Here is a 55,627-nt window from a genome sequence, read left to right on the forward strand (position 1 = left end):
CCCGCAGGTCGGCAAACAGCTTGCCCTGCTTCTCGGCCAGGGTTGCCGCTTCCTGCAGCACACTGGTGTTGCCGCCATCGTTGACCACATAACGGCGGTCTTCGGTGCAGGGTTTGAACAGCAGCTTGCCATCGGCGGCACTGAGTTCACCCTGCATCCGGGTCAACCCGGCCATGGACGGCGCCTGGGGCTGTTGGTTGAACATCGGCAGCATCTGGCAGCCGGCAAACAGCGGCAACAGGGCGAAACAAAGCAGGGAACGGGCGGTGCGCATCATGGGGCCTCCAGGCGGAAGCCGACACGTTACGCAGCCGCCCCGTTCACCACAACCCCGGATTGAAGGGATTGGCCACTACTGGCGCCATCAACTCTAGGGGCCGGCTTGCCGGCGAATGGGCCCGCCGCCTTGCAGCACCCTGATCGATACCTTCGCTCGCAAGCGCAACGCCGCCCAGCCAAGCGCCTAGAGGAGCACTTACAGCACGTGAAAGGTCTGGCCGGTCTGCAGGCCTTCCACGCTCTTGGCGTAGGCCAGGGCCACATCGGCCCCAGGCACTGGCTTGAAGCCGCGGAAGTAGGGCCCGTAGCTGTCCATGGCTTCCACCAGCACTGTGGGGCTCACGGAGTTGATCCGCAGGCCGCGGGGCAGTTCGATGGCCGCGGCCCGCACAAAGCTGTCGATGGCGCCGTTGACCAGGGTCGCCGAGGCGCCGCTGCGGATCGGGTCGTGGCTGAGCACGCCGCTGGTGAAGGTGAAGGAGGCGCCGTCATTGGCGTACTCGCGGCCGATCAGCAGCAGGTTGACCTGACCCATCAGCTTGTCCGCCAGGCCCAGGCTGAAGTGCTCGGCGCTCATCTCTGCCAGCGGGGCGAAGGTCACGTTGCCGGCGGCGCAGATCAGGGCATCGAAAGGCCCGGTCTTTTCGAACAAGGCGCGGATTGACTGGACATCGCTGATATCCACCTGCAAATCGCCGCTGTTGCGACCGATACGCACGATTTCGTGGCGCTGCGCCAGTTCTCGGTCTACCGCTGAGCCAATGGTGCCGCTGGCCCCAATCAACAGAATCTTCATGGACTGTTCCTCGAATGAATGAGTGAGGTGTTCAGTCTAGAGTGGTTTTTTTCATGGATTAACGCGCTAATAGGCAACCTTTGGTTTTCAAATGGAAACAATCCATGAGCGAGATGGATGACCTGGCGGCATTTGCGGTGCTGGTGGAAGCCGGCAGCTTTACCCAGGCGGCCCAGCAACTGGGGTGCAGCAAGGGCCAGCTCTCCAAACGCATCAGCGCCCTGGAAGCCCGCTACGCCGTGGTACTGCTGCAACGCACCACCCGGCGCCTGGACCTCACGGCCGCCGGCGCGGCGTTGCTGCCCCAGGCCCAGGCCCTGGTAGCTCAGGTCGAGCGGGCCCACCAGGCCCTGGCTCGGCTCAAGGACGATATGGCCGGGCCGGTGCGCCTCACCGTCCCGGTCTCCCTGGGTGAAACCTTTTTCGACGGCCTGCTGCTGGAGTTCTCCCGGCACTATCCCCAGGTGCAGATCGAGCTGGACCTGAACAACAGCTACCGCGACCTGACCCGGGAGGGCTTCGACCTTGCCGTGCGTTCAGAGGTGGCCAACGACCAGCGCCTGGTGGCCCGGCCGCTGTTGGCCTGGCATGAAATGACCTGCGCCAGTCCGGCCTACCTTGAGCAATACGGCGAGCCGCGCACGCCTCAGGAACTGGCCGGGCATCGCTGCCTGCTCAACAGCCATTACAGCGCACGAGAAGAGTGGTTGTACCACCAGCGCCATGAACTGCTGCGGGTGCGGGTCAACGGTCCGTTTGCCAGCAACCACTACAACCTGCTGAAGAAGGCTGCCCTGGTGGGCGCCGGGATCGCCCGGCTGCCGTCGTATGTGCTGCACAGCGAACTGGCGGACGGCCGCCTGCGCTGGCTGCTGCGGGACTACCAGACCCGCAGCATGCCGATGTACCTGGTGCACCCTTATCAGGGCGGTCTGCCCAGGCGTACCCAGGTGCTGGCCGATTACCTGGTGGACTGGTTTCGTCGCAGCGGTGAGGCCCTGGATCGTTTGTAGATTTATGTCTGTGTGGACGCTATTGAAGGGCCTGCGGCAGCGGCTACAGGGGCGTGCGACGAAAATGCCGGGCCAGCAGGTGGTCGAGGGACAACACGCCCGGGCCGCGGGCCATCAACAACAGGAAGATCGCCGCCCAGGTGCCGTGGGTCGGGTAGGCGTCCGGGTAGACGAAGAGTTGGATGGTCAGGGTCATTCCCAGTAGCGCCAGGGCGGAAAAGCGCGTGGCCAGGCCCAGCAGGATCAGCATCGGGAAAAAATGCTCGGCAAAGGCCGCCAGGTGCGCCGCCACTTCCGGCGTCAACAGGGGCACGTGGTACTCGCTCTTGAACAGGGGGATGGTCGAGTCCGCCAGGCGCGGCCAGCCCAGTTGGAAGGTGCCATCGACCAGGTCGATGGCCAGCCCCTCGACCTTGGTCTGTCCGGATTTCCAGAACACCGCGGCGATGGAAAAACGCGCGATACAGGCGATCAGGCTGTAGGGAATGCGTTCAAACCCTTGGATGATCCGATTCACCAGTCCGGCAATGGGTGTTTCTGTCTGGGTGTTCATGGTCAGGCCTTCTTCTGGGGTTGCAGGTCGATAAGAGCGCCGTGGCCGAGCAGCAGGCCCAGGCACTGGCCCAGGTCGAAGTCGGCCTGGGCGTCCAGGGCATGGGCCGCGGCGATTTCCAGCGGCCAGTGGTTGCGTAGGGCTTCAATGAAGGTCATGGCGCCGGTATCCACGGCGATCACCTCGACCTCCAGGGCGTTGCGCAGCACCAGGGCGTTCTGCCCCTGCTGCAGGTCGAAAGCCGGCCAGGGCTGATCGCTCTGGTGCGCCGCCCACAGGCTCACTACGGCGTAGCCGGAGTGCAGGGTGCGCAGTGACGGATGCAGGAGCAGTTGCGCCTGGCCGAGGCGGTCGGGCTGGTTCATCGCCGCCAGTAGCCGTGACGGCTCCAGGGGGCGGGCGTCGGCGGCGTGGTAGGCCTCGACCCGCAGCCGTTCAAGGCGGGCCATGTCGGCCAGGTAGGGCAGGCCGGCGGCCGGCCCGAAGCCCTGGATAAAGTCGCCCAGGTCCCGGCCATAGTCGTTGAGCAGAGGGCTGGCGGGGGCGAAGTCCCGGATGTAGAGCGCGGCCATGGCGTTGAAAAACTCGCGACCAACCAATTGCATGACGACCGGGTATGACTCGGCCAGGGCGTTGCTCAACGAGGCCTGCACATTGTTGCGATAGACCGCGAAGCGGCTGGCCGGATCGGCGCCGTTGCTGCTGGACAGCCCCTGTGGGCAGCCCGGTTCGGCGCTCAGCAGGGCCCTGGCGAATTCCCCCTGGCCGCTCATGGCTGCACCTGGGCGCCGAGCAACAACGCTTCTGCCTGGCAGGCCTCGGCCATCAGGGTGGCAAAGGCCGGCAGGTGGTTGTCACGCTCGATCAGGGTGGCCATCGGGCCGATGAGCCCCAGCACCTCCTGGTACAGGGCCCAGACCGCAGCGTCGACCGGGGCGCCGTGATCGTCGATCAACAGCCGGTCACCGAGGCTGTCCCGGTCTTCGGCAAAGCCCGCCAGGTGGATTTCCCCCACCGCCTGCAGCGGCAGTGCTTGCAGGTAGGCCAGGGGATCGCGCTGGTGATTGATGCACGACACATAGAGGTTGTTGACGTCCAGCAGCAGGCCGCAGCCGCTGCGCTGGACCACTTCGCGGATGAAGTCGGTCTCGTCCAGGGTCGAGCGTTGGAATTGCAGGTAGGTGGCCGGATTTTCCAGCAGCATGGTTCGTCCCAGATGGTTCTGCACCTGGTCGATGTGCTCGCAGACCCGGCGCAAGGTGGGCCCGTCGTAGGCCAGGGGCAGCAGGTCGTTGAGGAACACCGGGCCGTGGCTGGACCAGGCCAGGTGTTCGGAAAAGGACTGGGGCTGATAGCGTTCGATCAAGCCGGCCAGCCGCTCCAGGTGAGCCAGGTCCAGGGGGCCTTCGCCACCGATGGACAGGCCGACACCGTGCAGCGACAGCGGGTAGCGTTCGCAGATCAGGCCCAGGTAATGGTGGAAAGGGCCGCCCGCCACCATGTAGTTCTCCGCATGCACCTCGAAGAAACCGATGTCGGGCTGCTCTTCCAGCACGTGTTTGAAATGCTCGGTCTTGAGCCCCAGCCCGGCGCGGGGCGGCAGGCTGGAGGCGCGCGCCTGAATGTCGTGGCCAGGGTGGTGCAGCGGGGCGGTGTTCATCGTCGACACTCAGGCAGGCGCAGGATCAGGACTTGGCTTTGAAGGCTTCGAGCTGGCCGAAACCGGTAGGCGAGGTACTGCTGGCGGTTTTCTCGCAGCTGCCCTTGGGTACCAGCTTCCAGGCGTTGGCCTGGTCGTTGACCTTGGAGGTCCCGGCGCAGGTGGTGCCGGCGCCCGCGGCGCAATCGTTCTTGCCCTTCATGGCCACGCCGAAGCACTTTTCCATGTCGTCCGCGGCATGGGCGGTGGTGGGCAGGGCGGCGACGCTGAGGGCAGAGCCCAGGGCCAGGACCAGGGCAGTGGCGGACAGGGTACGAGTGTTGCTCATGATGTTTCTCCAGTGCGGTTGGGGTAAGGAAGCATCTGTGCTTGCTTACCCCTCTAGAGAAGGCTCATGGGGATTTGTTACAGCCCGGGGCAGTTTTTTATCCCGGAATAAAAAAAACGGCCCCGAAGGGCCGTTTTCAGTGACGCAGGTGCTTAGCCGCCCAGGTAGGCTTCACGCACCTTCGGATCGGTCAGCAGCGATTCACCGGTGCCTTGCATCACCACCCGGCCGTTTTCCAGCACATAGGCACGGTCGGCGATCTTCAGCGCCTGGTTGGCGTTCTGCTCCACCAGGAACACCGTCACGCCGTCGCGGCGCAGCTGTTCGATGATGTCGAAGATCTGCTGGATGATGATCGGCGCCAGGCCCAGGGACGGTTCGTCCAGGAGCAGCAGCTTGGGCTTGCTCATCAGCGCACGGCCGATGGCGAGCATCTGCTGTTCACCGCCGGACATGGTGCCGCCGCGCTGGGTGAAGCGCTCCTTGAGCCGCGGGAACAGCTCCAGGACTTTGTCCATCTGCTCCTGGTAGTCGCCCTTGTCGGTGAAGAAGCCGCCCATGGCGAGGTTCTCTTCCACGGTCAGGCGGGCGAATACCCGGCGGCCTTCCGGCACCACGGCAATGCTCTTGCGCATGATCTGCGCCGAGCTTTGCCCCACCAGTTCTTCACCCAGGTAACGGATGCTGCCGCTGTGGGCCTGGGGCGAGCCGCAGAGGGTCATCAGCAGGGTGGACTTGCCGGCACCGTTGGCGCCGATCAGGGTGACGATCTCGCCCTGGCGGATCTCGACGTTGACGCTGTGCAACGCCTGGATCTTGCCGTAGAAGGTGGAAACGTTTTCGAACTGCAGCATTTACGCTTCCCCCAGGTAGGCTTTGATCACTTCGGGATTGTCGCGGATCTGTTCCGGCGTGCCGTCGGCCAGGGGCGTGCCCTGGTTGATCACCACGATATGGTCGGAAATGCTCATGACCAGCTTCATGTCGTGTTCGATCAGCAGCACGGTGACGTTGTGCTCTTCGCGCAGCACGCTGATCAGCGCTTTGAGGTCCTCGGTTTCCTTGGGGTTGAGGCCGGCGGCTGGCTCGTCGAGCATGAGGATCCGCGGGCGGGTCATCATGCAGCGGGCGATTTCCAGGCGCCGTTGCTGGCCGTAGGCCAGGGTGCCGGCGGGGCGGTTGGCAAACTCCCGCAGGTTGACCTTGTCCAGCCAGTAGCCGGCGTACTCCATGGCCTCGCGCTCGCTCTTGCGAAACGCCGGGGTCTTGAACAGCCCGGAGAGGAAGTTGGTGTTCAGGTGCCGGTGCTGGGCGATCAACAGGTTCTCGACCGCGGTCATGTCCTTGAACAGCCGCACGTTCTGGAAGGTACGCACCACGCCCTTGCGGGCGATCTTGTGGCCCGGCAGGCCTTCGATCGGCTCGCCGTCCAGGAGGATGCTGCCGGCGCTGGGCTGGTAGAAACCGGTCAGGCAGTTGAACACCGTGGTCTTGCCGGCACCGTTCGGGCCGATCAATGCCACCACTTGTTTTTCCTTGACGGTCAGGGCCACGCCGTTGACCGCCAGCAGGCCGCCGAAGCGCATCGACAGGCCGGTTACTTTGAGGATCTCACGGCTCATTTGCGCAGCTCCATGTGAGGACGTTGCATGGGCAGCAGACCTTGAGGACGCCAGATCATCATCAGCACCATCATGGCGCCGAACATCAACATCCGGTATTCGCTGAATTCACGCATCATTTCAGGCAAGAGGATCATCACGATCGCCGCCAGGATCACACCCAGCTGCGAGCCCATGCCACCCAGCACGACGATGGCGAGGATGATCGCCGACTCGATGAAGGTGAAGGATTCCGGGGTCACTAGGCCTTGGCGCGCGGCGAAGAAGCTGCCGGCGAAACCGGCGAACGCGGCGCCCAGGGTAAAGGCCGAGAGCTTGATCACGGTGGGGTTCAGGCCCAGGGCACGGCAGGCGATCTCGTCTTCACGCAAGGCTTCCCAGGCACGGCCGATGGGCATGCGCAGCAGGCGATTGATGACGAACAGCGCCGCCAGTGCCAGCAGCAGGGCCACCAGGTAGAGGAAGATCACCTTGTTGATCGAGTTGTACTGCAGGCCGAAGAACTCGTGGAAGGTCTGCATGCCTTCTGCTGCCTTGCGCTCGAAGGTCAGGCCGAAGAAGGTCGGCTTCTCGATGTTGCTGATGCCGTTGGGGCCGCCGGTGAGATCGGTCATGTTGCGCAGCAGCAGACGGATGATCTCGCCAAAGCCCAGGGTCACGATTGCCAGGTAGTCACCCCGCAGGCGCAGCACCGGGAAGCCCAGCAGGAAGCCGAAAGTGGCCGCCATCAGGCCGGCGATCGGCAGGCAGATCCAGAAGCTCAGGCCGAAGTAGTGCGACAGCAGCGCATAGCTGTAGGCGCCGACGGCGTAGAAACCCACGTAACCCAGGTCCAGCAGGCCGGCCAGGCCGACCACGATGTTCAGGCCCAGGCCCAGCATCACGTAGATCAGGATCAGCGTGGCAATGTCCACCGCCCCGCGGGAGCCGAAGAACGGCCAGACCAGGGCGCCAAGGATCAACGCCAGGATGATCCAGCGCTGGGTGCTGGGCAGGGTCAGGAAGTTGCTGGCCTTGGCCGGGATCAACGGCATGCTGGGAGAGGACTTCCAGGCGGCGCTGATCTGGCTATGGAACAGCACCCGCAGGAACATCAGCACCGAGCACACCGCGATGGTGGCAAGAATGGTCGGGCTGGTGTTGTGGACTTCCAGGTTGATGCCGACGATGGTCAGTTTCAGGCCCAGCACCGGGTAGGCGACAGCCCAGACCAACAAGGCGCTGAACAGCGCCGATTTAAGATTCCTAGTCATACTTTCTCAACCTCCGGACGGCCCAGAATGCCGGTCGGACGGAACAACAGCACCAGAACCAACAGGCCGAACGCCACGACGTCCTTGTACTGGTCGCCGAACACGTCGGCACCAAAGGCTTCGGCCACCCCCAGCACCAGCCCGCCGAGCATCGCGCCCGGAATGCTGCCGATGCCGCCCAAGACCGCTGCGGTGAAGGCCTTGAGGCCCACCAGGAAACCGGCGTTGGGGTTGATCACACCGTATTGCATGCTCAGCAGCACGGCGGCGATGGCCGCCAGCGCGGCGCCGATCACGAAGGTCAGGGCGATGATGTTGTTGGTATTGATCCCCAGGAGGTTGGCCATCTTGATGTCCTCGGCACAGGCGCGGCAGGCGCGACCCAGGCGAGAACGGGAGATGAACAGCGTCAGGCCGAGCATGGCGATGAGGGTCACCACGAATACCACGATCTGCATGTAGGAAATCAGCACTTCATGTGCGCCGCCTGGCCCGATGGAGAAGTTGCCCGGGATCAGGTTGGGAATGGATTTGTCCTTGGAGTCCTGCGCCAGCAGAACGGTGTTCTGCAGGAAGATCGACATGCCGATGGCGGAGATCAGCGGGATCAGGCGGTTACTACCCCGCAAGGGGCGGTAGGCGATCCGTTCGATGCTGTAGCCGTAGGCACTGGTGACGACGATGCTCGCGATGAAGGCTGCGGTCATCAAGAGCGGGACGCTGTCGAGTCCCATCATGGCCAGCCCGGCAATGGCGATGAACGCCACGTAGGAACCGATCATGTACACCTCGCCGTGGGCGAAGTTGATCATTCCAATGATGCCGTAAACCATCGTATAGCCGATGGCGATCAGGGCATACGTGCTGCCAACGGTGAGACCGTTAACCAGCTGTTGGAAAAAGTGATAGATGTCAGGCATTACAACGCTCCTAAAAACCTGATACGCATTTCACTGGTGGAGTCATTTTCCCGCCCAGGCCCCGTGGATCTGCACCCACTTCGGGCTGGGTTTTGCCAGCGAACCGCTGATGACGGTTTTGAGATTTTCAGGTGGGCGGGATTCCGGATCACGGAACACAGGCCCATACATTCGTAAAACAAAGCCCACGGCACGCCGTGGGCTTTATTGGCAGTCAGTCAGGCCGCGCCTTACTGAGGGGAAACTTCGGTTTTAGGTTTGCCGAAGTGCCACTCGTAGACCACGAACTTGAAGTCTTTCAAGTCGCCCTTGGCGTCGAAGCTCAGGTCGCCGGTAGGGGTTTTGAAGGTGCCGGCGTGGATGGCTTCAGCCACCTTGGCCGCGTCTTCGCTTTTGGCGTTGGTGATGGCGCCGGCGATGACTTCAACGGCGGAGTAGGAAGGGAATACGAAAGGACCGCTCGGGTCTTCTTTCTTGGCCTTGAACGCGTCAGCCAGGGCCACGTTGGCCGGGTCCTGGTCGAAGGATTTAGGCAGGGTGACCAGCAGGCCTTCGGAAGCATCCTTGGCGATCTGCGAAATGGAGTCGTTACCCACGCCTTCCGGGCCCATGAACTTGGCCTTCAGGCCTTTTTCCTGGGATTGGCGCAGGATCAGGCCCAGCTCAGGGTGGTAGCCGCCGTAGTAGACGAAGTCGACGTTGGCCTGCTTGAGCTTGGCGATCAGCGAAGAGAAGTCCTTGTCGCCGGCGTTGATGCCTTCGAATACGGCGACCTTGGTGCCTTTCTTCTCCAGGGTCTGCTTCACGGCGGTGGCGATGCCTTCACCGTACTGCTGCTTGTCGTGGAGCACGGCAACCACTTTGGGTTTCACGTGGTCGGCGATGTAGTTACCGGCGGCAGGGCCCTGGGCGCTGTCCAGGCCAATGGTGCGGAACACCATCTTGTAACCACGGGCGGTGATGTCCGGGCTGGTGGCAGCCGGGGTGATCATGATCACGCCTTCGTCTTCGTAGATGTCGGAAGCAGGTTGAGTGGAGCTGGAGCACAGGTGGCCGACTACGTACTTGACGCCATCGTTGACCACTTTGTTGGCGACTGCCACGGCTTGCTTGGGATCACAGGCATCGTCGTATTCAACGGCTTCGAGCTTCTTGCCGTTGACGCCGCCTTTGGCGTTGATCTGTTCGATGGCCATTTTCGCGCCACTGAACTGCATGTCGCCGTATTGGGCTACAGGGCCGGTCTTGGGGCCGGCGATACCGATCTTGATGGTGTCAGCTGCGAACGAATGGCTGGCAACCCCGGCCAGGACCATAGCGGCAAACAGTTTGGAAATCTGCTTAGTAGCCTTATTCATAGTGCTCCACTCTTACTGTTGTAATTTTTATAGTTCCGGCGGCCTTGGTCGCAGAACCGAATCAGATATTTCGTGAATACCCGTCGGAAAATGCCCCTGGCAACTGTACCGGTACAGTGTAGAGCGCCGGTTGTTCGCTTGAAAAGCTGGCTGCTGGGGGCAAAAACGCGGGGTGTCGCTTAATTGAAAGAAAAAGACAGATTTGCGGCGTGGCTTGCGCCCGGTTCGGCGTCAGTCCCTGGCGCTTCTGAGCTTCTCGATCGGTGTCGCGCTTGCTTCTGGGGTTTTCTGCCAGAGCCCCGACGTTATGATTGCGCCGATTTCATTTCTGGACAGTCCCATGACTCAAGAACCTAGCACCCTCTATGCCAAGCTGCTTGGTGAGACCGCATCTATCAGCTGGAAGGAACTGGAGCCGTTCTTCGCCAAGGGTGCCCTATTGTGGGTCGAGGCCGACCTGGATCTGATCGAGGCGGCCCAGGCCGTGGCCGAGAACCAGGCAGAAAAAGTGGCGGCCTGGCTGGCCGAAGGAAAGGTCGAGAAACTGTCTGCGACGCGGGCATCCGATCTGCTGGAACGTGATCCGACGTTGTGGGCGGTGGTGGTTTCACCCTGGATCCTGATCCAGGAAAGGGCATAACGCTAGAAGCGTGCACCGATAAGGGGCGGGTTTTTGTCGGACAAAAGTGTGTAGCCGAGTAACCGTGAATCCAGTGATGGCACCTTGCCGTAGAGAAAGGCCCCACGGGCTTTTCCCTTAGGGTGACGTTCACGGAAGGGGAACAGTTTCAAGCCCAGCCGACGAGCTGCTTAATTGTTTCGCGATGTGAGCAAATTGACCATTCGCCAGCCAGCCGGCTCCCACAGGACAGCAGGTTTTTCCCTGCCGTGCAGGAGCCGGCGCGCCGGCGAAGCCCTTCTTAATACGCGGTCTTGCCCGTGTGACTGTTGAGCGAGATGACCCGGGTCTTGCCGATACGGTGGCGGTAGATTTCCCGCAGGTACTTGATGGCCTTCTTCACGCAATCCCGGGACAGGCGGATGTCGTTGATCGAGACGAACTTGTCCTTGTCGTTGATCAGCTCGCGGTACTTCTTCTCGTACATCGGCTTGATCGCATACCAGTTGGTGTCGAGGATCTTCGCCGGGTTCTCGAATTCGTTGAGCAGATCGTCGATGCGGTCTTCATCGAACTGGTCACTGACGATGAAGTCCAGCACCGAGTTGTCCAGGGTGTCGTCGAAACGGTATGGATTGCGTGCAAAGCAACGCTTGATAAAGGCCACGATCAGGGTCAGGAAGTCGTCCGACAGGCACGGGCTCTTGGCGATCAGGGTGGTCAGCGACAGGTTGGCCGAAGCGCCGATCACCAGCGCGTAGCGCTTGAGGGTGGTGTTGGGGAACAGGCTGTTGAGGTGGGTCTTGAGCCGGTTCAGGTCCATGTAGGACAGCTTGTAGTCCTTGGGCAGGGACACGATCGATACCACCGACGAGCAGTTCTTGAAGAAGTGCAGGTCGTGCAGCGCCGCGGCGTCGTAACCCGAGGCCTTGTACTGCTCCAGGGCCGCGCGATAGCGCTTGGACTCGATCGGCAGCAGGCTGATGCCCTCGATGGCCTGGGTCACCTTGTTGAAGTGCGGCAGGTCGATGGAGCGGAAGAACAGGTCGTCGATGTTCAGGCGCTGCGGCTCTTTCTCGAACACCTTGAACTTGTCGCCGGTGGGCACCGGCTGCTCCGGCACCACGGATTCGGCGTAGGCGATCGCCACCGGGCCCGCCAGGCTCATGAACAGGTCGTTGGCATCCAGGCGGATGGTTTCGCCGATGTCGATGCCGGCCCGCCGGAAGTAGTTCTGGTCGTAGTCGGTGGTCACCGCCTGGGCGGTGAGGATGTTGAAGATCTGCTGGGAGATGTACTGGTTGGCGTGCTTCTCCATGGCGTTGACGTCGATGTTCTGGATGTTGCCGTCATCGCTTTCTTCGGCGTAGCGCATGATGTCGTTGGAGATCAGCATCATCGCGTTCCAGGGGCGGATCCGTCCCATGACGCTGGCTTCGCTGCTGTCTTCATTGTCGAAGTTGTAGGAGAAGTCCCACTCTTCCGAAAGGTATTTGCACAGCAAGCGGCCGGCGTTGATGTGCAGCGCCTCGGACATTTCGCTGCGATGGTCCGAAATGTTTGGGAGCACGCAGATGCCACTGGTGAAGATCGGCTCGAAGACGAAGGAGTGCCCGCTCTTGCTGTCGTGCTCGTCCATCGGCTTGGTGTCGAAGGTCTTGTTCATGTACGAGTACTGCTGGGCCAGGCCGAATTCCGAGGCCATGCCCGAGCCGGTGCCGCCGCCGGCACTGAAGATCGAGAAGTACAGGCGCGACTGGTTGGCCTTGATCCCGCAGGAGTCGATCAGGTACGAGTGGATCATCTTCCAGTCGGGGCTGGAGAAGCGCTGGGTGTCCTTGTTGAGGATGATCTTGGCCAGGTACTGGCCGAGGATTGGCGCGTTACCGGCGCCACCGGCGTGGACTTCCGAGAGGTCCATGATCTTCATCTTGCTGTAATCGCGGATGAAGCCGCTTTTCTCGCCCTTGCGCGAGAAGCGGATGCGCCCGGCGATGTCCTTGTCCAGGTCGCCGAGCATCACCAGGGGCTCCACCAGGAATACCGGTTTGCTGGCCTTGTTCTGGCCCAGGCGCAGGTTCTGGCGGATCCACTGGCCGGGGCTGTAGCCGCCTTCGTAGGCCTTGTCTTCGTTATTGAATTCGTTGAGGTAGAACTTGCGGGCGTTGTACACCAGCTCGGCCACATCCAGGGCGATGTTGGAGCCGCAGCGGCCCAGGCCGATCAGGCAGACTGACGGAAATTCCTGGTCGCGGCGGTTGTCCGGCTCGCCTTCCAGGTGCGGTGGCCGCGGGAACACCGTGTCGCGCAGACCGTCGAGGTTGTCGAGGATGCGGTCGGTATTGGTTTCGGTGAAATACAGGTACTGCTGAGTCGACAGGGGGCGTGAATTGGACAATGGCTTCGGGTCTGAGGGGCTAGTTGTGGGGGAGGTCAGCGTCATCTCGGAGACTGCGTTGGCAGGTTTGTTTTTAGAAGTCATTGTGCGCCATATGCCTGGTCAGGTTGGCTCGTGGACGAGGTGTCGTCGAACCATCACGGAATGGGACCTCGTCGCTGCGTGGAGCGCGAATTTTGCCCAAGGCGTCAGGGTTTTTTCTGAGCGACGCTCGGGGGAATCCTTTCCTGAATCATGATGAATCGGCCAGTATTCGGTGATCTTTAATCAAATGAGGGCAATATGATGTCAGCGTTACCTTCACTCGGCTTTGCCGGAATCGGCCTGATGGGCTTGCCGATGTGCCGCCGGCTGCTGGCGGCGGGCTATCCGCTGACGGTGTGGAACCGCAACCCGGAAAAATGCGCGCCCCTGGTGGCTGCCGGGGCGCGACAAGTTGCCACGCCGGCGCAGCTGTGCGCCGATGCCGACCTGATGCTGATGTGCCTGGCCAATACCGAGGTGGTGCGCGAGGTGGTGTTTGGCCCCGAGGGTATCGCCCAGGGCGCCCGGGCCGGTCAGCTGCTGCTGGACCTGTCCAGCCTGGAACCCACGGCTACCCGGGAAATGGCCGCCGAACTGGCCGCAAGCCGCGGCGTGGCCTGGGTCGATGCGCCGGTGTCCGGCGGTACCCCGGGCGCCGAGGCCGGCAGCCTGGCCATCATGGTTGGCGGTGAGGCGACGGACGTCGAGCGGGTGCGGCCAGTGCTGCTGACCCTGGGGCAGCGGGTCACGCACATGGGGGCGGTGGGCGCCGGGCAGGTGACCAAGGCCTGCAACCAGATGATCGTCGCCTGCAACGCCCTGGTGATCGCCGAGGTGGTGGCCCTGGCCGAGCGCTCGGGGGTGGATGCGCGGCTGATCGCCGAGGCCCTGGCCGGTGGCTTTGCCGACTCGAAACCTTTGCAGATCCTGGCCCCGCAAATGGCTGAAAGCCGGTTCGAGCCGGTGAAGTGGCATGTGCGCACCCTGCTCAAGGACCTGGATGGAGCGGTGAAGTTTTCCCGCGAACAGGGCTCGGCGACGCCGATCAGCGGATTAGCTGCGCAGTTGATGCGTCTGCATGGTGGGCAGGGCTATCTGGAAAAAGATCCAGCGACCCTGGTTCGCCTTTATCGGGATCCGGCGCCCGCGGATTGATCGGCGCGGCGTGGCGCTGGTCGAGCTCCTCCAGCACCCCGCGCAACTCCCGCAGCGGCACCGGATGGCTGAGCAGGTAGCCCTGCAGGTAGTCGCAGCCATGGTGCTGGAGAAACGCTTGCTGTTCCGGGGTTTCGACCCCTTCGGTGACCACCTGCAGGTGCAGGGTGTGGGCCATGATGATGATCGCCTGGACGATCTCCATGTCCTGGGTCGACTTGGGGATGTCCTGGATGAACGAGCGATCGATCTTCAGGGTGTTCAGGGGCAAGCGCTTGAGATAGGCCAGGGATGAGTAGCCGGTGCCGAAGTCGTCGATCGACAGCGACACCCCCAGCCCGCGGATCTGCTTGAGCAGCGCCAGGGTGCTGGCAATATTGCCCATCAGGGCGTTTTCCGTGACTTCCAGCTCTAGCCGCTGCGGCGCCACCTGGGCCTGGCGCAGGGCGCTTTCGATCTCCCCGGCGAGCTCTTCGCGGGTCAGGTTCAGGGCCGAGCAGTTGACCGCGATCTTCAGTTCGCCACAGCCATGGCGCGACAGGTAGGCCAGGTCCGCGCAGGCCTTGCGCAGCACCCAGTTGTCCAGCTCGGCGATCATGCCGTTGGCTTCGGCAATGGAGATGAAGCGATCCGGGGTCAGCAGCCCATGTTGCGGGTGCTGCCAGCGGATCAGGGCTTCGAGCTTGGTGACCCTGCCGCTCTTGAGGTCGTAGATAGGTTGGTAATACAGCAGCAGGCCCTGGTCGTCGCGCAGGGCGTTGCGCAATTCCTCTTCCAGTTGCAGTTCCAGGGTGGCCCGGGTCTTGAGGTGGGAGTTGAAGAAATGCAGGCTGTTGCGTCCGCAATCCTTGGATTGATACAGGGCCAGGTCGGCGTTCTTGAGCAACTCCTCGCAGGTCTTGCCGTCATCGGGGAAGACGCTGATGCCAATGCTGGTGGTCATCACCATGCGCCGCCCTCCCAGTTCGATCGGCTCCTTCATTTTCTGCATGATGCGCTGGGCCATCTGCCGGGCTTCTTCGCGGTCGTACAGATTGATGAGGATGCAGAACTCGTCGCCGCCCAGGCGTGCCACCACGTCTTCATGGCTGCGGGTGGAGCTCTTGATGTGCCCGGCGATGACTTTCAGCAACTCGTCCCCGGCATCGTGGCCGAGGCTGTCATTGATGCGCTTGAAATGGTCGATGTCGAGGAACATCACCGCCAGCATGCCGCCAAAGGTGGTTTTCTCGATGAGCTTTTCGGCGAACAGCTGGTTGAAGCCGCGGCGGTTGATCAGGTTGGTCAGGGCGTCGTAGTGGGCCACCTGCTGCAGGGAAACCCGGGCCTGGTCCAGTTGCGAAAGCAGGGCATTGACCCGCCGCAGGTCCCGCTCCTTGTGTTGCAGCTTCTTGTCGGCCAGGGCCGCGCTGATGCCGCTGCCGATGATCAAGAGCACGATCGCGCTCAGGGTCAGGCCCAGTTGCAGATGCCCGTCGGATGTCGCGGGGGCGGGCAGGCTGCCGGCGGGCAGCACCAGGGTCATGGCCCAGATGCCGGTGAAGTGCATGAGCACGATGGCAGCGCCCAGCACCAGGCTGCTGGCGTACTTGAGCAACTGGTGGAACATACCGCTGCCTTCGCGCAGGTGACGGGACAGCAGCAGCGCCGCCAGGCTGCAGGCGATCGCCACCAATACCGACAGCGCCATCAGTAAGGGGTCGTAGTACAGGCTGGCGCTGCTGCGCATGGCCGCCATGCCGACGTAGTGCATGGCGGCGATGCCCAGGCCGATCCAGATCGAAGCAACGCCATAGCGCCACAGCGGCATGTGCGCGTGGCTCAGGGTGTTCATCGCCAGCCAGGCGGCGACCAGCGCGATCAGGAGCGACAGCAGGGTCAGGGGCAGGTCGTAGTGGATCTGCAGCGGCGCCTCGAACGCCAGCATGGCGATGAAGTGCATGGCCCAGATCCCCCCGGCCAGGCAGCAGGCTCCGACCCAGCGCCACAGGCGCTGGCTGGCCGGTCGTTCGGCATGACTGACACGTTCGGCCATGTCCAGGGTGGCGAAGCTGGCGGCACAGGCTACCAGGTAGGCCAGAAGCACCAGAACCGGGTTGTGGGTGCAATGCAGGACCACTTGCCCGGCCTGAGGAAGCTCGGTAATGAAATGCACGCCCAGCCAGTCCATAGCCTGCCCATCTCTGAGTCATCTGAGGTCGGCGGAGCCGCGCGCCAACGAGTGCTTGGAGTATAGAAGGCACCCGCTGGCTGCAATGGGAGGTGGCACGCTGCTGCTAATGATTTGCTTATGGGCTCTATCGCCAAAGGTGCTAAGCGCTTTCCTCGTACCAGGGCTCGGTGTCCGCCGGTTCCAGGGGGGCCAGGCCGAAGGCGGCGCGGGCGGCGTCGCAGTCGCTGTTGGGCTGGCCGTCGGTCCAGGAAGCCTCGAACTCGCGGCACGGGCTGGAGCGCTGGTCATAGATCGAACAGCTCACACCCTGGCCGACCTCGCCTTCAAGGGCGATGCAGCGCGGGGATTTGCAGTCGGTTCCGAGCATTGCCACCCGGCTGGGGCTGATACTTTGCACCAGCTCGTCGGGGACAGTCCCGCCGGATGAGGCGCATTCGCCCCAGAAAAAAGACACACGAAAGTATGAACAGCAGGCACCGCAATTCAGACACGGACTGGCTTCGGACATTGGCGTATTCGATGGGGGAGGGGTTGATAAGGGGGGCTGGCAAGGCGGCTATTCTAGGCTTCGCATCGGCCTTGGGAAGGGGGGGCGCAAGGTATTTTTTCGGCCTTGGCCAAGCCCTTGAAAAGACTGGGAAAGGCCCGGGTAGCGGGGGCTGTGGCGAAGTTCGGGCGGCTTGTTCCGGGGAGCCGCAAGTGCCATCCCCGCGCCTGCCTGCGATGCCTTGGTATCAGGCTGGCGAATGATTACAGACAGCGTGGGTGCGGCTGACTAGATTGCAGCTTCCAGGCCCGCTCGCGTCTGGCCCAATAACAATAAAAGAGATCGATCCATGGATAATTCGACTCAAGCGGCAAATGCCTGGCGCATTCTGTTCCTGTTGTTTTTGGCAAACCTGTTCAACTTCTTCGATCGCACCATCCCCGCCATCATCATCGAGCCGATCCGCATGGAATGGCACCTGAGCGACTTCCAGCTGGGGATCATCGGCACCGCCTTCACCATCGTCTATGCCATTGCCGGCTTGCCCCTGGGGCGCCTGGCCGACACCGGCTCGCGCAGCAAGCTGATGGGCTGGGGGCTGGCGGTGTGGAGCGGGCTCACCGCGGTCAACGGCATGGTCGGCAGCTTCTGGAGCTTTTTGCTGGTGCGCATGGGCGTGGGGATTGGTGAGGCCAGCTACGCCCCGGCCGCCAACTCGCTGATCGGCGACCTGTTCCCCGCTCACCGCCGGGCCCGGGCCATGGGCATCTTCATGCTCGGCCTGCCTCTGGGGCTGGTGCTGGCGTTCTTCACCATCGGTGCCATGGTCAAGGCCTTCGACAGCTGGCGGGCGCCGTTCTTCATTGCGGCGGTACCAGGGCTGGTGCTGGCGGTGTTCATGTTCTTCATCAAGGAACCCAAGCGCGGCGCGGCGGAAACGGTGAAAGTGGCCCAGGTGCGGATTGACCGGCCCATTCGCCGGGTGCTGGCGATACCGACCTTTCTCTGGCTGACTCTGGCCGGGCTGACGTTCAACTTCGCCACCTATGCCTGCAACTCGTTCCTGGTGCCGATGCTGCAGCGCTACTTCCTCATGCCCTTGCAGGAAGCCGCCATGGCCACCGGGCTGATCGTCGGGGTGACCGGCCTGGTGGGCCTGACCCTGGGTGGCTGGATCGCCGACAAGATTCATCAGCGGGTAGCCAATGGTCGTTTGTTGTTCGCGGCCTGCAGCCTGATCATCTCGACCCTCGCCACCGGGTGGGCACTGCATGCCGGGCGGGTGGAGGTCGGGGTGTTCGTCGCGGTATTCAGTGTCGGCTGGCTGTTTGCCTACAACTTCTATACCTGCGTCTATACCGCCCTGCAGGATGTGGTCGAACCGCGCTTGCGCGCCACCGCCATGGCCTTGTTCTTCGCCGGCCTGTACCTGTTGGGGGGCGGCTTGGGGCCGGTGGTGGTGGGGGCGCTCTCCGACCACTTCGCCCATTCGGCAATGTATGCCGCAGGCGCAGAGCTGATGACCGAAGAGTTCAAGGCCATCGGTCTGCACGATGCGATGTACCTGATTCCCGTGGCCCTGTTCCTGACCCTGCTGTTTCTGTTCCAGGCAGCACGCTGTTTTGTCCGTGACGCCCAGCGGATGAAAGAGGGTCTGGCCTGTGGGGATGCCGCTGATGCCCCAGCAGAGGTGAGCCTGCCGGCGATCAACGATGGTGCAGTGAGCCGCTAGGGCGCGTTGCTGCATTGGCAGGCGACAGGCAAAAAAAGGCCCGCACAGTGCGGGCCTTTTGTTCAGTGCTGACAACCGGGCTATCAGCCCGCCACCAGCACCCGGATCGCTTCCAGGCGCAGGGCGGCTTTTTCCAGCATGGCCAGGCCCTGTTCGCGCTGTTGACGCAGGGCCACCAGCTCGCTGTCACGGACAGTCGGGTTGACCGCCTGCAACGCGGTCAGGCGCGCCAGTTCTTCGTCGGTGTCGGCTGCCAGGCGGCGTTGCGCCTCGGCCACGCGTTCGGCGTGACGCGGTGCGACCTTGGCTTCGCCGGCGTTGATCTTCGGCGCCAATTGATCGCGCTGGGCCTGGATGAACTTGTTGGCGCTGGCCTTGGGCACGCTTTCCAGCTGGTCGTTCAGGGTCTCGAATGCGACCCGCGCCGACAGGTCGTTGCCATTGGCGTCCAGCAGGCAGCGCAGGGCAGCCGGCGGCAGGTAGCGGCCCAGTTGCAGTGAGCGCGGGGCGACCACTTCACTGACGTACAGCAGCTCCAACAGCACGGTGCCGGGTTTGAGCGCCTTGTTCTTGATCAGCGCCACGGCGGTGTTGCCCATGGAGCCGGACAGCACCAGGTCCATGCCGCCCTGCACCATGGGGTGTTCCCAGGTGATGAACTGCATGTCCTCGCGAGACAGCGCCTGGTTGCGGTCGTAGGTGATGGTCACGCCTTCGTCGTCGCCCAGGGGGAAGCTGGCGTCGAGCATCTTCTCGCTGGGCTTGAGGATCAGGGCGTTTTCCGAATGGTCCTCGCTGTCGATGCCGAAAGCGTCGAACAGGGTTTCCATGTAGATCGGCAGGGCGAACTGGTCGTCCTGTTCGAGGATCGCTTCCACCAGGGCGTCGCCTTCGCCGGCACCACCGGAGTTCAACTCCAGCAAGCGGTCGCGACCGGTGTGCAGCTCGGCTTCCAGGCGTTCACGCTCGCCACGGGCTTCGTCGATCAGCGCTTGCCACTCGCCGTCATCGGCATTCTCCAGCAGCGGCAGCAGGCGCGGGCCGAACTGATGCTGCAGGGCGTTGCCGGTCGGGCAGGTGTTGAGGAAGGCGTTCAGGGCTTCGTGGTACCACTGGAACAGGCGCTCTTGCGGGCTGGTTTCCAGGTACGGCACGTGCAGTTCGATCACGTGCTTCTGGCCGATCCGGTCGAGACGGCCGATACGCTGCTCCAGCAGGTCCGGGTGCGACGGCAGGTCGAACAGCACCAGGTGGTGGGCGAACTGGAAGTTGCGGCCTTCACTGCCGATTTCCGAGCAGATCAGCACCTGGGCGCCGAACTCTTCATCGGCGAAGTAGGCGGCGGCACGGTCACGTTCGAGGATGTTCATGCCCTCGTGGAATACCGTGGCCGGGATGCCGGAGCGCACGCGCAGGGCGTCCTCCAGGTCCATGGCGGTTTCCGCGTGGGCGCAGATCACCAGCACCTTGGTGCGCTTGAGCATTTTCAGCTGGTCGATCAGCCACTCGACCCGCGGGTCGAACTTCCACCAGCGCTGTTCGTCATCGCTGACGTCGGGCTGGGCCTGGAAGCTGACTTCCGGGTACAGCTCGGCGTGTTCGCCCAGGGGCAGCTCCAGGTATTCGTCCGGGCATGGCAGCGGGTAGGCGTGCAGCTTGCGCTCGGGGAAACCCTGCACCGCGGCGCGGGTGTTGCGAAACAGCACGCGGCCGGTGCCGTGGCGGTCCAGCAGTTCACGCACCAGGCGTGCGCTGGCTTCGCTGTCGCCGTCGTTGACCGCGGCCAGCAGGGCTTCGCCTTCGTTGCCGAGGAAACCGTGGATGGTCTTGTGCGCCTCGGGAGACAGGCGGCCTTTATCCATCAGTTCCTGCACGGCTTCGGCCACCGGGCGGTAGTTCTCGCTCTCGGCGCGGAAGGCCGCGAGGTCGTGGAAACGGTTCGGGTCCAGCAGGCGCAGGCGGGCGAAGTGGCTGTCCTGGCCCAGTTGTTCCGGGGTTGCGGTCAACAGCAGCACGCCGGGAATGGTCTCTGCCAGCTGTTCCACCAGGGCGTATTCCGGGCTGACCTGGTCTTCGTGCCACACCAGGTGGTGGGCTTCGTCCACCACCATTAGGTCCCAGCCGGCGGCGAACAGCGCGTCCTGGGCCTTCTCGTCGTCCACCAGCCACTCCAGGGCCACCAGGGCCAGCTGGGTGTCTTCGAACGGGTTGCTGGCATCGCTTTCGATAAAGCGTTCTTCATCGAACAGTGCCACTTGCAGGTTGAAGCGCCGGCGCATCTCTACCAGCCACTGGTGCTGGAGGTTTTCCGGTACCAGGATCAGCACCCGGCTGGCGCGACCCGAGAGCAGTTGGCGATGGATCACCAGGCCGGCCTCAATGGTCTTGCCCAGGCCCACTTCGTCCGCCAGCAGGACCCGCGGCGCGATGCGGTCGGCGACTTCACGGGCAATGTGCAACTGGTGGGCGATGGGTTGGGCGCGCACGCCACCCAGGCCCCAGAGCGAGGACTGCAGCTGGCGGCTGGTGTGTTCCAGGGTGTGGTAGCGCAGGGAGAACCAGGCCAGCGGGTCGATCTGCCCGGCGAACAGACGGTCGCTGGCCAGACGGAACTGGATGAAGTTCGAGAGTTGGGTTTCCGGCAGGGTGACGGCTTCGTTCTGCCCGTTGAGGCCGTGGTAGACCAGCAGGCCGTCGACATCATCGACTTCCTGTACGGTCATTTTCCAGCCTTCGAAGTGGGTGATGCTGTCACCCGGAGAGAACCTCACGCGAGTGAGGGGCGCATTCCGTAGCGCATACTGGCGGGTGTCGCCAGTGGCCGGATAGAGCACGGTCAGCAAGCGACCGTCCTGTGCCAGAACGGTGCCTAAACCCAGCTCGGCTTCGCTGTCACTAATCCAGCGTTGCCCCGGTTGATACTGCTGCGCCATGCTGCCTGACTCCCGCTTTGAAAAAGCCGACTATCTTAACGGAACGACGCTTCCAGTCCAAAGAACTCTGATCAATCCCCTGGATTAAAAGGTAGCGTACGGCGTGCATTCGTCGGGTGGCGGGGCACTATCGGCTGACGACTGGGTCACAGTTTTGCGACCGATGGCTCAAGTCGCCCATGCCGCAGCCGACAGCCTGCCGACAGGAGACCAATAATATGCTGCCACCGATGCTCCCCTTGAGTGCCGTGCCGATCACCGCCCAGCAGGATCCGATCCGCCAGCGACCGGACATCCCGCCTGTGGTACCGGTGCAGGAAAGCTCCAACGAAAGCACCATCGACCTGCAAAAGCGCGACCCCGAGGAGTCCGCCCTGCTGCTGCGCGAGGAACAGCGGCGCCAGCAACAGAAGCAGCGCCGTGAGCGTGAGGCCGAGGACGACCCCGAAGAGCACCTGGCAGTGCCCGGCGATGAACTGAACGCCGACAACACCGTGCCGGTGGTGCCGTTGATCGAAGATGCTCCGCGCCAGGGCCTGTGGGTGGATGTCGAGGTCTAGGGGCGCTTGTTCCCCGCCAGTTCCCCGAGGGCCTGCAACAGGCGCTCGATTTCCTCTTGTGTATTGAAGTAACTCAAGGCGATCCGGGCAATGTTGCCCAGGCCTCGGGCCTGCATGTCCAGTGGTGTGTAGTTGACGCCATTGGCGCCGATATTGATGCCGCGCCGCGCCAGTTCCTCCTTGAGTGCCTGCCCGTCCCAACCTTCGAGAGTGAAGGCGATCAGGCCCGATTGCTGCCCCGGGCTGCCCAGGTCCTGGAGTTGCAGGCCGGGCAAGCGCTGCAGCTTCTTGCGCAGCGGCTCGCTCAAGGCATTGATCCTTTGCGCAATGGCGGCCACGCCGATGCTTTCGAACTCCTGCAGGGCATTGGCCAGGCCAGCCAGCAGCACCATCGACACTTCACTGGTTTCAAAGCGCCGGGCATCGTTGCGCAGAGCGAAGCCCTGGCCGTCCCAGGGCGCCGACAGCACATCCCGCGGCAGCGGATTCAACTGCTCGAGGAAGCCGGGCCTTATATAGAGCAGGGCCGTGCCTCGCGGGCCGCGCAGGTACTTGCGCCCCGCGCCCTTGAGCACATCGCAGTTCAGCGCCTGCACGTCGCAGGGCACCTGGCCCAGAGCCTGGCCGGCATCGATGAAGTAGGGGATGTGCCATTGGCGCGCCAGTTGGCCGATGGCTGCAGCCGGGTTGATCAGCCCGCCATTGGCCGGTAGCCAGGTCAAGGCGATGAGGCGCACCCGGGAGTCGAGCATGGACTCCAGCGCCGGGACTGAAACCGCACCGTGGCTGTCACAGGGAATGACTTCCAGCTGCGCGCCGGCGGCCACGGCCGGGGCCATGCAGGCCAGGTTGCCGGCCCATTCCTGGCGCCCCACCAGGATCCGGTCGCCCGGCTGCCAGGCGGGCAGGGCGTTGAAGGCCATGCCCCAGGCCGCCGAACCACTGCTGGTAAAGGCGATGGCTTGCGGGCAGGTGTTGAGCACTCGGGCGGCGGTCTGTCGCGCCTGCTCCTGCAACTGGGCGCCGGCGCCGGCCGCTTCCATCGGCCCGCTGTGGGCCTCCCGCTGCAGTTGCCCGGACATGGCATCCAGGGTGCCCTGGCTGGGCAGGGACCCCCCGGCATGGTTGAAGTGGCAGACCCGGGTGCAACCCGGTGTGGCCGCCCGTAGCCGGGCGATGTGGTCCGGGTTCAGGGGCATCACGGCTTGAGCTCGAAAATTCCGTCGACCTCCACGGCGACGCCGGCAGGCAGGCTGGCGACGCCCACCGAAGTGCGGGCATGCCGGCCTTTCTCGCCCAGGGCATTGACCAGCAGGTTGGAGGCGCCATTGGCGACCTGGCCATGGCCCTTGAAGTCGGCGCTGGCGGCAATGAACACCCCCAGCCGGCTGATGCGTTGCAGCCTCGACAAGTCGTCCCCCAGGGCCGCCGAGAGTTGCGCCAGCAGGGCCAGGGCCGCCAGTTCCGCGGCCTGGGCACCCTGCTCGATGCTGAGGTTGTCACCGAGCCGGCCCAGCAGATGGGGATGCTGCTCTGCTTGCGGTGTTTGCCCGGAGATGAACAGCAGGTTCTGGCTCTGGGCATGGTTGACGTAGTTGGCGATCGGCTGGCCGGGGATCGGCAGTTCAAGACCCAGTTGTTGCACTCGTTGCTGCAGAGAGTCGCGCATGGCAAGTCCTCGAATGGAAGGCTTGCAGCATCGGTGTTCAGGCTGGGGGCGACAAACGGATAGATCTAATCCGACGTATCTGAATTTTTCATGGGTCGCTCCCTTGCTCCAGCAGCCATTGGGCGAAGCACTGCGCCGCCGGATTCGCCGGACCTTCGGCGGTCACCAGCCAGTAGCCGATCTGATCGTTGTGCAGAGCCGGGAGGTCGAAGGCATCCACCAGGCTGCCCTGGGCAAGATGGCGCCGGATCAACTGGCGGCGGCCCATGGCGATGCCCTGGCCGGCCACCGCCGCTTCCACCACGATGTTGTAGTCGTGGAGCATGACGCTGGGGTGAGGGCTGAGGTCGACGGTGTTCTGCCTGCTCCAGTCGTCCCATTCAAAGGGCCGGTGGGAGCGGGCCATCAGCAAGGTGCCGTTGGCCAGGGCCCCGGCCTTGAACTCGGGGCTGCACACCGGTGACAGTTGCTCGGCGAGAAAGCGTGTGGCCTGGACGTTGGGCCAGTGGCCCTTGCCATAGCGAATGGCCAGGTCGACCTCGGCACCGGCCACATCTGCCAGGTTGATGGCCGGTTGCAGCTCCAGCTGGATCTGAGGGTGGCGGCGGCTGAAGTCCGCCAGGCGCGGCGCCAGCCACAAGGTGGCGAAGGAGGCCAGCAGGCCGATGCGCAGAACCTGCGATGGCTCTGCTGCCAACAGCGTCCGGGTGGCTTCGGCGATCTGCTCCAGGGCCGGCTGGATCTGTTGGTAATAGCTGGCGCCGGCGGTGGTCAGGTCGATGGCCCGGGTGCGTCGTACAAACAGCGGCTGGCCCAGGTGCTGTTCGAGTTTGTGCACTTGATGGCTGACCGCGCTCTGGCTGACGCACAGTTCCCGGGCCGCCTTGCTGAAACTCAGGTGCCGGGCCACGGCCTCGAAGGCGCGCAGGGCCAGCAGCGGGGGCAGGTGCTTGGGCATTTCCACATGCGGTTTCCTGTGGGGAGGGGCGGCCATTGTGCGGATAAAAAGTCTTCCCGGCAGCGACTTTATTGCAGTCGCCTTGGTCTGATCACTGGTCAGGTGCGGCGCCACGTCGCATTATTGGCACATTCGCCAGGGCCGCCCGCTGCTTCAAGGCGTGCGGCCGATATAGACCATGAGTGATGCAAGCCAAGCCATGAATCAAGACGACAAGCTGATCGACCTGAACGCCGAGCGTGCCAAGCGCGTGCATGATCTCAATGAAAAGCGCCTGAACGAAGTACGCCAGGCATTCGAGCACGCCATGCCCTTGGGCAAGGCCAAGAAAAAACCGAAAAACAAACCGAAAAAGCGCTGATCTGGGCGCTTTCTGTTGATGCAAGTCACTTATTCCCCCTTCCTCGCGCCCAGTCATGGGCGACATTGACCCCGGTCAATTTCCCCCGCCTCCCGTTTGGTTAACTTAGCCCCATCGCAACAGGGCAAGAGCAGGAGGCCAGTCATGTTTTTCGACAATGTGGTGATCGCCGGAGTGCTGACTGTCGGCCTCATGGTTCTGTTTTTCGCAGGGTTTGGATTCTTTATCTGGAAAGACGCGAATAAGCGCAAGAAGCCTTAAGTCTTTCCAGGGCAACGAGCACGCAAGGCATTTTGGGCAACTTCGGTTGCCCTTTTTTTTGCCTGCAAGAAAGCTCAAGGCATAAAAAAAGGTGCGTCCCTGGGGACGCACCTTTTTTGTTGCCGGCTGGGGTATCAGGTACCCAGGATCTTGGAGGCTGCCCAGAACAGGCCGGCGGACAGGGCCACGGTCGCCGGCAGGGTCAGGACCCAGGCCAGGAGGATGGTCCGTACCGTTCCGCTCTGCAGGCCGCTCTTGTTGGCGACCATGGTCCCGGCCACGCCGGAGGAGAGTACGTGGGTGGTGGAAACCGGCAGGCTGAAGATGTTCGCCAGGCCGATCAGGCCGGCGGCGGTGATCTGTGCCGACATGCCCTGGGCGTAGGTCATGCCCTGCTTGCCGATCTTCTCGCCAATGGTCTGCACTACGCGCTTCCAGCCGATCATGGTGCCCAGGCCCAGAGCCAGGGCGACAGCCAGGATGACCCAGAACGGTGCGTATTCGGTGGTGGCGGTCAGGTCTTTGCGCAGCTTGTCCAGGTCGGCCTTTTCACGGGCCGAGATGCCTGGCAGCTTGCCGACCTTTTTCGCGGTGTCATCCAGGCAAAGCAGGTAGCGACGCACTTCGATGCGGCTTTCCGGCGACAACGAATGGTAGTCGGAAACGCCCTTGAGGCTGCTCAGGAGCGCGGCGATGGTCGGTTCGGTTTGCTGCGGATTGCAGCGGAACTTGCCCGGCAGGTCGTCTTTCACGCTTTTGCCCAGGGCCAGGAACTCACCCAGGGACTCGTGATTGCGCTCGTAGAACTGGCTCAGGTGCAGGGTGGCGTCGCGGGTCCGCTCGATCTGGTAGGTGGTGCTGTTGAGGTCCATCACGAACTGGGCAGGCACGATACCGATCAGTACCAGCATGATCAGGCCGATGCCTTTCTGGCCGTCGTTGGAGCCGTGCACGAAGCTCACGGCCATGGCCGAGATCACCAGTACCAGGCGGTTCCAGAACGGTGGGTGCTTCTTGTCATCGACCTTGCGGCGCTGTTCCGGAGTCTTGTGCATCTTCGAGATCGGCCGCCACCATTTCAGGCCGATCAGTACCAGCGCTGCAATAATGAATCCCGCCATCGGCGAGAACACCAGGGAAGCGCCGATGTCGATTGCCTTCTGCCAGTTCACGCCATCCCCCAGGGGGATGTCGCTGAGCAGGGCATTGGCCAGGCCGACACCGAGGATGGAGCCGATCAGGGTATGGGAACTGGAGGCCGGAATGCCGAAATACCAGGTGCCCAGGTTCCAGGTAATGGCCGCGGCGAGCAACGAGAAGACCATGGCCAGGCCGTGGCCGGTGTTGACGTTGATCAGCAGCTCGACCGGCAGCAGGTGGACGATGGCATAGGCCACGCCAACCCCGCCCAGCAGCACACCGAGGAAATTGAACACACCGGAGAAGAACACGGCCAGGTGCGGCGGCATGGCCTTGGTGTAGATAACAGTGGCAACCGCATTTGCGGTGTCATGAAAGCCGTTGATGAACTCGTAGGCGAGGACAAAAGCCAGGGCGAGCAAGAGGCTCACAAGCACCCAAGCATCCAGTCCGCTGAATAAATCGATCATGAAGGTTTTCTGACCCGGTCATAAGGGGGCGCGATTATGCCAGAAAACCCCGCTAATCAATGCACAAGGTGCTCGCCGGTAACATTCTTCAACGAAAAAACTGACCGGGAGCAGAGTTTTCGCACATACCCCTCAAACACGGCAAGCCATTGAGTTTATTGGGCACGAGCGGTCAATCCGATGGCCTGGGCGCGGAAATCAGAGGGTTAAAACGCATGTATGAAATTTCAACCAAAGGGCTTGCCCGGTAGCCTCTCTCGCTTTGGATAGGCGAGATGGCCATGGGCCCGGGGTAACGAGCATCAATGGTCTGCCTGGCCGCCGGGATGATCGGGCGGGCAAGTAGAGCAAGCCCTGAATGAGTCAGGCTGCCAGCATTACGGCTGTTCGGCCTTGAGCTCTTTTTCCATCTTTTGCAGTTCTTGGGTGAAGGCCTGATCGAGAATACTGGCGCGTTTGCGCCAAGGTTTGCGTTCAGGTTCCGGCTGGGCGGCATAACGGGTGATCTCGCCGCCGTAAACTTCCTTGTAACGTTGCTCCTGGCGCTCAAGTTCCGCGCGCAGTTCATCTTTCGTCACAGTGTTACCTAATTGAGTGAAGGTCCAGTCCGGTGCGACGCATTGCTTGCGGGCATCTACGCAGAGCTGAAGTCAGTGCCAGTCTGGCCTTGACTTCGAGTCTCTCAAGCGTGCCGTTAATTGCATGCGGCCACGTCACCGGATGAAAACAACTGTCGTAGCAACAGTGTTGTTGGTTGCAAGCGGGCTGGCCGAATCTGGTTAGGGGTCAGGCGCTTGCGGCAGGTGACCGATTACCGTCTCAAGCCACCCGAGAGAGGAGCATTGGGCAACTGACTCCACATTCCTCACTCCGGCAGTATAGCTTCGGCGAAGAATAACTCTATGGGTGGCAAGTTTAAAATGACCAACTTTATTGTGAGCGTTTTGTGACACAAAAGTTCTAATCATTTCCTACACGAGGAAAGCCTGATTCTTTCTCCGCTGGTACAAGTCTATATGGGGAGTCTGCATCTTGATGCAAGTGGTCGGTTGCAAAAGACTCGGGATAACCGGGCATTCCACTGGTGATTATTACTATGGTTTTTTGCAATAAACCCAGGGGCTCACTGCCGCGTGTGCCAGGCTTGGCGGATTGCGATTATCGGTCGATGGTTCGATAATCGCCCAATGTTGCCGGCCCCAGCTTGTGCTTCTTCGCCAATACGGCTTGTAATACCGAAGAATTTCGTCGCAGAGAGCCTGAAATGAACGATCAGATGCGTAATTCCTTTACCTCAGTGGCCCCGCCGATCGTGGCGTCTGCGGCAAAGAGGATTCAGGCGTTGACCGGTGACCCGGATTTCATGACCTCTCTGGCCCGGGGCCTGGCGGTGGTGCAGGCGTTCCAGGAGCGCAAGCGGCACTTGACCATCGCCCAGATCAGCCATCGCACGGAAATCCCCCGGGCTGCGGTGCGCCGTTGCCTGCACACCCTGATCAAGCTGGGTTACGCCACCACCGACGGGCGTACCTATTCATTGTTGCCCAAGGTGCTGACCCTGGGCCACGCCTATCTTTCGTCGACGCCTCTGGCGGTCTCCGCCCAGCCCTACCTGGACCGCATGAGCGAGCAACTGCACGAGGCGTGCAACATGGCCACCCTGGAAGGCGACGACATTCTCTACATCGCCCGTTCCGCCACGACCCAGCGGCTGATCTCGGTCGACCTGTCTGTCGGCGGCCGCTTGCCAGCCTATTGCACCTCCATGGGGCGCATCCTTCTCGCGGCCCTGGACGATTCGTCGCTGCACGAATACCTCGACCATGCGGACCTGCAAGCCAAGACCAGCCGCACCCTGCACACCCCGGAAGCCTTGCTGGAGTGCCTGCAGCAAGTGCGCCAGCAGGGCTGGTGCATCGTTGATCAGGAACTGGAGCAGGGCCTGCGCTCCATTGCGGTACCGGTGTATGACGCTTCCGGCCAGGTGCTGGCGGCGCTGAACGTCAGTACCCACGCCGGGCGGGTCAGCCGTGCCGAGCTGGAGCAGCGCTTTCTCCCCGGTTTGCTGAGCGCCAGCCGCGATCTGAGCGCGCAGTTGTTTGCTTAAGCTGTTCGATAAACGCACAGATACGCCTTTGGCGAATTGACGCTGTTTCCCCTGGCTCATTAATGTCGCGGCAGCGTCATCGGCGGCAAGCTGGCATCTTCGCCCGCCGCTGGTGGCCCGCCCAATAATAAAGAAGAGGCCAACACTCATGAGCACGCTTTCCCTGCATCGTTGCCGCGACCGTTCCTGCCGTCCCGCTCGCATCGCCTGATATCGCCACCCCTTTAGTGACCTGATCAGCCCTGGCGGCCTGTGCTCGCCTGCGTTTTAGCGTGGAAATAACAACAATGAACCAACCCCAATCCGCTGTAGGGAACTGCCTTGATGTGCAGTCCTTCATCAATGCCCAGCCGCTGTCCCGTTACCAGTGGCGCGTGGTGATCCTGTGTTTCCTGATTGTCTTCCTCGATGGCCTGGACACCGCGGCCATGGGCTTCATCGCCCCGGCGCTGTCCCAGGACTGGGGCATCGACCGCGCCAGCCTCGGCCCGGTCATGAGCGCTGCATTGATCGGCATGGTCTTCGGCGCCCTGGGCTCCGGCCCCCTGGCCGACCGTTTCGGCCGCAAGGTGGTGCTGGTGGGGGCGGTGCTGCTGTTTGGTGCCTTCAGCCTGGCTTCGGCCTACAGCACCAACGTCGACCAGTTGCTGGTCCTGCGTTTCCTTACCGGCCTGGGCCTGGGGGCAGGCATGCCCAACGCCACCACGCTGCTTTCCGAATACACCCCCGAACGCCACAAGTCGTTGCTGGTGACCAGCATGTTCTGCGGTTTCAACCTGGGCATGGCCGGCGGCGGTTTCATTTCCGCCAAGCTGATCCCGGCCTTCGGCTGGCACAGCCTGCTGCTGATCGGCGGGGTCCTGCCGCTGATCCTGGCCCTGGTGCTGGTGCTCTGGCTGCCGGAGTCCGCGCGTTACCTGGTGGTGCGTAATCGCGGCACCGACAAGGTGCGCAAGACCCTGGCGCCGATTGCCCCGGCCATAGTCGGCGAGGCTGGCAGCTTCAGCGTGCCGGAACAGAAGACCGTGAAGGCGCGCAACGTGTTCGCGGTGATTTTCTCCGGCACCTATAGCGTCGGCACCCTGTTGCTGTGGCTGACCTATTTCATGGGGCTGGTGATTGTCTACCTGCTCACCAGCTGGCTGCCGACCCTGATGCGCGACAGCGGGGCGAGCATGGAACAGGCGGCCTTTATCGGCGCCCTGTTCCAGTTTGGCGGCGTCCTCAGCGCGGTGGCCGTGGGCTGGGCCATGGACCGTTTCAACCCGCACAAGGTGATCGGCTGTTTCTACCTGCTGGCTGGGGTCTTTGCCTACGCCGTCGGGCAGAGCCTGGGCAACATCACCCTGTTGGCCACCCTGGTGCTGATCGCCGGCATGTGTGTCAACGGTGCGCAATCGGCAATGCCGTCGTTGGCCGCGCGCTTCTACCCGACCCAGGGGCGTGCCACCGGGGTCTCCTGGATGCTTGGCATTGGCCGTTTCGGCGCCATTCTCGGCGCGTGGATGGGGGCGACCCTGCTGGGCCTGGGCTGGAACTTCGAACAAGTGCTGACCGCCCTGGTGATTCCGGCGGCCCTGGCCACCACCGCGGTGGTGATCAAGGGCATGGTCAGTCACGCAGACGCGACCTGACCGCGGACTACCCTGTAGCCGCTGCCGCAGGCTGCGACCGGGCTCGAAGGGCCCGCTGCTCCTGAAGGGCGCAGAGGGTTCTTCGAACGTTATCCTCGCCCGCAGCAGCGGCCCCAGAAGGCCGGCAGGGCTGTTGCGGGGTTGAGGAAAAGCAATCGATAGCCCTGCAACAATCTGTTCGATAATCGAACGCTCAGTCGATTATCGGATTGTTTGGGGTTTGGCCCCGGCTTAATCTTCAGTCACTGCGGCGCGCCCAGAGCGCCTTTTTCTCCAGTCGCTGAATAACAATCGGGAGACCCCATCCATGGCTGAAATCCTTTCGCTGCACGACGCGGTGAAGCAATTCGTCAACGACGGCGACACCGTCGCGCTCGAAGGCTTCACTCACCTGATTCCTACGGCCGCAGGTCATGAAATCATCCGCCAGGGCAAGAAAGACCTGACCCTGGTGCGCATGACCCCTGACCTGATCTACGACCAGTTGATCGGTGCCGGTTGCGCTCGCAAGCTGATTTTCTCCTGGGGGGGCAACCCGGGCGTGGGCTCCCTGCACCGCCTGCGCGACGCCGTGGAAAAGCAATGGCCACAGCCCCTGGAGATCGAGGAACACAGCCACGCCGACCTGGCCAACGCCTATGTCGCCGGCGCCTCGGGCCTGCCCTTTGCCGTCCTGCGGGCCTACGCCGGTTCCGACCTGCCCAAGGTCAACCCCCTGATCAAGACCGTGACCTGCCCGTTTACCGGTGAAGTGCTGGCGGCGGTGCCTTCGGTGCGCCCGGACGTCACGGTAATCCATGCGCAGAAGGCCGACCGCAAGGGCAACGTGCTGCTGTGGGGCATTCTCGGGGTACAGAAAGAAGCCGCCCTGGCCGCCAAGCGCTGCATCGTCACCGTCGAGGAAATCGTCGACGACCTGAACGCGCCGATGAACGCCTGCGTACTGCCGACCTGGGCGCTGAGCGCGGTCTGCCATGTGCCTGGTGGCGCCCATCCGTCCTACGCCCACGGTTACTCCGAGCGCGACAACCGCTTCTACCAGGCCTGGGACCCGATCGCCCGCGACCGTGAGGCGTTCACCGCCTGGATCAACGAATACATCCACGGCAGTGCCGATTTCAGCGAATTCCAGGCCAAGCTGGCCGCAGCTTCGGAGGCCCAGTAATGACCTACTCCACCAATGAAATGATGACCGTGGCCGCGGCCCGTCGCTTGCAGAACGGCTCGGTGTGCTTCGTCGGCATCGGCCTGCCGTCCAAGGCCGCCAACCTGGCACGCCTGACCTCATCACCGGACGTGGTGCTGATCTACGAGTCCGGCCCGATCGGCGCCAAGCCCAGCGTCCTGCCACTCTCCATCGGTGACGGCGAACTGGCGGAAACCGCCGACACCGTGGTGCCTACCGGCGAGATCTTCCGCTACTGGCTGCAGGGCGGGCGCATCGATGTGGGTTTCCTTGGCGCGGCCCAGGTCGACCGTTTCGGCAATATCAACACCACCGTGGTCGGCGACTACCACCGGCCCAAGGTGCGCCTGCCGGGCGCCGGCGGTGCTCCGGAGATCGCCGGTTCGGCCAAGAGCGTGCTGATCATCCTCAAGCAATCCTCGCGCTCCTTCGTCGACAAGCTCGACTTCGTGACTTCGGTCGGCCACGGCGAAGGCGGCGATTCGCGCAAGCGCCTGGGCCTGCCAGGGGCGGGGCCGGTGGGCATCATCACCGACCTGTGCATCATGGAGCCGGAAGCCGGTACCCACGAATTCATCGTCACTTCGCTGCACCCGGGCGTGACCCGCGAGCAGGTGGTGGCCGCCACTGGCTGGGCGATCCGCTTCGCCGACCAGGTGGCCGAGACCGCAGCACCCACCGAGGTTGAACTGACCGCCCTGCGTGACCTGGAAGCGCGCACCGCCGCGGCCCATGGCCAAGCCCCTGGAGAAGCCTGATGCGCGACGTATTCATCTGCGATGCCATTCGCACCCCCATCGGCCGTTTTGGTGGCGGCCTCTCGACAGTGCGCGCTGACGACCTGGCGGCGCTGCCGATCAAGGCCTTGATGGAGCGCAACCCCAGCGTGGACTGGAGCTCCGTGGACGAGGTGTTCCTCGGCTGCGCCAACCAGGCCGGCGAGGACAACCGCAACGTGGCGCGCATGGCTCTGCTGCTGGCGGGCCTGCCGGACAGCGTGCCCGGCGTCACCCTCAACCGTCTCTGCGCCTCGGGCATGGACGCCATCGGCACGGCGTTCCGCGCCATTGCCAGCGGCGAGATGGAGCTGGCGATTGCCGGTGGCGTCGAGTCCATGTCCCGCGCGCCCTTTGTCATGGGCAAGGCCGATACCGCCTTTTCGCGCAACATGAAGCTGGAAGACACCACCATCGGCTGGCGTTTCATCAACCCGCTGATGAAGGCCCAGTACGGTGTGGATGCCATGCCGCAGACCGCCGACAACGTGGCGGATGACTACAAAGTGTCCCGCGCTGACCAGGACGCCTTCGCCCTGCGCAGCCAGCAGCGTGCCGCGGCGGCCCAGGCCGCCGGTTTCTTCGCTGAGGAAATCGTTGCGGTGCGCATCGCCCACAAGAAGGGCGAGACAGTGGTGGAGCAGGACGAGCATCCCCGTGCCGACACCACCCTGGAAGCCTTGGCCAAGCTCAAGCCGGTCAACGGCCCGGACAAGACCGTCACCGCCGGCAATGCCTCCGGGGTCAACGACGGTGCGGCGGCGCTGATCCTGGCCTCGGCCGAAGCCGTCAAGAAACACGGCCTGACCCCACGTGCGCGAGTACTGGGCATGGCCAGCGCCGGGGTTGCGCCGCGGGTCATGGGCATCGGCCCGGTGCCGGCAGTGCGCAAGCTGATCGAGCGCCTGGGCGTGGCGGTCAGCGACTTCGACGTGATCGAACTCAACGAAGCCTTCGCCAGCCAGGGCCTGGCGGTGCTGCGCGAGCTGGGCCTGGCGGACGATGCGCCCCAGGTCAATCCCAACGGCGGCGCGATTGCCCTGGGCCACCCCCTGGGCATGAGCGGCGCGCGGTTGGTGCTGACGGCTTTGCATCAGCTGGAAAAGAGCGGCGGTAAAAAAGGCCTGGCGACCATGTGCGTCGGCGTCGGCCAAGGGCTGGCGCTGGCTATCGAGCGCGTTTGACTGCCTGCCTTATATAAGAAGAGAACGAGGAACCACCATGAGTGACAAGCCCGGTTACCGGCGCCCGCAAGCGGGCACTCAGCCTGATTACCTGCACCCGGCCTACCAGTCGACCAACACCCGCTCGCCGTCCAAGCCGCTGGTGTTCATTCCCCACTCGCTGTCGGAAATCACCGGCCCGAGCATCGGCGCCGAGTCGATCCAGGAGCGGGACAACGACCTGACGGCCCAGCACGAAGGGCAGCCCCAGGGCGAGCGCATCATCATCCATGGCCGGGTTCTGGACGAGAACGGCCTGCCGGTGCCGGGCATCCTGGTGGAGATCTGGCAGGCCAACGCGGCCGGTCGCTACAACCACGACCGCGACCTGCACGATGCGCCCCTGGACCCGAACTTCACCGGCACCGGGCGCACCGTTACCGACGCCGACGGCTGGTACCAGTTCCAGACCATCAAGCCTGGGGCCTACCCCTGGGGCAACCACCACAATGCCTGGCGCCCGGCGCATATCCATTTTTCGCTGTTCGGGCCGAGCATTCTTACCCGCCTGGTGACCCAGATGTATTTCCCTGGCGACCCGCTGCTGGCTTATGACCCGATCTACAACTGCGTGCCGGACACCCGCGCCAAGGAACGCCTGATCGCCAGCTTCGACCTGGAGAAAACCATTCCTTCCTACGCCCTCGGTTACCGTTGGGACATTGTCCTGCGCGGCCGCGACGCCACGCCGATGGAGAAATAACGTGACCCTGACCGCGACTACATCCCACACCGTCGGCCCCTACTACCACATCGGCCTGACCTGGCTGAACCGCGAAGACCTGACCGAGGAAGGCACCCTGGGCGAGCGGGTGGCGATCACCGGCCAGGTGGTGGACGGCAACGGCAACTTCGTCAACGACGCGATGCTGGAAGTCTGGCAAGCCAACGCCGCCGGCAAGTACCGCCACCCCGAAGACGATCAGGACAAACCCCTGGACCCGAACTTCCAGGGGTTTGGCCGGGTGCCGGTGGACGCCGAAGGGCGCTTTCGCTTCACCACCATCAAGCCGGGCACGGTGCCGGGCCTGAAAGGCACGACCCAGGCCCCGCATCTGGTGGTACTGGTGTTCGCCCGTGGCCTGGTCAAGCACCTGCTGACCCGCATCTACTTCGAGGGGGAGCCGGCCAACGTCAGCGATCCGCTGCTGGCCTGCGTGCCCGAGGAGCGCCGAGGCACCTTGCTGGCCAAGGCCGATGCTGACGGTCACTACCAGTGGAACGTGATTCTCCAGGGTACTGACGCCGAAACCGTGTTCTTCGACTACTGACCCGGCCTTGTGTGGCCACTGCCGCGGGTTGCGTAGCAGGCGCGGCGGGCTTGAGACCGGCAGGGGTTCGGCTTGAGACCGTCAAGCAAGGCCCTCCGGGCCTTTTCGCAGCCTCGCCGTGGCTTGGCAGCGGCTACAGTCGCTACAGGTTGATAGGGTCGATTGACCTCTGCCCGGGAGAGGGCAGGGCGCTATCCGCAGGGAACGGGAATGTTGCCAAGTGTGTCTAGACTCACACTGTCCCCCATGAGTGAAAAAACCATGACAACAACGACAAGTCACTACACCGGAGAGGAACGCAGCAAAAGGATCTTTGCCATTGTCGGCGCCTCCTCCGGCAACCTGGTGGAATGGTTCGACTTCTATGTCTATGCCTTTTGCGCCATCTATTTCGCCCCGGCCTTCTTTCCCTCCGACGATCCGACGGTGCAGTTGCTCAACACCGCCGGGGTGTTCGCCGCCGGCTTTCTGATGCGGCCCATCGGCGGCTGGCTGTTCGGCCGGGTCGCCGACCGTCATGGGCGCAAGAACTCGATGATGATCTCGGTGCTGATGATGTGCGCCGGCTCCCTGGTGATCGCCTTCTTGCCGACCTACGCCAGCATCGGTGCCTGGGCGCCGTTCCTGCTGCTGGTGGCGCGCCTGTTCCAGGGCCTGTCGGTGGGCGGCGAGTACGGCACCACCGCCACCTACATGAGTGAGGTGGCGCTCAAGGGCCAGCGCGGCTTCTTTGCCTCCTTCCAGTACGTGACCCTGATCGGCGGGCAACTGCTGGCGGTGCTGGTGGTGGTGATCCTCCAGCAGTTTCTCGATGAGGCCGAGCTCAAGGCCTGGGGCTGGCGCATTCCCTTCGTGATCGGTGCCATCGCCGCGGTGATCTCGCTGCTGCTGCGCCGTTCGCTGAAGGAAACCACCAGCAAGGAAATCCGTGAGGACAAGGACGCCGGCAGCATCGCTGCGCTGTTCAAGAACCACTCGGCGGCGTTTATCACCGTGCTCGGCTACACCGCCGGCGGCTCGCTGATTTTCTACACCTTCACCACCTACATGCAGAAGTACCTGGTGAACACCGCGGGCATGCACGCCAAGACCGCCAGCTACATCATGACCGGCGCGCTGTTTCTCTACATGTGCATGCAGCCGCTGTTCGGCATGCTGGCGGACAAGATCGGCCGGCGTAACTCGATGCTCTGGTTCGGTGCCCTGGGTACGCTGTTCACAGTGCCGATCCTGCTGACCTTGAAGACCGTCACCAGCCCGTTCCTGGCTTTTGTGCTGATCACCCTGGCCCTGGCCATCGTCAGTTTCTACACCTCCATCAGCGGCCTGGTGAAGGCCGAGATGTTCCCGCCGCAAGTGCGCGCACTCGGGGTGGGCTTGGCTTATGCGGTGGCCAATGCGATCTTCGGTGGCTCGGCGGAATGGGTGGCCCTGAACTTCAAGAACATGGGCATGGAAAACACCTTTTACTGGTATGTCACGGCGATGATGGCGATTGCCTTCCTGTTCAGCCTGCGCCTGCCGAAACAGGCCGCCTACCTGCACCACGACCTTTGACCTGTGTACCTGCGCCCGGCTCGGGCGCAGGTTTGCCAAGGACTGTTTATGACCCTGACTGCGAGCAATCAGTTGTTCGATGCCTACTTTACTGCCCGGGAAATGCGCGGGGTGTTCTGCGATCAGGGGCGGGTCCAGGCCATGCTCGATTTCGAAGCCGCCCTGGCCCGGGCCCAGGCCCGCGTCGGGGTGATCCCGGCCAGTGCAGTAGCGCCCATCGAGGCCGCCTGCCATGCCGGGCTGTATGACTTCCAGATGCTGGGCGAGGCGATTGCCACGGCCGGCAACTCGGCCATTCCCCTGGTCAAGGCCCTGGGCCGACAGATCGCCCGCAGCGATGGCGAGGCCGAGCGCTTTGTGCACCTGGGGGCCACCAGCCAGGACGTGATGGACAGCGGGCTGGTGCTGCAACTGCGCCGCGCCATGCTCCTGCTGGAGCAGGACCTGGAGCGCCTGGGGGACATCCTTGTTGCCCAGGCCCAACGTTACGCCACGACCCCGATGGCCGGCCGCACCTGGCTGCAACATGCCACGCCGGTGACCCTGGGGATGAAGATCGGCGGCTGGCTGGGGGCATTGACCCGCAGCCGCGAGCGCCTGCAGCAGCTCAAGCCGCGTTTGCTGGTGCTGCAGTTCGGCGGCGCTTCCGGAACGCTGGCGGCTTTGGGCGAGCAGGCCTTGCCGATTGCCCAGGCCCTGGCCGACGAGCTGCAATTGGCCTTGCCGGAGCAGCCCTGGCACACCCAGCGCGACCGCCTGGTGGAGTTCGCTTCGGTGCTGGGCCTGTTGGCCGGCAGCCTGGGCAAGCTGGGGCGGGATATCAGCCTGCTGATGCAGACCGAGGCGGCGGAGGTCTTCGAGCCCTCGGCGCCGGGCAAGGGCGGGTCGTCCACCATGCCGCACAAGCGCAACCCGGTGGGCGCGGCGGTGCTGATCAGCGCCGCGACCCGGGTTCCCGGCCTGCTGGCGACGATGTTTGCCGCCATGCCCCAGGAGCACGAGCGCAGCCTGGGCCTGTGGCACGCCGAATGGGAAACCCTGCCGGAGATCTGCTGCCTGGTGTCTGGCGCGTTGCAACAAGCATTGCTGGTGGCCGAAGGCCTGGAGGTCGACAGCGCGCGCATGGCGCACAACCTCGACCTGACCCAGGGCCTGGTGCTGGCCGAAGCGGTGAGCATTGCCCTCGCCCAGCGCCTGGGGCGGGAAACCGCCCACCATCTGCTGGAACAATGCTGCAAGCGCGCAGTGGCCGAGAAACGCCATCTGCGTGGGGTATTGGGGGAGGATTCCCAGGTTACCGCCGAGCTGTCGGCGGCGGACCTGGATCGTCTATTGGACCCGGCGCACTACCTGGGCCAGGCGCAGGCCTGGGTCGAGCGCGCCGTGGCTGAACATTTTGCCTTGAAGGCCTGAAGGAGACTGCTGTGGGATTCGTGAAACTCGCCGAGGGCGAACTGCACTATCAACTCGAAGGGCCCGAGGGCGCGCCGGTACTGGTGCTGTCCAACTCCCTGGGCACCGACCTGCACATGTGGGACAAGCAGATGGCGGCCTTCACCCGGCACTTCCAGGTGCTGCGCATGGACACCCGTGGCCACGGCCGTTCCCTGGTCACCGAAGGTCCCTATAGCATCGAGCAACTGGGCCGCGACGTGGTGGCGCTGCTGGATGCGCTGGATATCCAGCGTGCACATTTCTGTGGCCTGTCCATGGGCGGGCTGATCGGCCAGTGGCTGGGGATCAATGCCGGCGAGCGTCTGCACAAGCTGGTGGTGTGCAACACCGCGGCGAAGATCGGCGACCCGTCCGTATGGAACCCGCGGATCGAGACCGTGCTACGTGACGGCCAGGCAGCCATGGTGGCACTGCGCGATGCCTCCATCGCCCGCTGGTTCACCAGCGACTTTGCCGAAGCTCACCCTGACCAGGCCAAGCTGATCACCGACATGCTCGCGGCCACCTCGCCGCAAGGCTATGCGGCCAACTGCGCGGCGGTGCGGGACGCGGATTTCCGTGAACAGCTGGGGGCGATCAAGGTGCCCACCCTGGTGATTGCCGGCACTGAAGACGCCGTGACACCACCGTCCGGCGGGCATTTCATCCAGCAGCATGTGGCGGGCGCGGAGTATGCCGAGTTCTATGCCGCGCATTTGTCCAACGTCCAGGCCGGCGACGCTTTCAGCGCCCGGGTCGTGGATTTTCTGCTGGCCTGAGAGTCGATTCAAGGAGCCCTTTGTGGACGAGAAACAGCGTTATGACGAAGGCATGCAGGTTCGCCGCGCGGTGTTGGGCGATGCCCATGTAGACCGCAGCCTCAATGCCCTGACCGAGTTCAACTCGGAGTTCCAGGAAATGATCACCCGCCATGCCTGGGGCGACATCTGGACCCGCCCGGGCCTGCCGCGACACACCCGCAGCCTGATCACCATCGCCATGCTGATCGGCATGAACCGCAACGAGGAGCTCAAGCTGCACCTGCGGGCCGCCGCCAACAATGGGGTGAGCCGCAGCGAGATCAAGGAAGTGATCATGCAGAGCGCGATCTACTGCGGAATCCCGGCGGCCAACGCCACCTTCCACCTGGCGGAATCGGTGTGGGACGAACTGGGCATCGAATCCCGCAGTTGAGGCGCCGGGGCTGCACCGCGCGATTTCAGACGGTGGCCAGAATGAACACCCGCTTGAACGGGAACAGCGTCCGGCCATCGCCTTCGGGCGGATAGTAGCGATGTACCCGTGCCAGGTAATGGTTGAGGAAGCATTGTCGTTGCCGCTCGTCCAGGCTCAGGAGTACGGGGCGCAAGGCCGAGACCTTGACCCAGTCGAAGATCGGCGACTGGCCTTCCACGACCTGCAGGTGTTCGGTTTCCCAGATGTCCAGTTCCCGAGTCAGGGGCGCCAGCAAACGGTAGTAGCTATCCAGCGACAGTACCCGGCGCTCGGCCATGAACGCCCGCAACTCCGGGGTGCCCAGCGGCTTGCCGTCCGGTCCTGCCTGTTCCAGGCTTTCGAGTATCAACTGATACCACAGGGCGTCGCGCCAATTGGGCATATGCGCCGCCAGGCAGCCGCCGGGGTTGAGCTGGTTCAACAGGCGCGGCAGCAGGTGTTCGTGGTCACTCATGAAGTGCAGCACTGCGGCAGCGAACAACAGGTCTGCAGGCTGTTCGGCTTTCCATTGCAGCAGGTCGCACCTGCGCCACAGCGCCTTGATCGGCAGGCAGCTGGCTTCGGCAAGCATTTCCGAGGAGCTGTCCACGCCTGTCAGCTCCGCGTAGGGCCAGCGCTGCGCCAGCAGTTGAGTGGCGATACCTGTTCCGCAACCCAGGTCGTAGATGTGATGGGGGTGCTGCAGGGCGACATGATCCAGTAGCTCGACCGCCGGTCGTTCTCGCAGGCGCACGAACTGCTGGTAGGCCTGGGGATCCCATTGGGTGCTGAGGTTCCTGGCCGTGGTCGGCTGAGGCTTGGTACTCATGTAAACATCCTTTTTAAAGTTGTCGTCCAATGACATTCAGGGTTCTGAGGAGCAGGGCTGCACCACGTCGCGTGTCCTCCTCACGCAGCAGCGAGAGCAGCCCGTACAGGCTGGGAGCGGTACCTTGCGCTGAGGTTTCGGCCTTGGCCATGCGTAGTGCATTGCCCAGCATCCAGGTGGCAGCGGTGGCTTCTTCGAACTGTTGCGCAAGTTTTTCGATCATTGCCTGATCGAGCATGTCGATCAGATCGCAAAGCAGGGACAACAGGTCGACCATGTTGTCCAGGCGAGCGCTGTCCAGCAGCGGCTGGAGCTTTTTCATCAGGGCTTCCAGGCCTGGTGTGCCGGCGACTTCAGGCTGGGTCGCCCTTGGACCAGGCATGCTTGGATCAAAGCTGTCCATGGCGTTGTCTCCTCCCTGTGCAGGGTCAAAGCATTCCGCGGGCTACGGCCCAGTACAGGCCGCGATTGAATCCGGTGCGCAGCAGGCCACCCAACTTGCTCGACGGGGTGGGCAGAACGTCGTGGGCATAGTCGTACCAAAGGGGCATGCCGGCATTGAGGCCCATCTGCGCGACCGCCTGGACCCTACCGTCATAAACCGCCTCGGGAGAGCCCAGGCGGATTTCTCCGGCAATGTTGTTGGCAATCACCGGGGCCTGGTTGTGGCAGGCGCCGCCTGCCTTGCTGATCGGCAGGTCGACGGTATCGCCAATCACATAGACCCGCTCCAGGCCATAGACTTGCAGGGTTTCGTGATGGGTCGGCAACCAGCCCTCCTGGCCCTGTGCCTGAGACGCGCCGGATTCGAGCACGGCGTCCACGGCCCGGATCGGCGGGGTGGCCATGAGAATGTCGAAAGGCTGCTCAGCGCCTTCCTCCGAGTAGGCGATGCGCCGGTCCGGGTCGACCCTGGCCAGGGTGAAGCCGCGCTGGAAGCGGATGTTCCTCTGTTCGAAGATATCCGGCAGTACCTCGCCGACCGGGCGTTGCAGGAACAGGCAATTGCGCAGTAGCTGCGCGGTGCTGGGGTAGGTGTAGATGATCTCGACCCGATCCCGTACTCCGCGCCGCCGCAGGAAGTCATCGAGCATCAGGGTCGTTTCTACCGGCGCGATGCCGCATTGATGAGGAACATTGGGTGTTTGCGGAAACGACACGGTGATGAACACCCGGCCCTTGTCGATCCGGCTCAGGCGCTGTGCCAGTTGCCGGGCAGGCTGGTATTGGTAGAAGTGGTCGCCGGCTTCCTTGAGCCCCTCGATCCGTTCCGGTGCCGGCACGCAGCCGGTGGCGATCACCAGGAAATCGTAGCCAAGACGCTTGCCGCTGCGAGTGTGCAGGCTCTGGCCGGCAAAATCGAAGCGGGTGACGGGGTCGACCCGGAAGGTTATTTCGGGGCGTAGCAGGGAGCGTTCGGGTCGCTTGAGTTCTTCTTGGAAGAACAGGTTGAACGCCACATACATGAAGGCGGGCTTGTAGAAATGATCCGGCGATTCGGACAGCAGGGTGATTTTGACCTCGTCCCTGAGTATCTCCGGGTAGAGCTTGCTGACCAGTTGATTGGCCAGGATGGTACCGCCTACACCTCCTCCGACAATGACGATGTGCTTGCTCATAACGCAGACCCTCCAAGGCTACGTCAGCTTCACGTACGACATCCGATGGATAACGTAACTGAATCGATAGGTTTCCTTTCCTGGAAGCGAGCACTGCCCGCCTGAAGTGAATACCCCTTTACTTTATCTGTGTATTGGATTTTTTTTTACTAAGCCCGACCAGCGGACCTCTCCTTGGGCGCCACGGTTCAAGGCCGACAACTGCAGGGGCCGGCCTTTTGGCTCGGCCCCGTGTTGGAGGGGCTTACAGCAGGCTGAGGGGATAGCTGATGATCAGGCGGTTCTCGTCGAACTCGTTGTTGCTGAAGTCCCGGCGCATGGTGGAGTTGCGCCACTTCAGGTTGAGGTTCTTCAGTGTGCCGCTCTGGACCGTGTAGGCCACTTCGCTTTCCCGGCCCCATTCCTTGCCGTTGCTGACGGTGGCGGTGTGCACGTTGCTACCGCTGATGTAGCGGTTCATCAGGGTCAGGCCGGGAACGCCCAGCGCGGCGAAGTTGTAGTCATGGCGCACCTGCCAGGACTTCTCCTTGGCGTTGTCGTAGCTGGCGTTGTAGCTGTCGTTGGCCAGGGTGCCGCCGCTGGTGCCATTGACCCGCATCCAGGCGCTGTCGCCAGTGAGCTTCTGCAGGCCCACATAGAAGGTGTTGCCGCCATATTTGGCCGAGAACAGGCCGGACCAGGTGCGGTTCTCCATGTCGCCGGCGCGGGCGCTGCCGTCTTCCTTGCCATAGAAGAAGCCCAGGTTGGCGCCCAGGGTCCAGTCGCCCAGGGGTTGGCTGTGGATCAGGTTGACGAACTGCTGGCTGTAGATGTCCTTGAGCTGGGCATTCCACAGGGCGATCTGGGTGCGCTTGTCGTTGAAGGCATATTCGGCGCCCTGGAAGTTGAAACGGTCGGAGGTGAAGGCCGCTTTGCCGAACATGCTCATGTCACTCATGCTGCTGTCGTCACGCGGGCTGTTGGCGCGGAACTGGCCGCCATAGAGGGTCAGGCCGGCAATTTCCTTCGAGGTGATCTGGCCGCCGCGAAAGGTCTGTGGCAGCGAGCGGCCGTCGTCGGAGCGCAGGATCGGCAGCACTGGCATCCATTCGCCGACCTTGACCTCGGTCTGAGACAGCCGCGCCTTGAAGGCTACTCCCAGGCGTCCGAAGTTGTCCGCCGGGCGGCCGTCGTGATCCAGGGGCAGCAGTTGGGTGCCGCCGGTGCCCTTGCCGCCGTCGAGTTTCAGCGAGTAGAGGCCCAGCACGTCCATGCCGAAACCGACGGTGCCCTGGGTGAAGCCGGATTTTGCATCGAGGATGAAGCTCTGGGTCCATTCCTCGGCCTTGCCCTGGGCCTTGGTCGGGTTGGTGAAGTTGCGGTTGAAATAGAAGTTGCGTAGGGTCAGGTTGGCCTGGGCATCTTCGAGAAAGCCCGACTCTGCGGCCAGTGCCGGCAGGGCGGTGCTGCTCAGCGCCAGGGCCAGGAGGCTGGGCAGAAGGTAGGACGGCGGGGTGCTTGGCTTCATTCGTCGGTCTCTCTAATTGTTAGGGGTGCAGCTGGCCAGTGCCGCGCAAAGGGTCTGGGCACAGGTTTCAGGGGAGCAGGGTGGAACCAGAGGTATCAGCCGCAGCGGGCAGGGCGTGGGGGCATGGCATCGGACCTGTTGTTATTGGTGTGTCCAGGTGCCGGGAATGGTGCGTCGCGGATCAGGGCCAATCAATTGGACGAAACACTTTTTGGGCGGTAATCGAACACAAATGTTCCAGTTGGTACATATAAAAAAACCCACCGTCAGGTGGGTTTTTCATATGGCCAGGTGACGCTTCAGAACAGGTGCAGCGCCGGGGCTTTTTCCGCCAGTGGCTCGTTCTTCGCTGTCTGTTCGCTCCAGCCACCGCCGAGGGCCTTGTACAGGTTGACCTCGCTGGTGAGCTGCGACAGGCGATCGGTGATCAGTGCCTGCTGGGCGCTGAACAGCGACCGCTGGGCATCGAGGAAGGTCAGGTTGCTGTCGACCCCGATACGGTAGCGGCGCTCGGCCAGACGATAGTAGTCCTGGTTGGCGTTGACGAAATCACGCTGGGCCTGCAACTGCTGGTTGTAGGTCTGGCGTGCCGCCAGGCCATCGGAGACTTCCTGGAAGGCGGTCTGGATGGATTTCTCGTACTGCGCGACGGTGATGTCTTTCTGGATTTTCGAGTAGTCCAGGCTGGCGCGCAGGCTGCCGGCGTTGAAGATCGGCAGGTTGATCTGCGGCTGGAACAGCCAGGTGCCCGAGCCCCCCTTGAACAGGCCCGAGAGATCCGGGCTCAAGGTACCGGCATTGGCGGTCAGGCTGATGCTCGGGAAGAACGCTGCCCGCGCCGCGCCGATATTGGCATTGGCCGCCTTGAGCTTGTACTCGGCTTCGAGAATGTCCGGACGCCGTTGCAGCAGTTCCGACGGCAGGCCGGCTGGCAGGTCGCTCAGCAGGTCGGCCGAGAGCGGTTGGGCCGCCGGCAGGTTGGCCGGAATCGCCGTGCCCAGCAGTAGGGTCAGGCTGTTTTCATCCTGGGCCACCTGGCGGGTGTAACGGGCCAGTTGCACCCGGGCGTTTTCCACCGAGGTCCGCGACTGGCTCAGGTCCAGGGCCGACGCCACACCCACTTCGTTGCTGCGCGAGGTCAGCCGGTAGCTTTCCTCGTAGGCGGCGAGGGTGTCCTGGGTCAGCTTCAGCAGTTCCTTGTCGGCCTGCCAGGTCATGTAGGCGTTGGCCACGCTGGCCACCAGGCTGATCTGGGTGCTGCGCCGGGCTTCTTCGCTGGAGAAGTAGGTCTGCAGGGCCTGCTCGCTCAGGCTGCGAACGCGGCCGAACAGGTCCAGTTCATAGGCACTGACGCCCACGGTGGCCGAGTACTGGCTGGTGATCCCGGCTTCGCCGGTCTGCGACATGCGTGCCGGAGTGCGCTGGCGGCTGCCGCTGGCGTTGGCCGAAACCGCAGGGAACAGGTCAGCCCGCTGGATCTGGTACTGCGCGGCATAGGCATCGATGTTCAGCGCCGCGACCCTGAGGTCGCGGTTGTTTTCCAGGGACGTCTGGATCAGTTGCTGCAGAGCCGGGTCATGGAAGAACTGCCGCCAGCCCTGTTCGGCGGCCGCCACGTTGGCGGCCTCCTTTGGCGAGTAGGCTGGGCCTTGGGGGAACTGCGCCGCCACCGGCGCTTCCGGGCGCTGGTAATCCGGGATCAGCGAGCAACCACTTAGCGCGATGGCGGTGATTGCCAGGGAGAGTAGCGACTTGCTCATTGGCCAGCCTCATTAGGGGTTGCAGTAGTTTCTGACAGGTCCGCTTTCCTGCGGCCCATGGACGATACGGTGACGAAGAACAATGGCACCCAGAAGATCGCCAGGATAGTCGCGGTGAGCATACCGCCGATCACCCCGGTACCGATCGCATGCTGGCTACCCGAGCCGGCGCCCGTGGAGATGGCCAGTGGCACGACCCCGAGGACGAAGGCCAGGGAGGTCATGATGATCGGCCGCAGACGCATCCGGCAGGCTTCCACCGCGGCGTCTACCAGGCTGCGGCCCTGCTCGTGCAGTTCCTTGGCGAACTCGACGATCAGAATGGCGTTTTTCGCCGCCAGACCAATGGTCACCAACAGACCCACCTGGAAGTACACGTCGTTGGACAGGCCGCGCATGCTGGTTGCCATGAGTGCACCGATGATCCCCAGGGGCACAACCAGCATCACTGCGATCGGAATCGACCAGCTTTCATACAGCGCCGCCAGACACAGGAACACCATCAGCAGGGACAAGGCGTACAGCGCAGGTGCCTGGGAGCCCGACAGACGTTCCTCGTAGGACAGGCCGGTCCAGGAGATACCGACACCCGCCGGCAGCTTCGCGGCAATGGCTTCGACTTCGGCCATGGCTTCACCGGTACTGTAGCCAGGGGCCGGGGCACCGAGCACTTCCATGGCTTCCACGCCGTTGTAACGGGCCAGCTTGGGCGAGCCGTAGATCCACTCGCCCTTGGCGAAGGAGGAGAACGGCACCATGGTTCCGGCGCTGTTGCGTACGTACCACTTCTTCAGGTCTTCGGGGCTCATGCGGGCACCGGCCTGACCCTGGATGTACACCTTCTTCACCCGACCACGGTCGATGAAGTCGTTGACGTAGCTACTGCCCAGGGCAATCGACAAGGTGTTGTTGATGTCGGTGAGGGTCACGCCCAGGGCACTGGCGCGCTCGTCGTCGATGGTCAACTGGTACTGCGGTTCATCGTTCAGGCCGTTCGGACGTACCTGGGACAGCACCTTGCTCTGGGCTGCCATGCCGAGGAACTGGTTGCGTGCAGCCATCAGTTTCTCATGGCCGATACCGGCGCGGTCCTGGAGGAACACGTCGAAACCGGTGGCGTTACCCAGCTCCAGTACCGCCGGAGGGGCGAAGGCGAACACCATCGCGTCACGGAAACTGAAGAAGTGCTGCTGGGCGCGGGCTGCCAGGTTGAACACGTTGTTTTCCGCGGAACGCTCGCCCCACGGCTTGAGCATGATGAAGGCCATGCCCGAGCTCTGGCCGCGACCGGCGAAGTTGAAGCCGTTCACGGTGAACACCGAAGCCACGGTGTCCTTTTCCTTGTCCAGCAGGTAGGCGCGCATTTCGTCCACCACCACCTGGGTCCGCTCGGCACTGGAGCCGGCCGGCGTCTGTACCTGGGCGAACAGAACGCCCTGGTCTTCTTCCGGCAGGAACGCGGTCGGGATGCGGGTGAACAGCCAGATCATGCCCAGGACGATCAGCACGTAGGCCAGCAGGTACGGAACCTTGTGGCGCAGCATGTTGCCCACGCCGCGTTCGTAGCTTTTCACGCTGCGATCGAAGGTGCGGTTGAACCAGCCGAAGAAGCCGCGCTTCTCGGTGGCGTGTTCGCCTTGCGGTACGGCCTTGAGCATGGTGGCGCACAGGGCCGGAGTGAAGATCAGGGCAACCAGCACCGACAGGGCCATGGCCGAGACCACGGTGATCGAGAACTGCTTGTAGATCACCCCGGTGGAGCCGCTGAAGAAGGCCATTGGCAGCAGTACCGCGGACAGCACCAGGGCGATACCCACCAGGGCTCCCTGGATCTGGCCCATGGACTTTTTCGTCGCCTCCTTGGGCGACAGCCCTTCCTCGTGCATCACCCGCTCGACGTTCTCCACCACGACGATGGCGTCGTCCACCAGCAAGCCGATGGCCAGCACCATGCCGAACATGGTCAGGGTGTTGATGCTGAAACCGGCCGCCGCAAGGATGCCGAAGGTACCCAGCAGTACCACCGGCACCGTCATGGTGGTGATCACCGTGGCGCGGAAGTTCTGCAGGAACAGGAACATCACCAGGAACACCAGGACGATCGCTTCCACCAGGGTTTCAACCACACCCTTGATGGATTCGGTCACCACCGGGGTGGTGTCATACGGGAACACCACCTTCATCCCTTGCGGGAAGAAGGGTTCCAGGTCCTTGATGGTGTTGCGCAGGGCCTTGGCGGTGTCCAGGGCGTTGGCGCCGTTGGCCAGTTTCACTGCCAGGCCGGACGCCGGCTTGCCGTTGAACTGGGCGCTGATGGCGTAGTTCTCGCCACCCAGGCCGACGTCCGCGACATCGCCCAGACGCACTTGCGAGCCGTCCTTGTTGACCTTCAGCAGGATCGCCTTGAACTGCTCGGCAGTCTGCAGGCGGGTCTTGCCGATGATGGTGGCGTTGAGTTGCTGGCCGGGCAGGGCAGGCAGGCCGCCGAGCTGGCCGGACGATACCTGGACGTTCTGCGCGGCAACCGCGGTCTTCACGTCCACCGGGGTCAGGTTGTAGTTGTTCAGCTTGGCCGGGTCGAGCCAGATCCGCATCGCGTACTGGGCACCGAATACCTGGAAGTCACCGACGCCCGCGGTCCGCGAGATCGGGTCCTGCATGTTCGACACGATGTAGTTCGACAGGTCGTCCTTGGACATGCTGCCGTCCTCGGAAACCACGCCGATCACCAGCAGGAAGTTCTTCACTGCCTTGGTCACGCGGATACCCTGCTGCTGCACTTCTTGAGGCAGCAGCGGAGTGGCCAGGTTGAGCTTGTTCTGTACCTGAACCTGCGCGGTGTCCGAGTTGGTGCCCTGTTCGAAGGTCGCAGTGATGGTCATGCTGCCGTCGGAGTTACTTTCCGAGGACACATAACGCAGGTTGTCGATACCGTTGAGCTGCTGCTCGATCACCTGAACCACGGTGTCCTGCACGGTCTGTGCGGAAGCGCCTGGGTAGGTCACGGAGATGGCGATCGCTGGCGGCGCGATGCTCGGGTACTGGTTGATCGGCAATTTGAGGATCGATAGAGCCCCGACCAACATGATCACCAGGGCGATTACCCAGGCGAAGATCGGACGGTCGATAAAAAATTTCGACATGGTTTACTCCCCTTTGCCGCCTGCAGCTTTGTCAGTTGCCTGTGCAGGGGCCGGGTTCTTCGCTGGAACGTTGGTTGCTTCGCTGGCCTTGACTTCAATGCCCGGCTTGACGAACTGCAGGCCTTCGGTGATCAGGCGATCGCCGGCTTTCAGCCCATCTTCCACCAACCACTGGCTGCCGACCGTGCGGCTGGCCTTGAGTTGACGCAGCTCGACCTTGTTATCCGGGCCAACCACCAGGGCGGTCGGGGTGCCTTTCAGGTCGCGCGTCACGCCTTGCTGGGGAGCCAGGATCGCCGCGCTGTTCACCCCGGCTTGCAGCTGGGCGTGGACGAACATGCCAGGCAGCAGGGTGTGCTCAGGGTTCGGGAACACTGCGCGCAGGGTCACCGAGCCGGTGGTTTCGTCCACCGAGACTTCGGAGAATTCCAGCTTGCCGTCGAGCTTGTACTGGCTGCCGTCTTCCAGGGTCAGTTTGACCTTGGCGGCATTGTCGCCGACTTTCTGCAGGCGGCCGCTTTCCAGTTCGCGACGCAGTTCCAGCAGTTCCACCGAGGACTGGGTAACGTCGACGTAGATTGGGTCCAGCTGCTGGATCACGGCCATGGCATCGGCCTGGCCATTGCTCACCAGGGCGCCTTCGGTCACCGAGGAACGGCCGATTCGGCCGGTCAGTGGCGACAGCACTTTGGTGTAGCGCAGGTTGATCTGGGCGCTTTGCAGCGAGGCTTCCGACTGCAGGCGGTTGGCCACGGCAGTGTCGTATTCCTGGCGGCTTACGGCCTGCTCGTTGACCAGTTGCTTGTAGCGATCAGAAATCGACTTGGTCGATTGCAGATTAGCCTCGGCACTCTTCAGCGTTGCCTCATAGACCGATGGATCGATCTGATAAAGCTGCTGACCTTCCTTGACGTCTCCACCTTCTTTGAACAGACGCTTGAGAATGATCCCGTTTACCTGTGGGCGAACTTCGGCGATGCGGAACGCAGTGGTCCGGCCCGGGAGTTCGGAAGTCAAGGTAAAGGCTTGTGGTTGCAGGGTAACGACGCCGACCTGAGGGGCTTGAGGGGCAGGTGCCGCCTCTTCCTTTTTACATCCGCTGAGCAGCGATGCCAGGGCGACGGCAGTGACCAGAGCGGTAACAGCTGGCTTGAGTTGCATGAAAATCCTCGGGTCAGGCACGCAAGATGCGCACAAGAAAAGTGGAAGGGTAAAAATGCTTGGCTGAGTGGATAAGTAGCTTGCTAAGGAATATACTTACGTTCATGGTTGTTTGTAAATACCCCTGCGGCGTACCCATCCGGTTACAAAAGCCCCTGTAGGTGTTGAATTGTAGGCTGGGCAAACGGCACTCGAGATGCCGTTCCATATTTATTCAGAAGGTCTTCACGCATCGCTGAAAGATCCTGATCGAGGTTTTACTGCCATGGTCCGTCGTACCAAAGAGGAAGCTCAAGAAACTCGCAGCCAGATACTCGAGGCCGCCGAAAAGGCCTTTTACGAGCGTGGCGTGGCGCGTACCACCCTGGCCGACATCGCGGCGCTGGCGGGAGTCACGCGAGGTGCCATCTATTGGCACTTCAGCAACAAGGCCGATCTGGTGCAGGCCATGCTCGACAGCCTGCGTGAACCTTTGGATGAAATGGCCGCGGCCAGTGAGAATGTAGATGAAATGGACCCGTTGGGCTGCATGCGCAAGCTGCTCATTCATTTGTTTCATCAAGTTGCCCTGGACCCGAAAACCCGACGCATCAATGAAATCCTGTTTCACAAGTGCGAGTTCACCGACGAAATGTGCGACCTGCGCCGCCAGCGTCGCGCTGCCAGCTTGGACTGCAACGTACACATCGAGCTGGCGTTGCGTAATGCAGTGAATCGTGGGCAATTGCCCGAGAATCTCGATGCGGCGCGGGCAGCTATCACGTTGCATGCGTTCATCGATGGCATTCTCTACCAGTGGTTGCTGGCCCCTGACAGCTTCGCCCTGCACACCGAAGCAGAGCGCTGGATCGACATCGGGCTGGATATGCTGCGCTTGAGCCCCAACCTCCGTCATTAAGACAAAATGCGTAATTGAGTCCGGTTGTGTCAACATTTAAGGCGAGGGACGTTCATACCCGGGGTCGCACTTCACAATGGGGTGCTTTTATATACGGGCTTGCTGCAGGTTGATAGATAGCGAGCTACGTATTTTGTAGGGATTTTGTTGCGGGTGTGTGAATGAGTGTGAGCCCTTCACCGTTCAACGGCGCGGAACACCCCATCAAGGGGATCGCCCTGATCTGCCTGGCGGTCCTGTTGTTTGCCAGCCACGACACGTTATCCAAATACCTGTCGGCTTTTTATCCCATCGTCATGGTGGTCTGGGCCCGCTATGTGGTGCACACCCTGTTGATGCTGGTGGTCTTCGTGCCGCGCAGTGGTTTCTCTGCGGTGGTGCGCACCAAGCGCCCCGGGCTGCAATTGCTGCGGGCCCTGTGCCTGATCGGCACCAGCCTGCTGTTCACCACCGGCCTGCGCTATATCCCCCTGGCAGAAGCGACCGCGGTCAACTTCCTGGCGCCCTTGCTGGTGACTGCCCTGTCGGTGCCGTTTCTGGGGGAGCGGGTCAGTCGCGCCCAGTGGCTGGCAGTGCTGGCGGGGTTCGTCGGGGTGCTGATTGTGGTGCGTCCCGGGGGCGCGTTGTTCACGCCGGCAATCCTGCTGCCGCTGGGGTCGGCGCTGTGCTTCGGCTTCTACCAGTTGCTGACCCGCAAGCTCAGTGGTGTCGACAGCCCGACCACTAGCAACTTTCTCACCGGGATCCTCAACAGCCTGATCATGAGCGCGCTGCTGCCGTTCTTCTGGAGCACGCCGACGTTGGTTCATGGGCTGTTCATGATCGGCCTGGGCACCTGCGGCATGCTCGGCCACATGTTGCTGACTCAGGCGTTCCGCCATGCCGCGCCGGCGATGCTGGCGCCTTTCAGCTATGGGCAGATTCTTTTCGCCGGGCTCTTTGGCTACCTGATCTTCGACCATACCCCGGACCAGTACGCCCTGGTCGGTATCGCGGTCATCTGCCTCAGCGGCCTGGCGGTGGCCTGGGCCCAGCGCAAACGCTGAATGGCTTTCTGTAGCCCCTGCCGCAGTCCGCGACAAGGTCCGCAGGACCTTCATCGAACTTGAGATGATCGCGCCCCTTCGGGGCGACCGTGCGTACGCGGCCCGAGCGTGCGGCAGCGGCTACAACGAATGTGCAGGCCATGAAAAAGCCCCGGCTCGCGAGAGTCGGGGCTTTTTATCGAGCGATGCAGGCTTACAGAGTCGGGTAGTCGATATAGCCGACCGGGCCCTTGCCGTAGAAGGTTTCCGGGTGCGCTTCGTTCAACGGCGCATCGGCCTTCAGGCGGGCTGGCAGGTCCGGGTTGGCGATGAAGGGCACACCAAAGGCCACGGCGTCAGCCTTGCCAGCGGCCAGCCAGGCGTTGGCGCTGTCCTTGGTGAAGCGTTCGTTGGCGATGTAGGGGCCGCCGAAGGCTTCTTTGAGTTGCGGGCCCAGGCTGTCGGCGCCTTCTTTCTCGCGGGAGCAGATAAAGGCGATACCGCGTTTGCCCAGCTCCCGAGCGACGTAGGTGAAGGTCTCCGCCAGGTTGGCATCACCCATGTCATGGGAGTCGGCACGTGGTGCCAGGTGCACGCCTACCCGGCCGGCACCCCAGATCTCGATGGCCGCGTCGGTGACTTCCAGCAGCAGGCGGGCACGGTTTTCCAGGGAGCCGCCGTACTGGTCGGTACGCTGGTTGGTGCTGCTTTGCAGGAACTGGTCCAGCAGGTAGCCGTTGGCGCCGTGGATTTCCACGCCGTCGAAACCGGCGGCCTTGGCGTTTTCCGCGCCGACCCGGTAGGCGTCGACGATGTCGGCGATCTCAGCGGTTTCCAGGGCCCGCGGAGTTGGGAAGTCGGCCAGTGGGCGCACCAGGCTGACATGCCCCTTGGGCTGGAGGGCGCTGGGTGCCACCGGGGTTTCGCCGTTCAGATAGGACGGGTGGGAGATGCGTCCGACGTGCCACAGCTGCAGGAAGATCTTGCCGCCGGCGCCGTGTACTGCCTTGGTCACATTGGCCCAGCCACGCACCTGGTCGTTGGACCAGATGCCGGGGGTGTCCGGGTAGCCCACGCCCATGGGGGTCACCGAGGTGGCCTCGCTGAGGATCAGGCCGGCGGAAGCCCGTTGTACGTAGTACTCGGCCATCAGCGCGTTGGGTACGCGGCCGGCATCGGCGCGGCAGCGGGTCAGCGGCGCCATGATGATGCGGTTGGACAGTTCGAGATCGCCGAGTTTGATCGGATCAAAGAGAGTCGTCATGGAGTGCAGCCTTCTTTAAGGGATAGGGAGAGGATCAGTGGGTTGCAGGAGCCAGTTCGGCATTGCCGCCCTGGCGAAAGGTAATCAGCGTCACCAGCAGGGCCAGGATTGCCAGGGCCGCAGCTGCCAACGGCACGCTGGTCAGGCCGAAGCCGTGGGCGATGACGCTGCCGCCGACCCAGGCACCCAGGGCATTGCCGATGTTGAAGGCGCCGATGTTCAGGGTCGAAACCAGGTTCGGTGCGGCCTTGCCGAAGGTCACTACGTTGACCTGCAACGCCGGCACTGCGGCAAACGAAGCGGTGGCCCAGAGGAACAGGGTGATCTCGGTGGGGATCAGCGCCACGCTGGTCCAGGTCAGTACGGTGGAGACCACGGCCATGGCCGCGAACACGCCGATCAGGGTGGCGCCCAGGCGCTTGTCCGCCAGTTTGCCGCCGATGATGTTGCCCAGGGTCAGGCCCAGGCCGATCAGCAGCAGGGTCCAGGTCACGCCCTTGGGCGAGACACCGGTGACATCACCGAGCAGCGGTGCAACGTAGGTGAAGAGGGTGAACATCGATGCGGCGAACAGCGCGGTCATGCTCAGGGACAGCCAGATACCCGCGCCCTTGAGGGCCGCCAGCTCTGCACGCATGTCGAGTTTTTCCTCGTCGCGCTTGGCCGGCAGGAAGCGCAGCAGGCCGATCAGCGCCACCACGCCGATGACCGTCACCGCCCAGAAGGTCGAGCGCCAGCCGGCGGCCTGGCCCAGGGCGGTGCCCAGGGGCACGCCAAGGACGTTGGCCAGGGTCAGGCCGGTGAACATCAGGGCCACGGCCGAAGCGCGCTTGTTGGCGGGCACCAGGCCGGCGGCCACCACTGAACCGATGCCAAAGAAGGCACCATGGCACAGCGCGGTGATCACCCGGGCAAACATCAGCACGTTGTAATCACTGGCCAGTGCACACAGCAGGTTGCCGACAATGAAGATTCCCATCAGCGCCACCAGGGCTGCCTTGCGGGGCAGGCGGGCAGTGGCCAGGGCCATGAAGGGCGCGCCGATGGCCACCCCAAGGGCGTAGCCGGTGACCAGCCAGCCGGCGCCGGGAATCGACACGCCGAGGTCCGCCGCCACATCGGGCAGCAGGCCCATGATGACGAACTCGGTGGTACCGATGGCGAAGGCACTCAAGGCCAGGATGAGAAGCGAAAGGGGCATTGTCGGGTCCTTGTCAGGTCAGAGCTGTTGGCTCATTTGCGTGAGGAACTGCTGGATGGTTTCCTCGTTGCGTTTGAAAAAATGCCATTGGCCGACTTTCCGGCTGCTGATCAGGCCTGCGCGTTGCAAGGTGGCGAGGTGGGCGGACACGGTCGACTGCGACAGGCCGCAGCGTTGGTCGATCTGCCCGGCGCAGACGCCGTGCTCATTGCTGTGAGCCTGATCGGGAAATTCGACAGTCGGATCTTTCAGCCAGTGCAGGATTTCCCTGCGAACCGGATGTGCCAGGGCTTTTATTATTTCGTCGAGGTCGAGGGACATGGCGGTGCTCGTTTTTTGTGAAACGTTGTATCGCGATGAAGCGAAATTTAAATCGTTATTTCGCGATATACCAATATGATTTTGGTCTTAAATCATTACTTATCGGTATATCGGGTTATAACGATATGTTGGTCGCAGTGCTAAGCTGCGTCCATGAATTATCTCGCACATCTGCACCTTGGCGGCCAGCGCCCGGGTCAATTACTCGGCAGCCTGTATGGCGATTTCGTCAAGGGACGCCTGCAAGGGCAGTTTTCGCCCGAGGTCGAGGCGGCGATCCAGCTGCATCGGCGCATCGATACCTACACCGACAGTCACCCGCTGGTGGTGGCGGCGCTGTCGCGTTTCTCCCTGACGCGAAGGCGTTACGCCGGCATCGTCATCGACGTGTTCTTCGACCATTGCCTGGCCCGGGATTGGCAGCATTACGCCGACCGGCCCCTGCCGCTGTTCACCGCCGAGGTGTACCGGGTGCTGGCGGCCGAGCCGCAGTTGCCGGCGCAGCTGGCGCAGATTGCGCCTTACATGGCGGCGGATGACTGGCTGGGTTCCTATCGCGAGTTCGCGGTGCTGGAGCCGGTGTTGCGGGGGATTGCCCGGCGCCTGTCACGGCCAGAGGAGCTGACCGCGGCGATGGTCGAGCTGGAACGGCTGTATGAACCGTTGAGCGAAGACTTCCGTGCTTTCTACCCGCAATTGCAGGCATTCGCCGCGCAGCACATCCAATTGCCCTGACTCACGATGGCTGTTTTAGGAGCTGGCTTGCCAGCGAAGGTGCTCTCATGACCGACGCAGGTTTCAAGGGCCTTTTCGCCGGCAAGCCGGCTCCTGCAGAGAGTTTCAGGCCGCGACCAGTTCGCCGTTGCGGCGTGGTTCGGCGGGCAGCATGACATCACCGAACAGCGCCTTCTGCACTGCTTGCTGGGCCTGGAAGGCCAGCGCCGCACGTTCCTGGCCCTGGCAGGCAATCGGCTTGAGCAGGTGGATCTCCACCTGGCCCCGGTCATTGGCGAACAGGCGCATCAGGTGCGAGAGCAGATCGTCGTCGCCGATGAAGGGCGCCAGGGTATCGATCTGGCCGTCGCGCAGGTAACGGATCGCCACTGGTTGCAGGCAGACGTCGGCATCGATGGCGCTGGCCAGCAAGCGCCCGTGGAAGGTGCGCAGGCCACGGCCATCGGTGGTGGTGCCTTCGGGGAACAGCAGCAGTGGGTGCTGCTCCTGCAAATGCCGGGTCATCTGCTTGCGGATCAACTGGCTGTCACCGGCGCCGCGGCGGATGAACAGGCTGCCGGCCTTGGCGGCCAGCCAACCGGCCACCGGCCAGGTGCGCACTTCGGCCTTGGACAGGAAGGACAGCGGCGTCAGCATGCCCAGCAGCGGGATATCGGTCCAGGACACATGGTTGCTGATCCAGAGCATCGGTTGGCGGGGCAGCTCGCCATGCACCGAGACCTGAAAGGGCAGGGCATTGCTCAAGCGTGCCATGAAGAAGCGCGACCAGCGCTGGCGCCGGACCATGGAGTTGGCGACCCCCAAGCGTTCCAGCAAACCGAAGATACTGGCCATGCTCAGGCCCAGCGCCACCACCAGCAGCACTCGGGCGATACGCCCGTAGACCCGCAGCCGGCGCATCAGACCGCCGCCTTGAAGTGCCGGGCGTAGCGCGGGCACAGCTCGTCGCGCTTGAGCAGGATGAACACATCGGCGACCTGGAAATCCTCGTCCCAGCACGGCTCGCCGCAGATCTTCGCGCCCAGGCGCATGTAGGCCT

Annotated in this window: 53 protein-coding genes (2 of these 53 cut by a window edge); 21 read left to right on the top strand and 32 right to left on the bottom strand. The window is 63.0% G+C overall.

Annotated elements, in window-relative coordinates; genetic code table 11:
• Together AC1RGE_RS13840 and AC1RGE_RS13845 are read right to left on the bottom strand one after the other, a co-directional pair.
• Positions 1-274, bottom strand: the beginning of a protein-coding gene (locus tag AC1RGE_RS13840; protein WP_041120567.1) for a COG3650 family protein. The gene continues 404 nt to the left of window position 1, outside the view; only the first 274 of its 678 coding nucleotides appear in the window; its start codon is at positions 272-274; the stop codon falls past the left edge of the window.
• Between the two features lie 201 nt (positions 275-475).
• A complete protein-coding gene (locus tag AC1RGE_RS13845; protein ID WP_492584479.1) occupies positions 476-1,075 on the bottom strand; it encodes a short chain dehydrogenase in 600 nt (199 codons plus the stop codon).
• A gap of 104 nt (positions 1,076-1,179) precedes the next feature.
• Here AC1RGE_RS13845 and AC1RGE_RS13850 point away from each other — a divergent pair, with 104 nt between their 5' ends.
• Positions 1,180-2,088 carry a LysR family transcriptional regulator gene (locus tag AC1RGE_RS13850; RefSeq protein WP_492584481.1) on the top strand — a complete coding sequence of 303 codons (909 nt, stop codon included), beginning with the start codon at positions 1,180-1,182 and terminating at the stop codon, positions 2,086-2,088.
• Positions 2,089-2,131: 43 nt separating this feature from the next.
• Here AC1RGE_RS13850 and AC1RGE_RS13855 read toward each other — a convergent pair whose 3' ends face one another.
• The 9 genes from AC1RGE_RS13855 to AC1RGE_RS13895 all read right to left on the bottom strand — a co-directional run bounded on the left by AC1RGE_RS13855 (position 2,132) and on the right by AC1RGE_RS13895 (position 9,782).
• Entirely contained in the window at positions 2,132-2,641 is a 510-nt protein-coding gene (locus AC1RGE_RS13855; RefSeq protein WP_492584483.1) for a DoxX family protein, read from the bottom strand.
• Between the two features lie 2 nt (positions 2,642-2,643).
• The gene (locus AC1RGE_RS13860) at positions 2,644-3,414 is read right to left on the bottom strand and encodes an HvfC/BufC N-terminal domain-containing protein (RefSeq protein ID WP_011059635.1); all 771 of its coding nucleotides are present in this window, start codon (positions 3,412-3,414) and stop codon (positions 2,644-2,646) included.
• Positions 3,411-4,301, bottom strand: a complete 891-nt coding sequence (bufB, locus tag AC1RGE_RS13865) for an MNIO family bufferin maturase (RefSeq protein WP_011059636.1) — start codon at positions 4,299-4,301, stop codon at positions 3,411-3,413. Before bufB ends, AC1RGE_RS13860 begins: the two co-directional genes overlap by 4 nt.
• Positions 4,302-4,326: 25 nt before the next feature.
• Entirely contained in the window at positions 4,327-4,629 is a 303-nt protein-coding gene (locus AC1RGE_RS13870) for a BufA1 family periplasmic bufferin-type metallophore (protein WP_011059637.1), read from the bottom strand.
• Between the two features lie 152 nt (positions 4,630-4,781).
• Positions 4,782-5,483: an ABC transporter ATP-binding protein gene (locus AC1RGE_RS13875; protein WP_015634412.1), complete on the bottom strand. Its 702-nt coding sequence runs from the start codon at positions 5,481-5,483 to the stop codon at positions 4,782-4,784.
• Complete coding sequence (gene livG / locus AC1RGE_RS13880; protein ID WP_011059639.1) at positions 5,484-6,251, bottom strand: high-affinity branched-chain amino acid ABC transporter ATP-binding protein LivG; 768 nt, start codon at positions 6,249-6,251, stop codon at positions 5,484-5,486.
• On the bottom strand, positions 6,248-7,504 hold the full coding sequence (locus AC1RGE_RS13885; RefSeq protein WP_011059640.1) for a high-affinity branched-chain amino acid ABC transporter permease LivM: 1,257 nt from the start codon (positions 7,502-7,504) through the stop codon (positions 6,248-6,250). Before AC1RGE_RS13885 ends, livG begins: the two co-directional genes overlap by 4 nt.
• A complete protein-coding gene (livH, locus tag AC1RGE_RS13890) occupies positions 7,501-8,424 on the bottom strand; it encodes a high-affinity branched-chain amino acid ABC transporter permease LivH (protein ID WP_011059641.1) in 924 nt (307 codons plus the stop codon). Before livH ends, AC1RGE_RS13885 begins: the two co-directional genes overlap by 4 nt.
• A gap of 230 nt (positions 8,425-8,654) precedes the next feature.
• The gene (locus AC1RGE_RS13895; protein WP_011059642.1) at positions 8,655-9,782 is read right to left on the bottom strand and encodes a branched-chain amino acid ABC transporter substrate-binding protein; all 1,128 of its coding nucleotides are present in this window, start codon (positions 9,780-9,782) and stop codon (positions 8,655-8,657) included.
• Positions 9,783-10,122: 340 nt separating this feature from the next.
• Between AC1RGE_RS13895 and AC1RGE_RS13900 the strand changes: the two genes are divergently transcribed.
• Positions 10,123-10,422: a DUF2288 domain-containing protein gene (locus AC1RGE_RS13900; RefSeq protein ID WP_019094472.1), complete on the top strand. Its 300-nt coding sequence runs from the start codon at positions 10,123-10,125 to the stop codon at positions 10,420-10,422.
• 280 nt (positions 10,423-10,702) lie between these two features.
• On the opposite strand, the gene AC1RGE_RS13905 is transcribed toward AC1RGE_RS13900, so the two are convergent.
• Positions 10,703-12,883, bottom strand: a complete 2,181-nt coding sequence (locus AC1RGE_RS13905; RefSeq protein WP_492584485.1) for a hypothetical protein — start codon at positions 12,881-12,883, stop codon at positions 10,703-10,705.
• A gap of 198 nt (positions 12,884-13,081) precedes the next feature.
• On the opposite strand from AC1RGE_RS13905, the gene AC1RGE_RS13910 reads away from it, so the two are divergent.
• Entirely contained in the window at positions 13,082-13,978 is an 897-nt protein-coding gene (locus tag AC1RGE_RS13910) for an NAD(P)-dependent oxidoreductase (protein WP_015634414.1), read from the top strand.
• Here AC1RGE_RS13910 and AC1RGE_RS13915 read toward each other — a convergent pair.
• Complete coding sequence (locus AC1RGE_RS13915) at positions 13,869-16,148, bottom strand: putative bifunctional diguanylate cyclase/phosphodiesterase (RefSeq protein ID WP_492584487.1); 2,280 nt, start codon at positions 16,146-16,148, stop codon at positions 13,869-13,871. The two genes, AC1RGE_RS13910 and AC1RGE_RS13915, sit on opposite strands and share 110 nt — an antisense overlap.
• A 142-nt stretch (positions 16,149-16,290) precedes the next feature.
• Positions 16,291-16,659: a YkgJ family cysteine cluster protein gene (locus tag AC1RGE_RS13920; RefSeq protein WP_015634416.1), complete on the bottom strand. Its 369-nt coding sequence runs from the start codon at positions 16,657-16,659 to the stop codon at positions 16,291-16,293.
• 328 nt (positions 16,660-16,987) lie between these two features.
• On the opposite strand from AC1RGE_RS13920, the gene AC1RGE_RS13925 reads away from it, so the two are divergent.
• Positions 16,988-18,370: a spinster family MFS transporter gene (locus tag AC1RGE_RS13925; protein ID WP_011059648.1), complete on the top strand. Its 1,383-nt coding sequence runs from the start codon at positions 16,988-16,990 to the stop codon at positions 18,368-18,370.
• 83 nt (positions 18,371-18,453) lie between these two features.
• Here AC1RGE_RS13925 and rapA read toward each other — a convergent pair whose 3' ends face one another.
• Positions 18,454-21,303 carry an RNA polymerase-associated protein RapA gene (rapA, locus tag AC1RGE_RS13930; protein WP_015634418.1) on the bottom strand — a complete coding sequence of 950 codons (2,850 nt, stop codon included), beginning with the start codon at positions 21,301-21,303 and terminating at the stop codon, positions 18,454-18,456.
• A gap of 218 nt (positions 21,304-21,521) precedes the next feature.
• Here rapA and AC1RGE_RS13935 point away from each other — a divergent pair, with 218 nt between their 5' ends.
• Positions 21,522-21,863 carry a hypothetical protein gene (locus AC1RGE_RS13935; RefSeq protein ID WP_011059650.1) on the top strand — a complete coding sequence of 114 codons (342 nt, stop codon included), beginning with the start codon at positions 21,522-21,524 and terminating at the stop codon, positions 21,861-21,863.
• On the opposite strand, the gene AC1RGE_RS13940 is transcribed toward AC1RGE_RS13935, so the two are convergent.
• From AC1RGE_RS13940 to gcvA, 3 genes are all read right to left on the bottom strand, one after another.
• The gene (locus AC1RGE_RS13940; protein WP_492584618.1) at positions 21,860-23,062 is read right to left on the bottom strand and encodes an aminotransferase class V-fold PLP-dependent enzyme; all 1,203 of its coding nucleotides are present in this window, start codon (positions 23,060-23,062) and stop codon (positions 21,860-21,862) included. The two genes, AC1RGE_RS13935 and AC1RGE_RS13940, sit on opposite strands and share 4 nt — an antisense overlap.
• Positions 23,062-23,532 (bottom strand): RidA family protein, encoded by a 471-nt coding sequence (locus AC1RGE_RS13945; protein WP_011059652.1) that lies wholly within the window; start codon positions 23,530-23,532, stop codon positions 23,062-23,064. Before AC1RGE_RS13945 ends, AC1RGE_RS13940 begins: the two co-directional genes overlap by 1 nt.
• 88 nt (positions 23,533-23,620) lie before the next feature.
• Complete coding sequence (gcvA, locus tag AC1RGE_RS13950) at positions 23,621-24,490, bottom strand: transcriptional regulator GcvA (protein ID WP_492584620.1); 870 nt, start codon at positions 24,488-24,490, stop codon at positions 23,621-23,623.
• Between the two features lie 178 nt (positions 24,491-24,668).
• Between gcvA and AC1RGE_RS13955 the strand changes: the two genes are divergently transcribed.
• The gene (locus tag AC1RGE_RS13955) at positions 24,669-24,851 is read left to right on the top strand and encodes a hypothetical protein (protein ID WP_011059654.1); all 183 of its coding nucleotides are present in this window, start codon (positions 24,669-24,671) and stop codon (positions 24,849-24,851) included.
• A gap of 144 nt (positions 24,852-24,995) precedes the next feature.
• Entirely contained in the window at positions 24,996-25,112 is a 117-nt protein-coding gene (gene ccoM, locus AC1RGE_RS13960; RefSeq protein ID WP_015634423.1) for a cytochrome c oxidase subunit CcoM, read from the top strand.
• Positions 25,113-25,246: 134 nt separating this feature from the next.
• Here ccoM and AC1RGE_RS13965 read toward each other — a convergent pair whose 3' ends face one another.
• Positions 25,247-26,722, bottom strand: a complete 1,476-nt coding sequence (locus tag AC1RGE_RS13965; RefSeq protein WP_011059655.1) for an inorganic phosphate transporter — start codon at positions 26,720-26,722, stop codon at positions 25,247-25,249.
• A gap of 377 nt (positions 26,723-27,099) precedes the next feature.
• Positions 27,100-27,300 (bottom strand): hypothetical protein, encoded by a 201-nt coding sequence (locus AC1RGE_RS13970; RefSeq protein ID WP_011059656.1) that lies wholly within the window; start codon positions 27,298-27,300, stop codon positions 27,100-27,102.
• Positions 27,301-27,986: 686 nt separating this feature from the next.
• Here AC1RGE_RS13970 and pcaR point away from each other — a divergent pair.
• The 11 genes from pcaR to pcaC all read left to right on the top strand — a co-directional run bounded on the left by pcaR (position 27,987) and on the right by pcaC (position 39,104).
• Positions 27,987-28,829 (top strand): pca regulon transcriptional regulator PcaR, encoded by an 843-nt coding sequence (pcaR, locus tag AC1RGE_RS13975; RefSeq protein ID WP_011059657.1) that lies wholly within the window; start codon positions 27,987-27,989, stop codon positions 28,827-28,829.
• A gap of 287 nt (positions 28,830-29,116) precedes the next feature.
• Complete coding sequence (gene pcaK, locus AC1RGE_RS13980; RefSeq protein ID WP_011059658.1) at positions 29,117-30,463, top strand: 4-hydroxybenzoate transporter PcaK; 1,347 nt, start codon at positions 29,117-29,119, stop codon at positions 30,461-30,463.
• 307 nt (positions 30,464-30,770) lie between these two features.
• Positions 30,771-31,628 (top strand): CoA transferase subunit A, encoded by an 858-nt coding sequence (locus AC1RGE_RS13985; RefSeq protein ID WP_011059659.1) that lies wholly within the window; start codon positions 30,771-30,773, stop codon positions 31,626-31,628.
• Positions 31,628-32,407, top strand: a complete 780-nt coding sequence (locus AC1RGE_RS13990; RefSeq protein WP_011059660.1) for a CoA-transferase subunit beta — start codon at positions 31,628-31,630, stop codon at positions 32,405-32,407. Before AC1RGE_RS13985 ends, AC1RGE_RS13990 begins: the two co-directional genes overlap by 1 nt.
• Positions 32,404-33,609: a 3-oxoadipyl-CoA thiolase gene (gene pcaF, locus AC1RGE_RS13995; protein WP_170866331.1), complete on the top strand. Its 1,206-nt coding sequence runs from the start codon at positions 32,404-32,406 to the stop codon at positions 33,607-33,609. Before AC1RGE_RS13990 ends, pcaF begins: the two co-directional genes overlap by 4 nt.
• A 37-nt stretch (positions 33,610-33,646) precedes the next feature.
• Positions 33,647-34,351, top strand: coding sequence for a protocatechuate 3,4-dioxygenase subunit beta (pcaH, locus tag AC1RGE_RS14000; RefSeq protein ID WP_041116326.1), 705 nt, complete (start codon positions 33,647-33,649; stop codon positions 34,349-34,351).
• Position 34,352: 1 nt separating this feature from the next.
• Positions 34,353-34,919 carry a protocatechuate 3,4-dioxygenase subunit alpha gene (gene pcaG / locus AC1RGE_RS14005; RefSeq protein WP_492584489.1) on the top strand — a complete coding sequence of 189 codons (567 nt, stop codon included), beginning with the start codon at positions 34,353-34,355 and terminating at the stop codon, positions 34,917-34,919.
• Between the two features lie 246 nt (positions 34,920-35,165).
• Positions 35,166-36,476 carry an MFS family transporter gene (locus tag AC1RGE_RS14010; protein WP_255313395.1) on the top strand — a complete coding sequence of 437 codons (1,311 nt, stop codon included), beginning with the start codon at positions 35,166-35,168 and terminating at the stop codon, positions 36,474-36,476.
• A 48-nt stretch (positions 36,477-36,524) separates the two neighbouring features.
• Positions 36,525-37,889 carry a 3-carboxy-cis,cis-muconate cycloisomerase gene (locus tag AC1RGE_RS14015; RefSeq protein WP_011059665.1) on the top strand — a complete coding sequence of 455 codons (1,365 nt, stop codon included), beginning with the start codon at positions 36,525-36,527 and terminating at the stop codon, positions 37,887-37,889.
• A gap of 11 nt (positions 37,890-37,900) precedes the next feature.
• Positions 37,901-38,689, top strand: a complete 789-nt coding sequence (pcaD, locus tag AC1RGE_RS14020; protein ID WP_041116332.1) for a 3-oxoadipate enol-lactonase — start codon at positions 37,901-37,903, stop codon at positions 38,687-38,689.
• A gap of 22 nt (positions 38,690-38,711) precedes the next feature.
• Positions 38,712-39,104 (top strand): 4-carboxymuconolactone decarboxylase, encoded by a 393-nt coding sequence (pcaC, locus tag AC1RGE_RS14025; protein ID WP_011059667.1) that lies wholly within the window; start codon positions 38,712-38,714, stop codon positions 39,102-39,104.
• A 25-nt stretch (positions 39,105-39,129) separates the two neighbouring features.
• Here pcaC and AC1RGE_RS14030 read toward each other — a convergent pair whose 3' ends face one another.
• From AC1RGE_RS14030 to emhA, 7 genes are all read right to left on the bottom strand, one after another.
• Positions 39,130-39,954 carry a methyltransferase domain-containing protein gene (locus tag AC1RGE_RS14030; protein WP_011059668.1) on the bottom strand — a complete coding sequence of 275 codons (825 nt, stop codon included), beginning with the start codon at positions 39,952-39,954 and terminating at the stop codon, positions 39,130-39,132.
• A gap of 13 nt (positions 39,955-39,967) precedes the next feature.
• Entirely contained in the window at positions 39,968-40,357 is a 390-nt protein-coding gene (locus AC1RGE_RS14035) for a helical membrane plugin domain-containing protein (protein WP_041116334.1), read from the bottom strand.
• Between the two features lie 25 nt (positions 40,358-40,382).
• Positions 40,383-41,573, bottom strand: coding sequence for an NAD(P)/FAD-dependent oxidoreductase (locus AC1RGE_RS14040; protein WP_041116335.1), 1,191 nt, complete (start codon positions 41,571-41,573; stop codon positions 40,383-40,385).
• A 244-nt stretch (positions 41,574-41,817) separates the two neighbouring features.
• The gene (locus AC1RGE_RS14045) at positions 41,818-43,080 is read right to left on the bottom strand and encodes an OprD family porin (protein ID WP_492584491.1); all 1,263 of its coding nucleotides are present in this window, start codon (positions 43,078-43,080) and stop codon (positions 41,818-41,820) included.
• 299 nt (positions 43,081-43,379) lie between these two features.
• Positions 43,380-44,840, bottom strand: a complete 1,461-nt coding sequence (gene adeC / locus AC1RGE_RS14050) for an AdeC/AdeK/OprM family multidrug efflux complex outer membrane factor (RefSeq protein WP_258611542.1) — start codon at positions 44,838-44,840, stop codon at positions 43,380-43,382.
• Positions 44,837-47,983 carry an efflux RND transporter permease subunit gene (locus tag AC1RGE_RS14055; RefSeq protein ID WP_041751993.1) on the bottom strand — a complete coding sequence of 1,049 codons (3,147 nt, stop codon included), beginning with the start codon at positions 47,981-47,983 and terminating at the stop codon, positions 44,837-44,839. The genes adeC and AC1RGE_RS14055 overlap by 4 nt, the downstream gene beginning before the upstream one ends.
• 3 nt (positions 47,984-47,986) lie before the next feature.
• A complete protein-coding gene (gene emhA / locus AC1RGE_RS14060; protein WP_015634435.1) occupies positions 47,987-49,144 on the bottom strand; it encodes an efflux RND transporter periplasmic adaptor subunit EmhA in 1,158 nt (385 codons plus the stop codon).
• A gap of 265 nt (positions 49,145-49,409) precedes the next feature.
• Between emhA and emhR the strand changes: the two genes are divergently transcribed.
• Positions 49,410-50,042 carry an efflux system transcriptional repressor EmhR gene (emhR, locus tag AC1RGE_RS14065; RefSeq protein ID WP_011059675.1) on the top strand — a complete coding sequence of 211 codons (633 nt, stop codon included), beginning with the start codon at positions 49,410-49,412 and terminating at the stop codon, positions 50,040-50,042.
• Positions 50,043-50,203: 161 nt separating this feature from the next.
• A complete protein-coding gene (locus tag AC1RGE_RS14070; protein WP_011059676.1) occupies positions 50,204-51,088 on the top strand; it encodes a DMT family transporter in 885 nt (294 codons plus the stop codon).
• Positions 51,089-51,281: 193 nt separating this feature from the next.
• On the opposite strand, the gene AC1RGE_RS14075 is transcribed toward AC1RGE_RS14070, so the two are convergent.
• From AC1RGE_RS14075 to AC1RGE_RS14085, 3 genes are read right to left on the bottom strand one after another with little or no spacing between them, the layout of a single operon-like run.
• Positions 51,282-52,331, bottom strand: a complete 1,050-nt coding sequence (locus AC1RGE_RS14075; protein ID WP_011059677.1) for an alkene reductase — start codon at positions 52,329-52,331, stop codon at positions 51,282-51,284.
• 34 nt (positions 52,332-52,365) lie between these two features.
• Positions 52,366-53,532: an MFS transporter gene (locus AC1RGE_RS14080; RefSeq protein WP_011059678.1), complete on the bottom strand. Its 1,167-nt coding sequence runs from the start codon at positions 53,530-53,532 to the stop codon at positions 52,366-52,368.
• A gap of 18 nt (positions 53,533-53,550) precedes the next feature.
• Positions 53,551-53,853, bottom strand: a complete 303-nt coding sequence (locus AC1RGE_RS14085) for an ArsR/SmtB family transcription factor (protein ID WP_011059679.1) — start codon at positions 53,851-53,853, stop codon at positions 53,551-53,553.
• Between the two features lie 153 nt (positions 53,854-54,006).
• On the opposite strand from AC1RGE_RS14085, the gene AC1RGE_RS14090 reads away from it, so the two are divergent.
• Positions 54,007-54,588 (top strand): acyl carrier protein phosphodiesterase, encoded by a 582-nt coding sequence (locus AC1RGE_RS14090; protein ID WP_492584493.1) that lies wholly within the window; start codon positions 54,007-54,009, stop codon positions 54,586-54,588.
• A gap of 105 nt (positions 54,589-54,693) precedes the next feature.
• Here AC1RGE_RS14090 and AC1RGE_RS14095 read toward each other — a convergent pair whose 3' ends face one another.
• Together AC1RGE_RS14095 and olsB are read right to left on the bottom strand one after the other, a co-directional pair.
• Positions 54,694-55,488, bottom strand: coding sequence for a lysophospholipid acyltransferase family protein (locus AC1RGE_RS14095; RefSeq protein WP_011059681.1), 795 nt, complete (start codon positions 55,486-55,488; stop codon positions 54,694-54,696).
• Positions 55,488-55,627 carry the 3' end of an L-ornithine N(alpha)-acyltransferase gene (gene olsB / locus AC1RGE_RS14100; protein WP_015634439.1) on the bottom strand. Its footprint extends 616 nt past the window's final position, so the window shows 140 of its 756 coding nt (coding positions 617-756); its start codon lies beyond the right edge, outside the window; it ends in the stop codon at positions 55,488-55,490. Before olsB ends, AC1RGE_RS14095 begins: the two co-directional genes overlap by 1 nt.

Source organism: Pseudomonas sp. GW823-FHT02C05 (assembly GCF_058797595.1).

Coding starts and splice junctions, on each gene's coding strand:
- AC1RGE_RS13845 (WP_492584479.1), bottom strand. CDS start 1,075: ATGAAGATTCTGTTGATTGGGGCCAGCGGCACCATTGGCTCAGCGGTA.
- AC1RGE_RS13850 (WP_492584481.1), top strand. CDS start 1,180: ATGAGCGAGATGGATGACCTGGCGGCATTTGCGGTGCTGGTGGAAGCC.
- AC1RGE_RS13855 (WP_492584483.1), bottom strand. CDS start 2,641: ATGAACACCCAGACAGAAACACCCATTGCCGGACTGGTGAATCGGATC.
- AC1RGE_RS13860 (WP_011059635.1), bottom strand. CDS start 3,414: ATGAGCGGCCAGGGGGAATTCGCCAGGGCCCTGCTGAGCGCCGAACCG.
- bufB (WP_011059636.1), bottom strand. CDS start 4,301: ATGAACACCGCCCCGCTGCACCACCCTGGCCACGACATTCAGGCGCGC.
- AC1RGE_RS13870 (WP_011059637.1), bottom strand. CDS start 4,629: ATGAGCAACACTCGTACCCTGTCCGCCACTGCCCTGGTCCTGGCCCTG.
- AC1RGE_RS13875 (WP_015634412.1), bottom strand. CDS start 5,483: ATGCTGCAGTTCGAAAACGTTTCCACCTTCTACGGCAAGATCCAGGCG.
- livG (WP_011059639.1), bottom strand. CDS start 6,251: ATGAGCCGTGAGATCCTCAAAGTAACCGGCCTGTCGATGCGCTTCGGC.
- AC1RGE_RS13885 (WP_011059640.1), bottom strand. CDS start 7,504: ATGACTAGGAATCTTAAATCGGCGCTGTTCAGCGCCTTGTTGGTCTGG.
- livH (WP_011059641.1), bottom strand. CDS start 8,424: ATGCCTGACATCTATCACTTTTTCCAACAGCTGGTTAACGGTCTCACC.
- AC1RGE_RS13895 (WP_011059642.1), bottom strand. CDS start 9,782: ATGAATAAGGCTACTAAGCAGATTTCCAAACTGTTTGCCGCTATGGTC.
- AC1RGE_RS13900 (WP_019094472.1), top strand. CDS start 10,123: ATGACTCAAGAACCTAGCACCCTCTATGCCAAGCTGCTTGGTGAGACC.
- AC1RGE_RS13905 (WP_492584485.1), bottom strand. CDS start 12,883: ATGACTTCTAAAAACAAACCTGCCAACGCAGTCTCCGAGATGACGCTG.
- AC1RGE_RS13910 (WP_015634414.1), top strand. CDS start 13,082: ATGATGTCAGCGTTACCTTCACTCGGCTTTGCCGGAATCGGCCTGATG.
- AC1RGE_RS13915 (WP_492584487.1), bottom strand. CDS start 16,148: ATGGACTGGCTGGGCGTGCATTTCATTACCGAGCTTCCTCAGGCCGGG.
- AC1RGE_RS13920 (WP_015634416.1), bottom strand. CDS start 16,659: ATGTCCGAAGCCAGTCCGTGTCTGAATTGCGGTGCCTGCTGTTCATAC.
- AC1RGE_RS13925 (WP_011059648.1), top strand. CDS start 16,988: ATGGATAATTCGACTCAAGCGGCAAATGCCTGGCGCATTCTGTTCCTG.
- rapA (WP_015634418.1), bottom strand. CDS start 21,303: ATGGCGCAGCAGTATCAACCGGGGCAACGCTGGATTAGTGACAGCGAA.
- AC1RGE_RS13935 (WP_011059650.1), top strand. CDS start 21,522: ATGCTGCCACCGATGCTCCCCTTGAGTGCCGTGCCGATCACCGCCCAG.
- AC1RGE_RS13940 (WP_492584618.1), bottom strand. CDS start 23,062: ATGCCCCTGAACCCGGACCACATCGCCCGGCTACGGGCGGCCACACCG.
- AC1RGE_RS13945 (WP_011059652.1), bottom strand. CDS start 23,532: ATGCGCGACTCTCTGCAGCAACGAGTGCAACAACTGGGTCTTGAACTG.
- gcvA (WP_492584620.1), bottom strand. CDS start 24,490: ATGCCCAAGCACCTGCCCCCGCTGCTGGCCCTGCGCGCCTTCGAGGCC.
- AC1RGE_RS13955 (WP_011059654.1), top strand. CDS start 24,669: ATGAGTGATGCAAGCCAAGCCATGAATCAAGACGACAAGCTGATCGAC.
- ccoM (WP_015634423.1), top strand. CDS start 24,996: ATGTTTTTCGACAATGTGGTGATCGCCGGAGTGCTGACTGTCGGCCTC.
- AC1RGE_RS13965 (WP_011059655.1), bottom strand. CDS start 26,722: ATGATCGATTTATTCAGCGGACTGGATGCTTGGGTGCTTGTGAGCCTC.
- pcaR (WP_011059657.1), top strand. CDS start 27,987: ATGAACGATCAGATGCGTAATTCCTTTACCTCAGTGGCCCCGCCGATC.
- pcaK (WP_011059658.1), top strand. CDS start 29,117: ATGAACCAACCCCAATCCGCTGTAGGGAACTGCCTTGATGTGCAGTCC.
- AC1RGE_RS13985 (WP_011059659.1), top strand. CDS start 30,771: ATGGCTGAAATCCTTTCGCTGCACGACGCGGTGAAGCAATTCGTCAAC.
- AC1RGE_RS13990 (WP_011059660.1), top strand. CDS start 31,628: ATGACCTACTCCACCAATGAAATGATGACCGTGGCCGCGGCCCGTCGC.
- pcaH (WP_041116326.1), top strand. CDS start 33,647: ATGAGTGACAAGCCCGGTTACCGGCGCCCGCAAGCGGGCACTCAGCCT.
- AC1RGE_RS14010 (WP_255313395.1), top strand. CDS start 35,166: ATGAGTGAAAAAACCATGACAACAACGACAAGTCACTACACCGGAGAG.
- AC1RGE_RS14015 (WP_011059665.1), top strand. CDS start 36,525: ATGACCCTGACTGCGAGCAATCAGTTGTTCGATGCCTACTTTACTGCC.
- AC1RGE_RS14030 (WP_011059668.1), bottom strand. CDS start 39,954: ATGAGTACCAAGCCTCAGCCGACCACGGCCAGGAACCTCAGCACCCAA.
- AC1RGE_RS14035 (WP_041116334.1), bottom strand. CDS start 40,357: ATGGACAGCTTTGATCCAAGCATGCCTGGTCCAAGGGCGACCCAGCCT.
- AC1RGE_RS14040 (WP_041116335.1), bottom strand. CDS start 41,573: ATGAGCAAGCACATCGTCATTGTCGGAGGAGGTGTAGGCGGTACCATC.
- AC1RGE_RS14045 (WP_492584491.1), bottom strand. CDS start 43,080: ATGAAGCCAAGCACCCCGCCGTCCTACCTTCTGCCCAGCCTCCTGGCC.
- adeC (WP_258611542.1), bottom strand. CDS start 44,840: ATGAGCAAGTCGCTACTCTCCCTGGCAATCACCGCCATCGCGCTAAGT.
- AC1RGE_RS14055 (WP_041751993.1), bottom strand. CDS start 47,983: ATGTCGAAATTTTTTATCGACCGTCCGATCTTCGCCTGGGTAATCGCC.
- emhA (WP_015634435.1), bottom strand. CDS start 49,144: ATGCAACTCAAGCCAGCTGTTACCGCTCTGGTCACTGCCGTCGCCCTG.
- emhR (WP_011059675.1), top strand. CDS start 49,410: ATGGTCCGTCGTACCAAAGAGGAAGCTCAAGAAACTCGCAGCCAGATA.
- AC1RGE_RS14070 (WP_011059676.1), top strand. CDS start 50,204: ATGAGTGTGAGCCCTTCACCGTTCAACGGCGCGGAACACCCCATCAAG.
- AC1RGE_RS14075 (WP_011059677.1), bottom strand. CDS start 52,331: ATGACGACTCTCTTTGATCCGATCAAACTCGGCGATCTCGAACTGTCC.
- AC1RGE_RS14080 (WP_011059678.1), bottom strand. CDS start 53,532: ATGCCCCTTTCGCTTCTCATCCTGGCCTTGAGTGCCTTCGCCATCGGT.
- AC1RGE_RS14085 (WP_011059679.1), bottom strand. CDS start 53,853: ATGTCCCTCGACCTCGACGAAATAATAAAAGCCCTGGCACATCCGGTT.
- AC1RGE_RS14090 (WP_492584493.1), top strand. CDS start 54,007: ATGAATTATCTCGCACATCTGCACCTTGGCGGCCAGCGCCCGGGTCAA.
- AC1RGE_RS14095 (WP_011059681.1), bottom strand. CDS start 55,488: ATGCGCCGGCTGCGGGTCTACGGGCGTATCGCCCGAGTGCTGCTGGTG.